General features: G+C 49.8%; 58 protein-coding genes and 2 pseudogenes (1 of these 60 only partly in view). 37 read left to right on the top strand and 23 right to left on the bottom strand.

Annotated features, from left to right (window positions below):
- From CAG64_RS19815 to CAG64_RS19765, 12 genes and pseudogenes are all read left to right on the top strand, one after another.
- On the top strand, window positions 1-114 hold the final stretch of the coding sequence (locus tag CAG64_RS19815; RefSeq protein WP_161457199.1) for a GNAT family N-acetyltransferase. Its footprint begins 294 nt before the window's first position; the window shows 114 of its 408 coding nt (coding positions 295-408); its start codon lies beyond the left edge, outside the window; the stop codon is at window positions 112-114.
- 180 nt (window positions 115-294) lie between these two features.
- Window positions 295-585 (top strand): annotated as a pseudogene (locus tag CAG64_RS23930) (YkgJ family cysteine cluster protein).
- Between the two features lie 181 nt (window positions 586-766).
- Window positions 767-1,393, top strand: a complete 627-nt coding sequence (locus CAG64_RS19805) for a LysE family translocator (protein ID WP_161457200.1) — start codon at window positions 767-769, stop codon at window positions 1,391-1,393.
- A 41-nt stretch (window positions 1,394-1,434) separates the two neighbouring features.
- Window positions 1,435-1,596 (top strand): hypothetical protein, encoded by a 162-nt coding sequence (locus CAG64_RS23715; protein WP_202600976.1) that lies wholly within the window; start codon window positions 1,435-1,437, stop codon window positions 1,594-1,596.
- Window positions 1,597-1,674: 78 nt separating this feature from the next.
- Window positions 1,675-1,941, top strand: a complete 267-nt coding sequence (locus CAG64_RS19800) for a hypothetical protein (protein ID WP_161457201.1) — start codon at window positions 1,675-1,677, stop codon at window positions 1,939-1,941.
- Between the two features lie 110 nt (window positions 1,942-2,051).
- Window positions 2,052-2,300 carry a DUF3297 family protein gene (locus tag CAG64_RS19795; RefSeq protein WP_021704923.1) on the top strand — a complete coding sequence of 83 codons (249 nt, stop codon included), beginning with the start codon at window positions 2,052-2,054 and terminating at the stop codon, window positions 2,298-2,300.
- Between the two features lie 227 nt (window positions 2,301-2,527).
- A complete protein-coding gene (locus CAG64_RS19790; protein WP_161451579.1) occupies window positions 2,528-2,746 on the top strand; it encodes a DUF6500 family protein in 219 nt (72 codons plus the stop codon).
- A 169-nt stretch (window positions 2,747-2,915) separates the two neighbouring features.
- The gene (locus CAG64_RS19785) at window positions 2,916-3,332 is read left to right on the top strand and encodes a hypothetical protein (RefSeq protein ID WP_161457202.1); all 417 of its coding nucleotides are present in this window, start codon (window positions 2,916-2,918) and stop codon (window positions 3,330-3,332) included.
- Between the two features lie 27 nt (window positions 3,333-3,359).
- The gene (locus CAG64_RS19780; protein ID WP_161457203.1) at window positions 3,360-4,151 is read left to right on the top strand and encodes a nucleotidyltransferase domain-containing protein; all 792 of its coding nucleotides are present in this window, start codon (window positions 3,360-3,362) and stop codon (window positions 4,149-4,151) included.
- 76 nt (window positions 4,152-4,227) lie between these two features.
- Window positions 4,228-4,842, top strand: coding sequence for an FMN-binding negative transcriptional regulator (locus CAG64_RS19775; RefSeq protein ID WP_161457204.1), 615 nt, complete (start codon window positions 4,228-4,230; stop codon window positions 4,840-4,842).
- Window positions 4,843-4,886: 44 nt separating this feature from the next.
- Complete coding sequence (locus CAG64_RS19770; RefSeq protein ID WP_161457205.1) at window positions 4,887-5,648, top strand: carbon-nitrogen hydrolase family protein; 762 nt, start codon at window positions 4,887-4,889, stop codon at window positions 5,646-5,648.
- The gene (locus CAG64_RS19765) at window positions 5,629-6,444 is read left to right on the top strand and encodes an alpha/beta fold hydrolase (protein ID WP_337247470.1); all 816 of its coding nucleotides are present in this window, start codon (window positions 5,629-5,631) and stop codon (window positions 6,442-6,444) included. The genes CAG64_RS19770 and CAG64_RS19765 overlap by 20 nt, the downstream gene beginning before the upstream one ends.
- 148 nt (window positions 6,445-6,592) lie before the next feature.
- Here CAG64_RS19765 and CAG64_RS19760 read toward each other — a convergent pair whose 3' ends face one another.
- On the bottom strand, window positions 6,593-7,066 hold the full coding sequence (locus CAG64_RS19760; RefSeq protein WP_021704916.1) for a peroxiredoxin: 474 nt from the start codon (window positions 7,064-7,066) through the stop codon (window positions 6,593-6,595).
- Window positions 7,067-7,284: 218 nt separating this feature from the next.
- Between CAG64_RS19760 and CAG64_RS19755 the strand changes: the two genes are divergently transcribed.
- From CAG64_RS19755 to CAG64_RS19735, 5 genes are all read left to right on the top strand, one after another.
- A complete protein-coding gene (locus tag CAG64_RS19755) occupies window positions 7,285-7,698 on the top strand; it encodes a GFA family protein (protein ID WP_161457206.1) in 414 nt (137 codons plus the stop codon).
- A 42-nt stretch (window positions 7,699-7,740) separates the two neighbouring features.
- A complete protein-coding gene (locus CAG64_RS19750) occupies window positions 7,741-8,235 on the top strand; it encodes a DUF2938 family protein (RefSeq protein ID WP_161457207.1) in 495 nt (164 codons plus the stop codon).
- 217 nt (window positions 8,236-8,452) lie between these two features.
- Entirely contained in the window at window positions 8,453-8,776 is a 324-nt protein-coding gene (gene yqfB / locus CAG64_RS19745) for a N(4)-acetylcytidine aminohydrolase (RefSeq protein WP_202599224.1), read from the top strand.
- Between the two features lie 35 nt (window positions 8,777-8,811).
- A complete protein-coding gene (locus CAG64_RS19740) occupies window positions 8,812-9,279 on the top strand; it encodes an OsmC family protein (RefSeq protein WP_161451569.1) in 468 nt (155 codons plus the stop codon).
- Between the two features lie 11 nt (window positions 9,280-9,290).
- Window positions 9,291-10,079 carry a phosphotransferase gene (locus tag CAG64_RS19735; RefSeq protein ID WP_161457208.1) on the top strand — a complete coding sequence of 263 codons (789 nt, stop codon included), beginning with the start codon at window positions 9,291-9,293 and terminating at the stop codon, window positions 10,077-10,079.
- Window positions 10,080-10,112: 33 nt separating this feature from the next.
- On the opposite strand, the gene CAG64_RS19730 is transcribed toward CAG64_RS19735, so the two are convergent.
- Window positions 10,113-10,622, bottom strand: a complete 510-nt coding sequence (locus CAG64_RS19730; RefSeq protein WP_161457209.1) for a copper resistance protein NlpE — start codon at window positions 10,620-10,622, stop codon at window positions 10,113-10,115.
- 233 nt (window positions 10,623-10,855) lie between these two features.
- On the opposite strand from CAG64_RS19730, the gene CAG64_RS19725 reads away from it, so the two are divergent.
- A complete protein-coding gene (locus CAG64_RS19725) occupies window positions 10,856-11,251 on the top strand; it encodes a DUF2391 family protein (protein WP_040902433.1) in 396 nt (131 codons plus the stop codon).
- Window positions 11,252-11,291: 40 nt separating this feature from the next.
- On the opposite strand, the gene malK is transcribed toward CAG64_RS19725, so the two are convergent.
- A complete protein-coding gene (gene malK, locus CAG64_RS19720) occupies window positions 11,292-12,431 on the bottom strand; it encodes a maltose/maltodextrin ABC transporter ATP-binding protein MalK (RefSeq protein WP_021704908.1) in 1,140 nt (379 codons plus the stop codon).
- Between the two features lie 672 nt (window positions 12,432-13,103).
- Here malK and malE point away from each other — a divergent pair.
- The 3 genes from malE (at window position 13,104) to malG (ending at window position 16,837) form a co-directional block, all read left to right on the top strand.
- The gene (gene malE / locus CAG64_RS19715) at window positions 13,104-14,285 is read left to right on the top strand and encodes a maltose/maltodextrin ABC transporter substrate-binding protein MalE (RefSeq protein ID WP_021704907.1); all 1,182 of its coding nucleotides are present in this window, start codon (window positions 13,104-13,106) and stop codon (window positions 14,283-14,285) included.
- A 74-nt stretch (window positions 14,286-14,359) separates the two neighbouring features.
- On the top strand, window positions 14,360-15,934 hold the full coding sequence (gene malF / locus CAG64_RS19710; protein ID WP_161454096.1) for a maltose ABC transporter permease MalF: 1,575 nt from the start codon (window positions 14,360-14,362) through the stop codon (window positions 15,932-15,934).
- 12 nt (window positions 15,935-15,946) lie between these two features.
- Window positions 15,947-16,837 (top strand): maltose ABC transporter permease MalG, encoded by an 891-nt coding sequence (malG, locus tag CAG64_RS19705; protein WP_021704905.1) that lies wholly within the window; start codon window positions 15,947-15,949, stop codon window positions 16,835-16,837.
- Window positions 16,838-17,088: 251 nt separating this feature from the next.
- On the opposite strand, the gene CAG64_RS19700 is transcribed toward malG, so the two are convergent.
- From CAG64_RS19700 to CAG64_RS19680, 5 genes are all read right to left on the bottom strand, one after another.
- Window positions 17,089-17,646, bottom strand: a complete 558-nt coding sequence (locus tag CAG64_RS19700) for a PqiC family protein (RefSeq protein WP_161454095.1) — start codon at window positions 17,644-17,646, stop codon at window positions 17,089-17,091.
- Window positions 17,646-19,292, bottom strand: coding sequence for an intermembrane transport protein PqiB (pqiB, locus tag CAG64_RS19695; RefSeq protein ID WP_021704903.1), 1,647 nt, complete (start codon window positions 19,290-19,292; stop codon window positions 17,646-17,648). Before pqiB ends, CAG64_RS19700 begins: the two co-directional genes overlap by 1 nt.
- Window positions 19,285-20,649, bottom strand: coding sequence for a paraquat-inducible protein A (locus CAG64_RS19690; RefSeq protein WP_161454097.1), 1,365 nt, complete (start codon window positions 20,647-20,649; stop codon window positions 19,285-19,287). Before CAG64_RS19690 ends, pqiB begins: the two co-directional genes overlap by 8 nt.
- Window positions 20,650-20,833: 184 nt before the next feature.
- Window positions 20,834-21,076 (bottom strand): hypothetical protein, encoded by a 243-nt coding sequence (locus CAG64_RS19685; protein ID WP_161457458.1) that lies wholly within the window; start codon window positions 21,074-21,076, stop codon window positions 20,834-20,836.
- 120 nt (window positions 21,077-21,196) lie between these two features.
- On the bottom strand, window positions 21,197-21,682 hold the full coding sequence (locus tag CAG64_RS19680; protein ID WP_021704900.1) for an acyl-CoA thioesterase: 486 nt from the start codon (window positions 21,680-21,682) through the stop codon (window positions 21,197-21,199).
- 192 nt (window positions 21,683-21,874) lie between these two features.
- On the opposite strand from CAG64_RS19680, the gene CAG64_RS19675 reads away from it, so the two are divergent.
- The 3 genes from CAG64_RS19675 to CAG64_RS19665 are packed head-to-tail and all read left to right on the top strand — an operon-like array spanning window position 21,875 to window position 24,151.
- Entirely contained in the window at window positions 21,875-22,642 is a 768-nt protein-coding gene (locus CAG64_RS19675) for a DeoR/GlpR family DNA-binding transcription regulator (protein WP_161457459.1), read from the top strand.
- 1 nt (window position 22,643) lies between these two features.
- Complete coding sequence (locus tag CAG64_RS19670; protein ID WP_161457460.1) at window positions 22,644-23,684, top strand: oxidoreductase; 1,041 nt, start codon at window positions 22,644-22,646, stop codon at window positions 23,682-23,684.
- Window positions 23,681-24,151 carry a heme-degrading domain-containing protein gene (locus CAG64_RS19665; protein ID WP_161457461.1) on the top strand — a complete coding sequence of 157 codons (471 nt, stop codon included), beginning with the start codon at window positions 23,681-23,683 and terminating at the stop codon, window positions 24,149-24,151. Before CAG64_RS19670 ends, CAG64_RS19665 begins: the two co-directional genes overlap by 4 nt.
- Before the next feature lie 22 nt (window positions 24,152-24,173).
- On the opposite strand, the gene CAG64_RS19660 is transcribed toward CAG64_RS19665, so the two are convergent.
- From CAG64_RS19660 to CAG64_RS19645, 4 genes are all read right to left on the bottom strand, one after another.
- A complete protein-coding gene (locus CAG64_RS19660; protein WP_161457462.1) occupies window positions 24,174-25,430 on the bottom strand; it encodes an alpha/beta hydrolase in 1,257 nt (418 codons plus the stop codon).
- Window positions 25,408-25,608, bottom strand: a complete 201-nt coding sequence (locus CAG64_RS19655) for a hypothetical protein (RefSeq protein WP_161454090.1) — start codon at window positions 25,606-25,608, stop codon at window positions 25,408-25,410. The genes CAG64_RS19660 and CAG64_RS19655 overlap by 23 nt, the downstream gene beginning before the upstream one ends.
- Window positions 25,609-25,765: 157 nt before the next feature.
- The gene (locus CAG64_RS19650; protein ID WP_161454089.1) at window positions 25,766-27,202 is read right to left on the bottom strand and encodes a glyceraldehyde-3-phosphate dehydrogenase; all 1,437 of its coding nucleotides are present in this window, start codon (window positions 27,200-27,202) and stop codon (window positions 25,766-25,768) included.
- A 519-nt stretch (window positions 27,203-27,721) separates the two neighbouring features.
- Window positions 27,722-28,177 (bottom strand): dCMP deaminase family protein, encoded by a 456-nt coding sequence (locus tag CAG64_RS19645; protein WP_021704893.1) that lies wholly within the window; start codon window positions 28,175-28,177, stop codon window positions 27,722-27,724.
- 875 nt (window positions 28,178-29,052) lie between these two features.
- Between CAG64_RS19645 and CAG64_RS19640 the strand changes: the two genes are divergently transcribed.
- The 12 genes and pseudogenes from CAG64_RS19640 (at window position 29,053) to CAG64_RS19585 (ending at window position 42,486) form a co-directional block, all read left to right on the top strand.
- The gene (locus tag CAG64_RS19640; protein ID WP_161448475.1) at window positions 29,053-29,823 is read left to right on the top strand and encodes a TerC family protein; all 771 of its coding nucleotides are present in this window, start codon (window positions 29,053-29,055) and stop codon (window positions 29,821-29,823) included.
- Between the two features lie 182 nt (window positions 29,824-30,005).
- The gene (locus tag CAG64_RS19635; RefSeq protein WP_161448473.1) at window positions 30,006-31,136 is read left to right on the top strand and encodes an efflux RND transporter periplasmic adaptor subunit; all 1,131 of its coding nucleotides are present in this window, start codon (window positions 30,006-30,008) and stop codon (window positions 31,134-31,136) included.
- Window positions 31,129-32,406 (top strand): TolC family protein, encoded by a 1,278-nt coding sequence (locus CAG64_RS19630; protein ID WP_237668146.1) that lies wholly within the window; start codon window positions 31,129-31,131, stop codon window positions 32,404-32,406. The genes CAG64_RS19635 and CAG64_RS19630 overlap by 8 nt, the downstream gene beginning before the upstream one ends.
- Entirely contained in the window at window positions 32,403-33,617 is a 1,215-nt protein-coding gene (locus tag CAG64_RS19625; protein WP_161448471.1) for an ABC transporter permease, read from the top strand. Before CAG64_RS19630 ends, CAG64_RS19625 begins: the two co-directional genes overlap by 4 nt.
- 2 nt (window positions 33,618-33,619) lie before the next feature.
- The gene (locus CAG64_RS19620) at window positions 33,620-34,903 is read left to right on the top strand and encodes an ABC transporter permease (protein WP_161448469.1); all 1,284 of its coding nucleotides are present in this window, start codon (window positions 33,620-33,622) and stop codon (window positions 34,901-34,903) included.
- Between the two features lie 18 nt (window positions 34,904-34,921).
- Window positions 34,922-35,629, top strand: coding sequence for an ABC transporter ATP-binding protein (locus CAG64_RS19615; RefSeq protein ID WP_272924824.1), 708 nt, complete (start codon window positions 34,922-34,924; stop codon window positions 35,627-35,629).
- Between the two features lie 198 nt (window positions 35,630-35,827).
- A pseudogene (locus CAG64_RS19610) lies at window positions 35,828-36,058 on the top strand (hypothetical protein); the annotation flags it as partial.
- Between the two features lie 20 nt (window positions 36,059-36,078).
- Window positions 36,079-36,309, top strand: a complete 231-nt coding sequence (locus CAG64_RS19605; protein ID WP_161448467.1) for a hypothetical protein — start codon at window positions 36,079-36,081, stop codon at window positions 36,307-36,309.
- Window positions 36,310-36,549: 240 nt separating this feature from the next.
- The gene (locus CAG64_RS19600) at window positions 36,550-37,068 is read left to right on the top strand and encodes an Hcp family type VI secretion system effector (protein WP_161448465.1); all 519 of its coding nucleotides are present in this window, start codon (window positions 36,550-36,552) and stop codon (window positions 37,066-37,068) included.
- A gap of 74 nt (window positions 37,069-37,142) precedes the next feature.
- Window positions 37,143-39,398, top strand: coding sequence for a type VI secretion system Vgr family protein (locus tag CAG64_RS19595; protein ID WP_161448463.1), 2,256 nt, complete (start codon window positions 37,143-37,145; stop codon window positions 39,396-39,398).
- Entirely contained in the window at window positions 39,380-39,976 is a 597-nt protein-coding gene (locus CAG64_RS19590; RefSeq protein ID WP_161448461.1) for a DUF4123 domain-containing protein, read from the top strand. The genes CAG64_RS19595 and CAG64_RS19590 overlap by 19 nt, the downstream gene beginning before the upstream one ends.
- Before the next feature lie 5 nt (window positions 39,977-39,981).
- Window positions 39,982-42,486 carry a LysM peptidoglycan-binding domain-containing protein gene (locus CAG64_RS19585; RefSeq protein WP_161448459.1) on the top strand — a complete coding sequence of 835 codons (2,505 nt, stop codon included), beginning with the start codon at window positions 39,982-39,984 and terminating at the stop codon, window positions 42,484-42,486.
- A 40-nt stretch (window positions 42,487-42,526) separates the two neighbouring features.
- On the opposite strand, the gene CAG64_RS19580 is transcribed toward CAG64_RS19585, so the two are convergent.
- The 11 genes from CAG64_RS19580 to CAG64_RS19530 all read right to left on the bottom strand — a co-directional run bounded on the left by CAG64_RS19580 (window position 42,527) and on the right by CAG64_RS19530 (window position 55,219).
- Window positions 42,527-43,588 carry a formylglycine-generating enzyme family protein gene (locus tag CAG64_RS19580; RefSeq protein ID WP_161448457.1) on the bottom strand — a complete coding sequence of 354 codons (1,062 nt, stop codon included), beginning with the start codon at window positions 43,586-43,588 and terminating at the stop codon, window positions 42,527-42,529.
- A 119-nt stretch (window positions 43,589-43,707) separates the two neighbouring features.
- Entirely contained in the window at window positions 43,708-44,985 is a 1,278-nt protein-coding gene (locus tag CAG64_RS19575; RefSeq protein ID WP_021704886.1) for a cytosine deaminase, read from the bottom strand.
- Window positions 44,986-44,994: 9 nt separating this feature from the next.
- A complete protein-coding gene (gene codB, locus CAG64_RS19570; RefSeq protein WP_161448455.1) occupies window positions 44,995-46,233 on the bottom strand; it encodes a cytosine permease in 1,239 nt (412 codons plus the stop codon).
- Window positions 46,234-46,726: 493 nt separating this feature from the next.
- Complete coding sequence (locus CAG64_RS19565; RefSeq protein ID WP_021704884.1) at window positions 46,727-47,629, bottom strand: AraC family transcriptional regulator; 903 nt, start codon at window positions 47,627-47,629, stop codon at window positions 46,727-46,729.
- A gap of 420 nt (window positions 47,630-48,049) precedes the next feature.
- Complete coding sequence (locus tag CAG64_RS19560; protein ID WP_161488789.1) at window positions 48,050-49,396, bottom strand: magnesium transporter; 1,347 nt, start codon at window positions 49,394-49,396, stop codon at window positions 48,050-48,052.
- 173 nt (window positions 49,397-49,569) lie between these two features.
- Entirely contained in the window at window positions 49,570-50,043 is a 474-nt protein-coding gene (locus CAG64_RS19555; protein ID WP_021704882.1) for a MarR family winged helix-turn-helix transcriptional regulator, read from the bottom strand.
- Window positions 50,044-50,132: 89 nt separating this feature from the next.
- A complete protein-coding gene (proX, locus tag CAG64_RS19550) occupies window positions 50,133-51,140 on the bottom strand; it encodes a glycine betaine/L-proline ABC transporter substrate-binding protein ProX (protein WP_161488790.1) in 1,008 nt (335 codons plus the stop codon).
- Window positions 51,140-52,216 carry a glycine betaine/L-proline ABC transporter permease ProW gene (proW, locus tag CAG64_RS19545; RefSeq protein ID WP_021704880.1) on the bottom strand — a complete coding sequence of 359 codons (1,077 nt, stop codon included), beginning with the start codon at window positions 52,214-52,216 and terminating at the stop codon, window positions 51,140-51,142. Before proW ends, proX begins: the two co-directional genes overlap by 1 nt.
- 3 nt (window positions 52,217-52,219) lie before the next feature.
- Window positions 52,220-53,407 (bottom strand): glycine betaine/L-proline ABC transporter ATP-binding protein ProV, encoded by a 1,188-nt coding sequence (gene proV, locus CAG64_RS19540; protein WP_021704879.1) that lies wholly within the window; start codon window positions 53,405-53,407, stop codon window positions 52,220-52,222.
- 271 nt (window positions 53,408-53,678) lie between these two features.
- Window positions 53,679-54,902: an HlyD family secretion protein gene (locus CAG64_RS19535; protein WP_161488791.1), complete on the bottom strand. Its 1,224-nt coding sequence runs from the start codon at window positions 54,900-54,902 to the stop codon at window positions 53,679-53,681.
- Window positions 54,902-55,219, bottom strand: a complete 318-nt coding sequence (locus tag CAG64_RS19530) for a hypothetical protein (protein ID WP_021704877.1) — start codon at window positions 55,217-55,219, stop codon at window positions 54,902-54,904. The genes CAG64_RS19535 and CAG64_RS19530 overlap by 1 nt, the downstream gene beginning before the upstream one ends.
- Window positions 55,220-55,328: 109 nt before the next feature.
- On the opposite strand from CAG64_RS19530, the gene CAG64_RS19525 reads away from it, so the two are divergent.
- The gene (locus tag CAG64_RS19525) at window positions 55,329-56,336 is read left to right on the top strand and encodes an AraC family transcriptional regulator (protein ID WP_161488792.1); all 1,008 of its coding nucleotides are present in this window, start codon (window positions 55,329-55,331) and stop codon (window positions 56,334-56,336) included.
- The last annotated feature ends 394 nt before the right edge of the window (window positions 56,337-56,730 follow it).

Raw genomic sequence — 56,730 nt, 5'->3', positions numbered from 1 at the left:
CAAGTTCAGCATTTTGAGTTGTACTGTCTCCCAGAAATGAGAGCGTACTATGAAAAGTTTGGTTTCAGTACCGAGGTTGGTGGGGTTCATCTCATGCGTCAGGCCAATGCCTAACAAACGCTTTAAGACGGATTCGCAACGCGTGGCATTTAGTGAGTTTTGTGATTACGAAGTAGTGCAGAGGCTTTTGTATAGAGTGCCTCACACCTTAACAGGGCGTTATGGCTCACAGGATAAGCAAGCTCAAAAATGAAGAAATGTACTGTATCATACACAATTGACCTGTAGTTACTTATGCTTACACCAACGAGTACACCTTCTTCCTCAAATGTATCTCGCTCAAACTGCAGAGCTTGCTGTTGTCGTCCCGAAGTTAAGATTATCCCGGATACTGGTGTACCAGAAGAATTCATTGCACATGACCAGTATGGAGTTGAAACAATGATGAGATTAAATGATGGTTGATGCGCGGCTTTAGATAGAGACACTCTAATGTACACAATTTATGAAAACCGGCTTTGGATATGCCGCGAATTTGAAACGGGCTCTAATGAGTGCTCAGATGAACGTATTAAATTAATATAAAACAGTGGGTTACGGGTTGTTCGTGAGTTGTTATCCATTACAAAGTGTTTAAGCGTGATTTACAACACTTGGTATTTTCGGACGACATTGGCTTTAATTTAATCGGTTCAATGGTTTCAGTTGGGGCGTTCTGTTCCTTTCTGAACGTGGTGGAAGTGCTAATAAAAATGGAGTGGGGGAAATGGAACATATAAATTATTTTCTGATCGTATTTTCAGCGATAGCCGCGATTGCAAGTCCGGGGCCTGCAACATTAGCAATCGCTGGGGCATCGATGGAGAAAGGCAGATTGTTTGGTCTCCACCTTGCTTTGGGAGTATTGACCGGCTCTTTAATTTGGTCAATGTTGGCAGCGTTTGGGTTGGCTGCAGTATTGAAGTCAAATGTTTGGCTGTTTGAAATCCTTAGGTATTGCGGCGCTTGCTATCTCCTCTACCTTGCTTACAAGTCACTAAAATCCGCGCTAAATTCAGAGTCACCTAACCTTCCAACAATGCAATTCAACTCAAGAAAAAGTCACTACCTCAAAGGGTTATTGATTCATTTGACAAACCCTAAGGCAATCCTCTTTTTTGGTGCTTTGTATTCGATGGGCGTACCGAAAACGGCAACACCCCAAGATCTTCTTACTGTTGTCGTTGTAGTTGGCGTAGTGAGTGCATCGATCTTCCTTAGTTATGCGTTAAGCTTTTCTCATGCTGGGGTAAGACGCCTGTATATAAAATCCAAAGCGATATTTGAGGGAATCTTTGCTGTGTTTTTTGGCACGGCTAGTTTTAAACTCCTTCTCAGTGACGTCGACGGCTAGCTTCAATAGCAATCCGTTCTGCGGTTAGCAAGGAAAAACTAATGTCAAAGGAAGCTGCTTGTGTGGTGAAGTCTCATGCAGACTGGGATGTCAGCTTCATAGGCGGTGGTATTGCGAAATTTGAAACCGTGCTGAGTGAGAGTGACTGGTTATTGCTCAACCAGCAACGCACCTGTAGCAAGCTGGTTAAGAAAGATTCGTAATGTCTGGCAGAGTTCGTATTGATCGCGCTGTGTTTTGGGTATCGTGTACTTGTTGATTTAACGAGAGTTTTTAGAGTTATGTTTGTCGTGTATTTGTCTTTGATTTCATTAATCGCCTTTCCGGTCTTTTTTGTCACCATCATTGTTGGCTTGGTAAAAAAGAATAAAAGAACGAAAATATTGGGCGGTATTGGGTGCGTAGCATCATTGTTATTCTTTGTGGCAAGCATTTCATTGCAAGTTGTATATTCTGAATCAATCAAAGAAGCAGTGATAGAGACTCAACAGCAAGATCTACAAAGATTTGTTGATAGCTATCGCCAGTCTAAGCAATCAGCAGACTAAAGTAACACATCTTGCTTTGCCAGCGGATCGTTTCTCGTGGTGATGTTTGTTGAGCCTGAGGATGGGTTTGTCTAAAATAGCAGGTTCTTTATCTATTTCAGGTCATCAATATGAGCGAAAATAACGCAAAACCAGCTTTGCCAGATCGTCTGGCGGGTAACCCTCGTAGCCCACACTTTGTTGCTGAGTGTTTTGAACACCAGATCGGTATTCGTCTGAATGGCAAAGAGCGTACGGATGTTGAAGAATATTGTGTCAGCGAAGGCTGGGTAAAAATCGCATCTCCTAAATCTCGTGATCGTTACGGTAATCCAATGCTGATCACCCTAAAAGGTGAAGTGGAAGCATTTTACAAATAAAGCCCTGCTTCCACTCTTGTCGTTTCACACATAGAGCGGCCCCCGTTCTATGTTTTGTTCTTGCCGCCTTTATTGCACCTCCCCCAAGATTTTGCGCTCAATCCCTGTATCAATACGGCTTTGTAAATCGACTCAATCGCTTTCTGGTATCGCTAATATCATTGTGGCGGTTGTGTGTATATGCAATTGTATGTATCTTTGCGTTTTTTATCTGTCTGGATTATGAAATGCGACAAATACTTAGGGAAAAGATCATCGCTGTATGCAATAAGAAAATCAGTCAAAAAGGCGAGCAGGTCGGTGTGTCGTTCTATGCTTTCTTTGCAAATAGAAACGATGACCCAGAGCTGTTGATGGAAGTGGCTACCTGGTGGATACAAACTCATCAACTGGATCATTTTGAAAAAGCGCGCAAAGTGATTGAGCTGGTTACATCCGGACGTTAGGTTATGGATACCCAGTTGTGGCTGGTTGACTACCCAGAATGTTGCTGTAGATGCTCATCGGCCACAAGCCAGTGTTGGGTAACGCAACTGGTCCAGATGTCGTGATCTTATATCGTCAGTACGGTGACGTCGTGCCGAACGCCGACGCTTAGTTGAGGTGATTGTGCGGATGAATTCGAAAGCGCTGTTTGGTGTGGTGTTAATTGTAGTGGCAGCTCTGAAATGTGCTCAGGCGGTGTACCGTCAGGCTCAAAATACAGACATGTTGCAACAGGTGAAAGCAGATGTCCGTGGTATTGTCACTGAGGTTGACGAGAGGGTGAGCGTGGATCATGTGTCTGGTGGTTACCACCTGATTACCGTGGTGTTTTATGCCGGTGAGCCTGGCTTGAGTCCGCTCAATTTTGAGCCTCAGCGTTTACTTCGGCGCGCTCAGTTGGCACTTTGTGAGCGTCACAACTTTTCTCAGTTTAGCTCTCTCGATTACCGCATATCATTAGCATCAGGCTCAAAGGACCGCTCCGAACCTGTCGTAATGACCCAAACGGATTGTGAGAATAGACATCAGATTGCCGGCGGAGTCTAGCAGGGTATTCAAATCAAGGGTGGGTTGATGGATAACATGAAAAAACGGGGTGTGGATGAGCAGGGCTTTGTGCTCAATGTCTGCCATCCGGAACGAATACAAACCGAGTTTCGTGTTGTGGTGGACCAAGCCGTAGCGCAATTGCTGAGCACCTTTCGCACCGCAATACACAGTATTTACTTGTACGGCAGTGTTGCCCGCGGGGAAGCAAAGCGGTGTCACTCTGATCTTGATATGTCGGTGGTTTTTTGCGCGCCTCTAACGGAGCAAGATCACAAGCGTCTAAAACAATTGTCTTTGGCTTTGACGGAAGGATTTCCCCTCATCACGAAGGTCGACTTTGACCCAGGTCATTTGGCAGAAGTTCTGCATCCGCAAGAAAAGTTTCGCTGGCAGTTCTGGCTCAAACACTGTTGTTGCTGCCTATGGGGAAAAGATCTCACACTCGGTTTTGAGGCTTGTAGGCCAAATTTAGCCATTGCTAGTGCGCTGAATGAAGATTTACCAGAAATGGTGGTGATGCTGAATTCTGGATTAAATGAAGATAACGCAAGCACCAGAGGAAGAGTTTTAGCGAAGAAGTTGCTTCGTAGTGCCTGTGGGTTACTGGTGGAGCAACATCGCAGCTGGCTGGTGGATCCGGAAGAGTGCGCGGGAGTGATCCGTCGTTATCAACCTCACTATGAACCGGGAGTTGAGATGGCGCTCATGATTTTGAGAAAAGAAACCGCCACGGTCAACGAGGTAGTACAATTGAGCGCCAGTTTTGCGCAGCCACTGATTGAAGAATATCGGCGAATTACGCACAATCATTTGTGATAACGCGACAGTGTGAGACCCGCGACATCAGCGCGGTGCAATGGAACGCCAAGGTCAATCAAAGACAAGGAAGAGTATGTTCATACCAAAGAACATGGTGATGTCGGGTGACAACGCCATCATTGATTTTATCGCCCACCATGGTTTTGCTCTGATGGTTTCGCCCACTCAGGAAGCGACACATTTACCGCTGATACTTGAACCTTCAGAGGGGCCAAAAGGGGTCTTGTATGGGCATCTGGCGAAAGCCAATCCACATTGGAAACAGTTGTCAGATCAGCGGGTATTGATCGTCTTTCAAGGGCCGCATGCCTATATCTCTCCGACCTGGTACCGGCGAAAACCGGCAGTACCAACCTGGAATTATGCCGCCGTGCATTGTTACGGTACCGTTGAGTTTCTCGATGCGTCGGAAACTCTGGCATCACTCGAACAATTGACCGCCAAGTACGAGCCTGAGTTATTACACGCCAACGATACGATGCCTGATGAGTTTGTTGATAAGCTCTCCCACGCTATTGTCGGAATTCGCATCGTGCTGGACGACATTTTGGCTAAAGAGAAGCTGGGTCAGCATCGAAGTCAGGACGATCAGCAAGGTGTTGTTGCTGGCTTGTGCAGCCAAGACTCTCTGGAAGCTGAAATGCTGGTGCAATACATGAGACAGCGTCATCTGGGCACCGGCGAGTAAGTCCCCTTGTTACAACAGCCTCCAGTTAGGAAGAAGTAGAGTTGATGGATACAAACACGATTGATATAGCATTGACACAGATTCCGGTCAAAAAGGGCCAGATAGCGACGAATTTGACCGAGCATTTGGCCGCAATCGCTGCGGCGGCTCAGCAGCAGGTTGATTTAGTGGTCTTCCCGGAATTGTCACTGACAGGCTATGAGCTTGAATTGTTAGCGACATTAGCCATGACCGAAGAGAGCGATGCGATCCAAGCGTTGAAGACGGCGGCACAAAAATACGCTATTTGGGTGATTGCAGGTTGTCCGTTGGCTTGTCCTAATGACAAGCCTGCGATTGCTGCGGTGGTTTGTTCACCCCAGGGGGATGTGCACTTTTGTACTAAACAATATCTTCACCCTGGCGAGGACGTGTTTTGCTCCGCGGGCTCACAAAACCATACATTGAACATCCAGGGTTTTACGTTGGCTTTGGCGATTTGTGCTGATTTTAGTGAGCCGCAACATGCCCGTGATGCCAATCAGCAAAAGGCGGATGTCTATGTCGTCAGCGCGTTGATTTCACCTGCGGGGTACGAGACCGATGCGTCGATACTGGCCGATATTGCCAGCAGTTACAACATGCCAGTGTTATTAGCCAATCACATCTCCGTGACCGGAGGATGGCAGACCTGTGGTAAGAGCACCATGTGGCTGCCATCTGGCGAACCGGTAGCCGCTCTGATGAATGAACCGGGGTTAATTGTATGTCGTATTGCCTCTGACGGCTCGCATGGTGTGGTGACGTGTGACGCCGATAGCGAATGAACATACAGCGGTTGCGGCGCCTGCCAGGCAGGTGGTCTTGTTACGCGGACTGTTCAGGGGGCAGTTCCATTGGGGTGAGTTTCCCTCGCAGTTGCAGCAAGTGATGCCGGAGTGTCATGTGCGTTGCGTAGACATACCGGGTACAGGTTCCCTGGCTCATCTGACGTCGCCTGACTGCATGGAAGACATGGTAGACAGCATTCGACAGCAACTGGACGGACAGGCGCCGATTGATGTGGTGGCAATTTCAATGGGCGGTATGATCGCTCTGAAGTGGTTGGAAAGGTATCCGCATGAAGTGCGCCGTGCCGTTTGTATTAATACCAGTGCAGCGGGGTTCAGCCCGTGTTATCAACGTCTCAAACCCGCTGCGCTTGTCCGAATTATTGGGGCACTGATGTTGCCAGTAACAGTGAGAGAGCGATGCGTGTATCGCCTGGTGTCTAACCAACCCAACCGACCAGAAGTTGTCCGCCATTGGGCGCAGCTGCAGCGTCGCTACCCGACGCGCATATCTAATTTTATCCGCCAGCTTCGCGCAGCGGCATCTTTTCGTATTAAAAGAATTACAGCGCCCGTGTTGTTTATTTCTTCACAGCATGATCGCCTGGTGAGCCCGCTTGCCACTCAGGCGATAGCGAAAAAATGGAAAGCGACACTGCGGATCAATTCATGTGATGGCCATGATATTGCTCTGGATAATCCGGACTGGTTGTGCCGCGAAATCAGAGCGTGGTTGTTGCATTCGTCAGGGCTGCTTAAAACTCCGTCAATTCAAAACAAAGAAGAACCGTGAATTTGACTTGGATTCATATTTGGTGCGAAGGATTTGAGAAAGCGTATTCGCTCTAGCAGCTATGCATTAGACATCAGCGCTATGCTGATTGGATTGGCGGTTAGTGGAGACGAAAAAGCCCCGGGTAACTATATCCGGGGCTTTGTGATTACAGCAGATCCAGAATAGCCTCGGCCTTACTGACTTCAAATGATTGAGGCTCTTCCACATTCAGAGTCGTGACTTTGCCGTCTTCGACGATCATTGCGTAGCGCTGTGAACGGATACCACCAAAGCCGGCTGTATCCATTTCCAGTCCTAATGCTTTGGTAAAACTCGCATCGCCGTCTGCCAGCATGCGAATTTCGCTGGCGTTCTGGGCTTCGCCCCAGGCTTGCATCACAAACGCATCGTTGACGGCCACACAGGCAATCATGTCAACGCCTTTGGCTTTCAACTGATCGGCCAGGACCACGTAGCCTGGAAGGTGCGCTTCAGAGCAGGTTGGCGTAAAAGCACCAGGTACTGCAAACAGCACGACTTTTTTGCCGGCGAACAGTTCGTGGGTCGGATGGGTGACCATACCGTCTGCCGTCAGTTCGTTGAGAGAAGATTGAGGGAGAGATTGACCTTGTTGAATCATGACCTTATTCCTTAACGGTTGTGCGAATGTTCAGTTTAGTACGTTCTGCCCGACAGGAACACGGAGATTCTCTGAGGTTAATCGGATAATGCCGTACAGCTGTCAATCTGAGCAGGATTTATTCGGGGAACACGCCCTAGCATGTTATGGTTGCTATTTCATATCTCTCGCCCGAGCCGTGCGAGAGATGACGACTCAGTTAAGGAGCTACATTACCTATGCCATTCCCCGTAAAAGCGTCCTGCCAGTGTGGTCAGGTGAGTTATCAACTGCACGCCAAACCGTTGAAAGTTCTCGCTTGTCATTGCCGAGAATGTCAGAAACTGGCCACCGCGCCGTTCAGCGTGACCGCCGTTGTTGATGCCCAAGATATCGAGTTCTCCGGAGAAATGGGCAGTTGGAGCCGGCTGGCGGATAGTGGCAACCACAATGGTGCTAAGTTTTGCACCGGTTGTGGTAACCGGATTTATCACATCAATCCGGAGCAACCGCACTTGATCAAACTGAAATTAAAACCAGTAGCGCGCGAAAGTGAGATGCTGTTTGCACCTACAGCGCACGTCTGGGTTAGCGAAAAGGTGAGTTGGTTCGAGTTGCCGGCCGGTGTTCCTACCTTTGAGAAGCAGGTTTAAGCAAAGATTCTGCCACCGTCGAGCTGCGACAAGGAGAAAGAAATGAATGAGTGGGTGTTGGTCAGTCATTGGTTAGTTGTAGGGATATTGGCGACTATTTTTATGGATTTGTTCGCCCTGGGACAGAAAAAGCTGCTGGGCATAGCGTCACTGAATTACTGTCTGGTTGGCCGTTGGTTGTTGTATATGTCTGGCGGGCAATTTCGGCATCATACCATCTTGCAAACCCAACCCAGAAGCGGTGAATGCGCGCTGGGTTGGGTCAGTCACTATGTGATTGGTGTGCTGTTTGCCGCGCTGTTTTATCTGTTAGCTGGCATGCAACCCGGGCAGGCGAGCTTTGCTGCGGTAGTCTTGTTTGGTGTAGCGACGGTAGTCGTGCCATTTTTTGTGATGCAACCAGGGCTAGGGTTTGGGGTGATGGCAGCAAAAACGCCTGCGCCAGCAACGGCACGCATGCGCAGTGTTGTCGCACATGCGTCTTATGGTCTGGGGCTCTTTCTGGCCTTGCGTTTAGTGAATCTTGTGACGCTGTAACTTGTTGTGTAATGTAGAGGCTAAATAAGGAGTGATGCATGAAGTTTTTGTGGCTGAAGATCTTGACAACGGTGTTGGTGTTTGCGGGCTTGTTTGCGCTGGTCTTTTACAAAGTTCAAAGCGGTGTGGTGTAAGCAATCCGGTGAAATCAGAAAATGGCGATTGCGGCTGACGATGGCTTTATAGATACTAGGGCGACGAAAAGCTGCGGGAGCCGATGAACGTGCAGAAAATACCAACAAAAATTACCTTTTTTGAATGGCTTGAGCCATCGATCGTATCCGGAAATAAAACCATCACCATCCGTGATAAGAGCGAGATGGGGTATGTCCCGGGTACGGAAGTCGATGTGCACACATTAGAAACTGACCGCAAGTTTGCCAGGATTAAAATCGTGTCTGTTGAGCCCCTTTGGTTCGACGACATCAATGAGTTTCATGCGCAGCAGGAATACATGGAACTGGATAAGCTAAAAGCCTTGATCAAAGAGATCTACCCAGATGAAATGCAGTTCTACGTGATTACATATCGTCTGGTGTAGAGAGCGTCATTATCATAATACAGTGAGGAACACGGATGTCCGAATACACAGCCAACATCAGTTGGCGCAGAGGTGAGCACGAGCTCTTTACCGACAATCAGTACAGCCGCGGTCATATCTGGTCGTTTGATGGTGGGGTAAGTGTACCTGCCTCGTCGTCTCCACACGTGGTGCCGTTGCCTTATTCGGTGGCAGCCAATGTTGATCCGGAAGAGGCTTTCATCGCGGCTCTGTCGAGTTGCCATATGTTAGTTTTTCTCTCGATTGCAGCGAAGCGTAAATATCTGATTGATCATTACAGCGATGATGCCGTTGGTGTACTTGAAGAAGACGAAAGTGGCAGAACCTCAGTCACTCGGGTGACGTTGAGACCTAAAGTGGTGTTCTCTGGTGAGCGGCAACCAACGCGGTTACAGCTGGAAAAAATGCACCATACTGCCCACGAAAATTGCTTTATCGCGAATTCGGTTAAGACCCAGATTACCACTGAAATTGTCACCTGAACGAGCGGACAGTGAGTGATAACTTGCGCCGTCTTGGGCGCGCGGAGGTCACCCTGATGCACTCTCCTGAAAGCGATCGCATCATTTGCAAACGTGGGGCATCGCCCGTTGAGGTGGCGTTTTATCGGGATTATTCAACGGTGCTGAACGACGCTGGGATCTATGTGCCGCGCTGCCTGAACTTGGACGAAGCTGCCGGGCGACTGGAACTTGAGTACATACCGGGTGCTCTGCCGGAGCTTGGGGTGTATCGTGATGAAAAGGTCATTCGTCAGTTAGCGCGATTGCATGAGTTTCCCCCTTTGCCAAATACGCCGACTCATCTTCATACCTGGAGTTTAAACGATACGGAGTCTGCCCTTCGTGCATTAGCGATGGACGCTGAAACGGAGCGTTATTTTTACCGGGCCCAGGCGCATAGTGCTGTTTTGTTCGAACACCATCATTTGATTTCCGGAGATACCAACCCGGGTAACTGGGGCGTGCGGCGCAATGGCCAGCGGGTGCTGTTTGATTGGGAGCGTTTTAGTTTGGGTTGTGCTGCCATTGATTTGGCTCCGATGATCCCGGGAATGGGGAACGCTGACACAATTGGAGCGACGTGCCGTCACTACCGGCGTTATCGAGCTACGGTGGCGCAGGGGGAGCTTGAGCTGCGTGTGGTGCTGGCCAAAAGCTGGATCGTGGTTGAAGTGGTCAATATTCTACAGCGCAGCGCGCATCCTGACACTGAGCGCTATTTGACTTGGTATCGGCAAACGTTGCCCGGCTGGGCGAAAGAAATGTGGCACCTGATGTAACAACGCCAGCATCATGCTGGCGTTGTGGGCGGGTTATTTTTTGGTCAGGTTGTACTGATCTGCCAGTTCACCGGTGATGTGCTGACCATTGCTGTCGAGTTTCATTAGCTCATTTTCTGCGACAAAATACTGATTTGGCTCCGCTTCATCACTCAGCGTGATCACACTGCCTGAGTTGTCCCATCTGAAGCTGCCTTCTGAGTGATATTTCTCTTCACCTTTGCCCAAATACGTTTGATCCAGTGAGTAGCTGCCATCAGTGTTAAGAGTCAGGTTGGTTTCCAAACCTTCACAATCGGCACAAGGCAGGATGCCACTGTAAGTACCGTTCCAGTCTAGGGAGTTTTGTGCGTTATGGGCGCTGTCTACCATGACTTCGGCCTGCTGTTGAGGCTGAGCTTCGATTTCAAGCGTTGGCTCAGGAACGACCGTTTCGGCTTGAGCGGCCGGCTTTTGTTCTGGTTGCGGTGTTTCCGCAGGCTCGTCTTGACAACCAGCCAGAACGATAGCGGTAACAGACAGGGCTAACAGACGTTTTTTCATAATAATTCCTCGTTAATTAAGCGTATTTCCTGTAGGACAAATAGTAACGTTTCTCACTTGTTCGTTTCGTCAGTCTGAAGTAATACAATGATCTGGGGATGTCAGAGTTTCGTCATTTGCGTAACCTATTAAAAACAGTGTCTAAATAGAGTGATGGCGTTATGATGAACCAGAGTGAGGCGAACTTGCCAGAAGTATGGGATACAACCGGGCTACAGGCGAATGAGAGTGTTATGAAAATCAGCTTTAATATGGAAGATGCGGGGCAGGTGTTTGTCGGAGCGTTTGCGCTGGCGGTGCCAATATCGTTTTCAGAAGAAGCATGGCAACTGGGTGAAACGCTACCTTTTGCCAATTTGCTGATGCTGATGTCACTGTCGACCGTATTTCTCGGCATCTTTGCCTACCAGAGCGTATTTCAGCAAAACGTCCATAAACGGGTGTTGGCGTTTGCGTTACGAATCATACTGGCGTATTTGATTACGGCGTTTGTGGTGGCGCTGGTGTTGATGTGCCTCGATAAACTGCCACTGATGGTGGATCCCATCACGTCACTCAAACGAATTGTGGTGATAACCATGCCAGCCTCGATGGGGGCCATTGTCGTCGACAGTTTTGATAAAGAATAAAAAAATCCCCGCCAGGGCGGGGATTTTTCTTGTATCCGGATTACGCCAGCACGGCTTCTTCCTCGGCAAACTCAACACCGGCTTCGCGGTAGAGACGACGACACGCTTTGCCGTCGCTATGGAACAGGTGGCAGCGGTGAGCGGGAATACCAATAGATAGCTTATCACCCACATCGACGTCCAGTGTGTCCGGCTGACGATAGATCACGTCTGTATCGGCACCTTCCAGGTTGAGATAGACCTGAGTCTCGTTGCCAAGTTTCTCGACGATCATCACTTCGCCCTCGATCACGCCGTCGCCTTCCGACTTGGTCACCAGATGTTCAGGACGAATACCCAGTGACATGCGTTCGCCACGAGTGACTGATGAGCCATCGACGGGAATCCAGAACGACATGCCGTTGGACAGCTGGACTTTTACTTGATCCGGTTGAACCTCATCAATGAATACGCTGGTAAAGTTCATCTTTGGTGAGCCGATAAAGCCCGCTACGAATCGGTTCTGAGGGTAGTGATACAGCTCTAGCGGTTTACCTACCTGAGAGACGAACCCCGTGTCCAACACGACAATTTTGTCAGCCATGGTCATGGCTTCCACCTGGTCGTGGGTTACGTAGATCATGGTGCAACCCAGCTTACGTTGCAATTTGGTGATTTCAGAGCGCATCTGCACACGCAAAGCCGCATCCAGGTTCGAGAGAGGTTCATCCAAAAGGAAAACATCGGGCTGTGACACCAGAGTCCGGCCGATCGCAACGCGTTGACGTTGGCCACCCGACAGGGCCTTAGGTTGACGTTCTAATAAATGGCTGAGCTGAAGAATTTCGGCCGCATGCTCAACACGCTGGCTGATTTCTTTCTTATCGGCTTTTGCCAGTTTGAGGCCAAATGACATGTTGTCGTAGAGGTTCAGGTGAGGGTAGAGCGCGTAAGACTGGAATACCATACCAACGCCCCGTTTCGACGGCTCAACCTCATTCATGCGTTCGTTTCCGATGTACAGGTCACCTGAAGTAATGTCTTCAAGACCAGCGATACAACGCAGCAGGGTGGATTTACCACAGCCTGACGGGCCAACGAAAACGACAAATTCGCCCTCTTTGATTTCCAGATCGACATTCTTGGAAATCAACACATCGCCATAAGCTTTACATACATTTTTTAACGTGACACTCGCCATCTAGCTCGTCCTCGATCAAGATTTTTGTAACTTACTGCCCATCATTATATGAATAGTCGCGGGCAGTAATAGTAGGAATTCGGTAAGTTGTGTTTTGTTTTGTCTCAAAAGGGTAAGAAAAACGGGGTGATGGACGCGAAAAGGTAGCGTCAACATCACCCGTCAGTGCCAATTGTTGGTTTGCCTCCCCCGTACAAGCTGATGCCTCCCCCGTACTAAATAATTACCACGAACATCAAATCTTGTAACAGCAAACCAGTCCGGCATGAAAAACCAGTGTCTTCTTAACGATGAACGACTGGAAAGGGTTCTTACCATCCACTCTTGGATGTGCTTAGTTTCCGTATTTGGTGCCGTAGTGACATCCTCCCAGACTATTTTTTTGTAGGGGTAGTAGGAGGGGAGGAGGAAAAAGGGGGAGGACACGACGTCGCGAGATCCAGTTCAAATAAATTAATTACTCAATATTGAATCTGATCACATTAAGGTATGGTTTTGTGATTTTGGTCGCCAACCTGAAACGATGACGATCACGAAAATAGTCCATAATACCAAGGGCGTAGGGATTAGGAGGATGAGCCGTATTGATTTTTCTCTGAAGATAGATGGCGAAATACGGTGAAACCTTTTTTGGGGTTAACCCTACATCACAAATATAAAAAGGATATGAACATGAAAAACGCCCTAAGCACAGTAGCACTCGGTACTCTTGTTGCTCTTGGCTCTTTCGGTGCAAACGCTGCCATCGAAGAAGGTCAACTAACCATCTGGATCAATGGTGATAAAGGCTACAATGGACTTGCTGAAGTCGGTAAAAAGTTCGAAGAAGAGACAGGGATTAAAGTCACAGTGGCACACCCGGATGGTCTTCAGGACAAGTTCCCGCAAACTGCAGCAACGGGTGACGGTCCGGATATCGTGTTCTGGGCGCACGACCGTTTTGGTGGCTACGCTGAAGCGGGTCTGCTGGCTGAGATCAAACCTTCGCAAAAAATCAAAGACGGCATCGTCGATTTTGCATGGGATGCGGTGAAATACGATGGCAAATACATCGGCTATCCAATCGCCGTTGAGTCTTTGTCTCTCATCTACAACAAAGATTTAGTGCCAAACCCACCGAAAACCTGGGAAGAAGTGGCAGCGCTGAACGCGAAGCTGAAAAAAGACGGCAAGTCCGCGATCATGTGGAACCTGAAAGAACCGTATTTCACCTGGCCACTGATGGCTGCTGATGGCGGCTACGCATTCAAATACACCGCCAGCGGTTACGACGTGAAAGATGCCGGTATTAACAACCAGGGCGTGAAAGACGCAATGAACTTTGTCAAAGGTCTGGTGGATAAAGGCGTCATTTCTCCTGATATGGATTACTCAGTTTCCGAGTCTGCGTTCAACCAGGGCAACACCGCAATGACCATCAATGGTCCTTGGTCATGGGGCAATATTGAGAAGTCGGGCATCAACTATGGTGTGACGACGCTGCCTAAATTCAATGGCCAGTCTTCGAAACCATTTGTGGGCGTACTGACTGCAGGTATCAGCACTGCGTCACCAAACAAAGATCTGGCGGTTGAGTTCATCGAAAACTATCTGCTGACTAACGATGGTTTGCGTAAAGTTAATGACGACAAACCATTGGGCGCGGTTGCACTGAATTCGTTCCAGAAAGAGCTGGACAAAGACGCGCGTATCGCAGCGACAATGGATAACGCGATGAACGGTGAAATCATGCCGAACATTCCTCAGATGAATGCATTCTGGGGCGCGGCGAAAAATGCCATCATCAACATTGTGGACGGTCGTCAGACTGTAGACGCAGCGTTGGCTGATGCTGAAAAACAAATGACTAAATAACTCAGTAATACCTTTTAAGGAGGGGGTAACCCCTCCTTCATTTCTCCTTTTTTATATCGCTAGCAGGTTCCTTTATGCAGTCAGTTCAAGGTACAGATGCTATGACATCATCATCGACGAACTTACCGACAAGCAAAAGTACATTGATCAAATGGTCGCTTTTAGCCACCGTCGGTATTGTAAATGGCTACGCCACCATTCTCATGTATTCACGTGGTGAGATTGCTTTCGCGCTTCTTACGTTAATCATCACCGCACTGGCTCTGTTTATCTTCGGCAGCAAGAAAACGTACGCGCACCGCTATATCTATCCAGGCATCGCGGGCATGATTTTGTTCATCCTTTTTCCGTTGGCGTATACCGTCGGTCTTGCGTTTACTAATTACAGTGCCAAAAACCAGTTGTCGTTCGAGCGTGCGCAGTCAGTGTTGCTCGACAGAACCTATCAGAGTGGGGAAAGTTATCCGTTCACACTGTACAAAACAGAGCAGGGCCATCGTATCGTCATTAATGATGGTGAGCAATTGCTGGCGACGCCAACGTTCCAATTGGACGGTTTGAATGTATCGGATTTGGATCTGACGCCTGTAACGTCAGTTGATGGTGACAAAGAGCAAATTAAAACCATCGTCAAAAACCGCAGTGCTCTGGGGCAAGTGGATCTGCACATGCCTGATGGCGACGATATTCGCATGAGTGGCCTGCGTAAGTTCGCCGCGGTGGTGCCTTTGTACACGTTGCAGGGCGACGGAGAAACCCTGCTGAACAATCGCACCGGTGAAACGCTCAAGCCGAACAGGGATGAAGGCTATTACCAGCCAGTGAATGAACAGGGTGAGTTTGTCGGTTCAACCGTTTCGCCTGGCTTCATTGTGGGGGTGGGCACCCACAACTTTGAACGTGTATGGAAAGACGACGGTATCAAAGAGCCGTTCATCAGCATCTTTATCTGGACCATCGTATTTTCTGTTTTGACAGTGATTTTTACCGGTGTGATCGGTCTGGTTCTGGCCAGTGTCGTCCAGTGGGAGGAGCTGAAAGGCCGCTCGGTCTACCGTGTGCTGTTAATTCTGCCCTACGCAGTGCCAGCGTTTATCTCGATTCTGATCTTTAAAGGTTTATTTAACCAAAGCTTTGGTGAGATCAACATGGTTCTGGAGTCCATTTTTGGCCTGAGCCCGGCATGGTTTTCCGATCCGTTCCTGGCAAAAACCATGGTGCTCATTGTGAATACCTGGCTGGGTTTTCCGTACATGATGATCTTGTGTATGGGACTGCTGAAAGCGATTCCTGAAGACTTATATGAAGCGTCGGCGATCGACGGGTCGAACTTCATCTCTAACTTCACTCGCATTACGCTGCCGCTGATGATCAAACCGCTGACGCCACTGTTGATTGCCAGCTTTGCGTTCAACTTTAACAACTTTGTTCTTATTCAGTTGTTGACGGCGGGTGGCCCGAACATGATTGGGACGTCTGAGCCCGCTGGCTATACCGATCTGTTAGTGAACTACACCTATCGGATTGCGTTTGAAGGTGCTGGTGGTCAGGACTTTGGTCTGGCAAGTGCTATCGCCACGCTGATCTTCCTGCTGGTGGGGGCGCTGGCGCTACTCAACCTGCGTGTGACCAAAGTAGCTCAGGATTAAGGAGATTCCGAAATGGCAATGGTACAAGGTAAATCATTAAAATACCGTGTCTGGGCGACTCACATCGCGATGTGGACGTTCCTGTCACTGATCATATTTCCGCTGCTGATGGTAATTGCGATCTCCTTCCGTGAGGGTAACTTCGCCACTGGCAGCCTGATCCCGGATAATCCGTCGCTTGAGCACTGGAAACTGGCGTTAGGTATGGCTGTCGAAAATGCGGATGGCACCGTGACGCCGCCGCCGTTCCCGGTACTGACCTGGCTGTGGAACTCAATTAAAGTTGCAGGCATTACATCGGTTCTGATTGTGACCTTGTCGACGACTTCAGCGTATGCGTTTGCACGGATGAAGTTCAAAGGCAAAAACACTATCCTGAAAGCGATGATGATCTTTCAGATGTTTCCGGCAGTGTTGGCGCTGGTAGCGATTTATGCCTTGTTTGATAAGCTCGGTCAGTACATTCCTTTCCTTGGTTTGAACACGCATGGCGGCCTGATCTTCTCGTATTTAGGTGGGATCGCACTGCACGTCTGGACGATTAAGGGTTACTTCGAGACCATTGATGGTTCGTTGGAAGAAGCGGCCGCTCTGGATGGCGCAACACCATGGCAAGCCTTCAGACTGGTGCTGTTACCGCTGTCTGTACCGATTCTGGCGGTGGTATTCATCTTGTCATTTATCATGGTTGTGGGTGAGGTTCCGGTAGCATCTTTGCTTCTTTCTGATGTAAACTCATACACCTTAGCGGTTGGTATGCAGCAGTATTTATACCCTCAGAACTATCTGTGGGGGGATTTTGCAGCCGCAGCAGTATTGTCTGCATTGCCAATAACCGTCGTATTCTTACTTGCGCAGCGCTGGTTAGTCGGAGGACTTACCGCCGGCGGTGTGAAAGGATAATAAGAATAAGGGCGACCGTAAGGTCGCCCATTTTGTTTCTTCATCCAGCACTTTTGGTTTGGCCGCCGATCAGCTGGTTTGTAAGAGCAGTTCTGGCGTTACGCATAGCTGGCTGTTAGCTCTGATTCCTTACTATCCAACGACTAACAGTTTTTTGTAACCAAAACCCGGGCTTCCGCTTGGGTTTTTTTATGTCGGTAGGAAAGCAAAAGAGGGCGCCAGGCCCTCTTTGTATAGCTTGACGTGAGTAGTTATAGGGTTTGCGCAATCTGGCTGGTGACTTGCTGAAAGCCTTGCGCCAATGCTTCCACCAATGCCGGATAGCCTTCTGAGTCGAGGGGGACGCTGTGACGAAAAGCCTGGGTCTGCTGAATCTGTCCTTCAGCGTCAACCAGTGTCCACTCCCCGCTGATATCAGCGTTGCCTGTATACGAACCATTGAACTGTTCGACGCGCACTAGCAGCATAGGTTGACCACGGCTTGTCATCACCGGGTTCAGTTGCACTGGCCAGTACTGACTTTGTTTGCTGCGTAAGTCCGCCACCAGGCGTTGCGTTAACTGGGCTGACAGGTTTTGTGCCCACAAGTTCTGCTTAGTTTGGATCACCTGAGTGTCAGAGGTGCGGTAAACCAACCCGGCGCTGTCCAGATAAGGCGCCAGTTCGACTGGCCGAACAACTAGGATCGGAGCGGTTTGTGGAGCCCTGACCGTGGCTTCAGGGGCGGGCAACACATACAACTGACTGGCGGGTGGTGTTGCGCTGCAGCCTGCCAGTGCAACTAAGCTGAAAACTAACCATTTTTTCATTATTTCTGTCCTTTCGCCGGCACAGGGTCCTGTGCTTTTTCATCACCAAACACCAGAGAGTTCGGCTTTTCATTTAACTGACGCAATACAGGCTTAAACTCTGTCATGACTTGTTCAAACTGACCCAGCGCAGACTGCAGCTCGGAATACATTGGCGAGTTTGGTCCAAAGCCATTGAGGGTATCCTGGATCTGTTTAAGACTGTCGCGAATGTCTTTTGGCAGCGCCTGAGTGTCTTTCTGCTTGAGCAAAGTATCCAGGCTGGCGGCGACGCGTTCGGCTGATGCCAGGGTTTTCTCTGAGGTTTCCAACGTGGCGTTCAGAGAGTTGAGCGTATCGTCCAACGGCAGATCGTTCAGTTTTTGCAGCAAGTCGGTGACTTGTTTTTGCACTTCGGCAAAGCCGCCTTGCCTGGTCGGAAACACATCGTAGCCTTCAAATGACTCTGGTTGATTTGCCTGATCCTTCGGATAGAAATCCGCATCAATATACAGAGCCCCCGTCAACAAGCTGCCCGTTTTGAGGGTGGCGCGCAGGCCCCGTTTGAACTCTTCACGTAACTTGGTTTTGAGGATCTCGACTGGCACTTGTTCAAACGAGTCGTAGACACGCCCCAGTTCAATGCGCACCAGAACAGGAATTTGGGTGGCAGAGAAGTCCTCATCCGGAGTCGGCATGCGCATTGGAACGCGCATCACGGTACCGATGCGGATCCCACGGTATTCCACGGGAGCACGGGCTCTGAGGCCGCGCACCGATTCATCAAACAACATCACGAATTCCAAGTATTCGTCGTAAAGGCCTTCTCGGACCTGTTTGTGATCGTCAAACAGGCGGTAGCGACGCATCTGCTTTGTGACGGGCTGGCCCGAGTCCATACCTCGCGGTACATCGAAGGTCACGCCGCCAGTCAACAAACTTTCCAGTGAACCGAATCTCAGGTTGAAACCTTCGGCATTGAGCTGCAAGTCTACCCCCGATGACAACCAGAAATGGGATCGGGTGCGGACCAGGCTGTCGTAGGGCTCAAAAATGAACAGTTGATAGAGGGCTTTTTGCGTGTTGACGTCAAAGCTGGTGCTCTCAACACGCCCGACAGTGAAGCCTTTGTAGATCACCGGGTCACCCACGGACAGCTTGCCCGCTTCCTGATTGCTCAGAACGACCCTTAATCCTTTGGCGTCCGGCGGTGCCACTGGCGGGACGTCAAGTACGGTAAATTCTTCGCGTTTTTCTTTCTCGTGGCCGGGCTGAAGTTGGATATAGGCTCCGGAGAGCAGGGTCTCCAGGCCAGACACGCCATCCCGGCCAATACGCGGTTTAACGACCCAGAACAGGGTGTCTTTTTTCAGCATCCGTTCTGCGTCTTTGTTCATGCGAGCGGTGACTAGGATGTAATCGTAGTTGTGGCTTAACGTGACCTCAGTGACGGTACCAACTTTCACGTTCAGAGAGCGAATCTCTGTTTTGCCCACTTCAATACCTTCGGCCGTCTTCATTTTTAACGTGATTTCCGGGCCAGTGCTGGTGATGTGTTGGTACAACATCCAGGCACCCATTGCCAAAGCCAGGATCGGAATGATCCAGATAGTGGAAATGTGCCGTTGCGGTTGAACGTTAGCCGAGGTTTTTTTCTCTTCACTCATCGTTGGTTTTCTCGTTCACAAGATCAATAGGCTGCTGAACGTGCGTTGGCGTACGTTGCCAGAGCATGCGCGGGTCAAATACCATCGCGGAGAGCATGGTGCATATCACGACAGCAGCGAAAGAAAGGGCGGCCGGACCCGGATAAATGGCCATCAGGTTGTGGAGCTGAACCAGTGCGACCAGAATGGCTACCACGAAAATATCAATCATCGACCAACGGCCGATAAACTCAGTAATACGATACGCTTTTAAGCGGGTGATGCTTTCCTGCCGCGGGTGCTTGTGCATGTTTTTTGCGGTGACAAACAGCCAGGCTAAGGTGAGCATTTTGGCTAATGGAATAAAAATACTGGCTAAGAAAATCACCATCGCAATGGGATAGGAGCCTAGTTGCCATAGCAGAATCACCCCCCCGAGGATGGTGGAACCTTCACTGTGGCCCAAGCTTACGGTATACATCATCGGATACAGGTTGGCCGGCACATAAAAAATCGCAGAGGCGATCAGCAGTGCCCAGGCTTTCTGCAGATTTCCGGATGGGTCATATTTGTGTGTGCGGCTGCCACAGCGGACGCAACGACTGTGACGTTGTTCGTCGAGCGGATTGATCTGATGACAAACATGACAACTGACATGATTGGCCGAGAGGTGGCTGTCACCATCGCAGACGTGGTCAACCGGGATGCTTGGAATGAACTGATCCCACAACCAACTTTTGTCAACCATGGAGATGCATTTCACGACCAAGACGGTATAGACACAAAACGCCCAGAAGGAGGTGCCCATGCCAATGTCTGCCAGAGACGCGATTTTGATCAGGCTGACCAGTACACCGATCAGAAACACATCCACCATCAACCAGGGTTCAACCTGAAACAGAACCCGGCAGATGAGTTTAGTGGTGTGCCTCTGCTTTGGGTTTGGTGGATGACGACGAAAATGCAGGGCTTTTAGGTGTAAATAAAGCAGGCAACAGATGTAAATCGCCGGCAGTACGATAACCGTTGCCAGTAGCAGCGAGGCGAGTAGCGAGTTTTGAAACTGCTCCAGCATCTTGACCGAATGCAGCAACGTGATCTCTTGTGTGAGGCCCTTGACACTGAACGACATAAAAGGAAACGAGACGCTGAGAATCAACGTAATAAGGCACGTGATTGCATAAGCAATCGGGCGTTGATACGGGTTGGTCGGTTGTTTCAGTAACGTATGATGACAACGCGGGCATTGAGCTTTTTGTCCTGCTGCGACGGCGGGAATATCGACAACCAGACCACATTCTTCGCAAGCAATCAGGTGCTGAGAGGTCGTGCTCTCAATCTTTTTATGAGGTGATTCAATAGGTTGAGCACCTTCCATCATCGCTTCCATTTGGTTAGGTTGATTATATCAGGCGTCAATATAGTGTAGTTGTCCACCTGGATAGTTAAATCCAAGTGAAAATTTGCAGATAACTTGCTCATATTCATAGGATTAACGCAGTGTATATTGAGAATAGTTGCGTTTGTGAGAAAGGAGCAACTGTAGCAGAAAACGAGGGCGATCAGAACTCGCGGCTGGAAGGAGCACACCCGACGTATTGAAGCAGCACGTAGATACTCTCTTGTTGTAACGCCACTTTGCGAAACAGATCGGCGAAAATGTCATCGCCGCCGAAGCAGGTGCGGATGTAATGATTGATTGCCTGTGCGTCGTAGCCTTCGACGTACATCGTCCGTACCCATTGATACTCCACCGATTTGGGGTTGGCCAGCGTATCGGCGCTCAGTGTGGTGTTCAGGCTCAATCAGGATTCCTCTGTCTTTTCCTGCCTTTGCGCAGTAATGAACCGCGGATTAAATCAAACAAAGATGAAAGAAAAATGACAGAGGTAAACGATTACAAATAAAACGCGTTAAACATGACTTTACTTCAGGTATTTGACGTGCGCTTCCATCTCTTCGCCAATCTTTTTGCGCATGTTCATCAGGCGAATGGCAGACTGCTGCAGGGCGATGTCTTCCTCACTTTGTGGCACCCACTCCGGAATACGCGTTGGCTTACCAGCCTCATCAACCGCCACCATGATCACGATACAATGCGTGGTAAGACGATTTTTCATCTCTTTGGGATCGCTGGCCTGAACATCGATAGCGATGTGCATAGAGGTAGTTCCGGTGTAAATGACTTTTGCACTGACTTCAACCAGGTTGCCGACATGGATCGGAGCCACAAACCGGATTCCGCCGGCGTAGGCGGTAATGCAGTACTTGCCACTCCAGGCGGCTGAACAGGCATACGCGGCCAGGTCAATCCACTTCATGACAGCGCCGCCGTGGACCTTGCCGCCAAAGTTTACATCACCGGGTTCTGCCAGAAACCGTAATGTGATGTTGCGTTGTCCGCTGCTCATAGGTTTGTCCTCATTATTTTGATGTGATTCATCATACATTGGAAATGTAAAAAAAGTGTAATTGATTTTTTACTTGTTAGTGATTTTGGCTTTATGGCGGTGAATGGGGTGGTCTGCATGAGGAAGATTTCCCGTGACATTTAGAACAATAAGTTTAGAATAACTTAAAATGACTTACGTGATTTTAAGTTTATGACCCAGGAAGAGCGCCTGATTCACTTACAAACCCTGATGAAGCAGCAGGGGAAAATTACCGCGACCGATATCTGCGATCAGTTTGGCGTTTCGCGTGATTCCGCGCGGCGCGATCTGGTGAAACTCACCCAGCTGCCGGGCATTCAGCGCATTCGTGGTGGTGCGATGTTGGCTCCGGTGTCGCCGAAAAGCGAGCCGTTCTCGGCCAAAACGGTTAGCAGGGCCAAGCACGCGTTGGCACAGTGCGCGGCATCGCTGGTGGATGCACAGGACTACATTGTGCTTGATACCAGCACTACGTTGGCCCTCGTCCCCGGTTATCTGGCGGCGCCCGCGACCATCGTGACCAACTCGGTTAACACGCTGGCTCAGGTTGAAGAGGGCTCTTCGCATGTGGTGCATCTGTTGGGCGGTCATTTTGACCCGTACAGCCGCGCTATTTTAGGCGCGCAGGCTGAACAGCAAATGGCTGGCTATCACGTCAACAAGGCGTTTATTGGCGTGTGCGCGCTGTCTGAGCGTGGCCTGACCACCAATGATGAACAAGAAGCGTCGATGAAACGCGCGATGATGGCGCAAGCGCAGCAGATCATTTTGGTGTGCGAACAACACAAAATGGGCACCGAGAATTTCCATCACGTGTGTGATGTGGCGGCGATTGACATGGTGATCACCGACGCGCCCCCCGCGCAAGCACTGCAAGAATTATTTGACCGTCACGACATTCAGTGTGTTGTGGCGACCGCACCAGAAGGACAGTTTTGATATGACTTACGCTCCGGTAAAAACCGCCGTGATTGGCTACGGCTATTCGGCGAAAACCTTTCACTTGCCTTTCATCAACGCGCTGCCTGAGCTAACGCTGAGTGCGATCAGTTCCAGCCAACAAGCCGCAGTCGCGGCCGATTGGCCGAGCGCGCAATGGTTTGGCGATGCCAATGATCTGCTGGACAACAGCGATGCGGAGCTGGTGATCATCACCGCGCCGAACGATGTGCATTACCCGCTGGCCAAACGCGCGCTGCAAAATGGCAAGCATGTGATCGTTGAAAAGCCGTTCGTGACCCGCATTGAAGATGGTGAAGAGCTGATTGCGTTGGCGGCGGGAAAAGGCTTAACGCTGAGCGTGTTCCATAACCGTCGTTGGGATGGCGATTTCCTCACCCTGCAAAAGCTGATGGCGGAAGGTCGTTTGGGTGACATCAAACTGTTTGAATCTCACTTCGACCGCTACCGTCCACAAATTCGTCAGCGCTGGCGTGAACTGGCGCAAGATGGCGGTGGTATTTTGTTTGATTTGGCGCCGCACCTGCTCGACCAGGCGCTGGCTTTGTTTGGTTTGCCACAGGCGATCAATGCGCAGTGCCGCATGATGCGCCCGGGCGCCACCACCATCGATTACTACAACCTGATCTTGCACTATCCAAATCATTTGGTGCACCTGCATTCAAACCTCTACAGCCCAGAGCCGAACCTGCGCTACAAAGTGCTGGGCAGCCTGGCGAAGTATGAGAAATACGGCCTCGATCCACAGGAAACCTACCTCAAAGAAGGCAAGCAACCGGACAGTCCGCAATGGTCGCAGGAAGAGGCGTCACTGTATGGTCAGCTGCACAGCGAAACGGGATCACAAACCATTCCGACGGAACTGGGCGGCTATCAGCTCTATTTCAAAGGTGTGGCGGATGCGATTCGTCTCGGCACGGCCAACCCGGTGCCGCCAGAGCAGGCGTTGCAAAACATCGCGCTGATTGAAATGGCGCTGGAGAGCAGCAAAACGGGTCAAACGTTGCAGGTGAAGTTATGAGCCTGACACTGGCCGAGATTGCGCAGCAAGAAGAGGTGCTGCAACTGAGTCATTTTAACCACGATGTGGCGTGGCAATTGGGCTGTGCGCTCAAGCAGATGGCGGAAAGCCAGCAAGTCGCGGTGGCGATCGAAGTGTATGGTTTTGGTCAAACACTATTTCAATACGCCATGCCGGGCACGTGTGCGGATCATCTCGATTGGATGCGCCGCAAACGCAATTCGGTGCTGCGCTATGGCCGCAGTTCCTACTACCTGTCGCTGTACAACGCGCAAAAGCAGCGCGAGTTTGAAACGCAGCCGCATATCGATGCCGCGCAATATTGTGCTCATGGTGGCTCGTTTCCGATTCGAATTGCGGGATCTGGGTTGGTTGGGGTGGTGACGGTTTCTGGCCTCGCTCAACTCGACGATCACCAAATGGTAAGCGATGCGCTACAAAGTGTTTTTCAAGAACAAACGCAATGAACAAATAAGCCCCGCGAGGGGCTTATTGCACGTGAAGCGAGCGTCCGACGTATCGAGCTGGTGTTGGCGTACTCATGACTTTATCCAGCAGCGTCATGCTTTGCTCAAAGTAGGGGTTATAGGTTAAGCGGGCATGTATCTTCCCTGGCTCACGATAACCCCATGCTGAGTACCAGACTTCTTTGTCTTGCGCACACAGCCGTTGCAACTCTTCATCCTGACCATTGCTGCAGATCATATTGTGGCCGTTCATACCATATTCGGGATTTTCCGGTGAAAACAGTAGCCCCATATGGGAGCCATTAGAAATCCGCAGATGTGGAATCCTCATGCTAAAACGTACGGCCCGCTGATCGGCCAAGGGCGTTTCCCCTTGCCAAACCAGTACATTGCCGGGATTGGGCATTTTGTTGGTAAAGGTGTTCATCGCATAGTCGGTGCTGATCACGCTGTCACTTTCACTCATGATCATAAATACTGGCCGCTCAAAGCGTGTTTGTGCCAGTTGGTTGCGCACGGTTTCTGAAGTCTGATAGTAGACAACGGCACCGTTCATTGGCAGTGAATTGTAACGCAGGTAATTGTCTTCTGGATCCTGATCCGCCCATGTCATAAACCAACTGGCGATTTCGGCCCAGGAGACAATGTCATTGCCGGGCTTAAACGCCGGAGAAAATAACAGCAAACCCTGGATACTTGCATCTTGTAAGGCTTCAGTGGTCACCAAATTGGCACCAGTGGAATAGCCGCCCAGCCAGATTTTATCGGACTCTTGCTTGAGCAACTGGGTGTGGTGATGCACTACGCCCTGCCAATCCTGTTCGGATGGAAGCATCAGATCGCCGACTTTCGAACCGTGACCTGGCAATAGAATCGTGCGCACCAAATAGCCTTTGGTGGCCAGGTGTCGGGCAATATCATCAAAGGAGTAAGGTGAATCTCCCAGTCCATGCACCAACAGCACCGCTTCACCATTGGGTGTGTCTGGACGATATTCATGAGGCAGGTTCAATGCGATTTCGCGTGCATGATCATCGCTGATAAAAAAGCGATGTTGTTCGAGCCACTGACGCGTTTCGTCGACGTACTCGTTGAATGTGGCCTGATTATAAGGGGGCAGCGATGGTGCACTGGAATAACTCGGGTGTTCCGGACTGCTGCTACATCCGCTTATTGCGGATGTCACTAAGCCGGCAGCGCCAAGTAGGAACGCTGCCGGTAAAATATGTCGTTTGATGCGGGAGAGTATCGCTGGTCTATTTTTTCGGAACTTCTTCATATTCGCCTTCAATAACGGCGTTCTGCTCTGTGGCGAATTGATAGTTTTGCATCTCTTTCCGGATACGTCGTCCGGTGATCAGCGCGGCGATCGTCAGCGGGATAATCATAATCAGGCTGGCAACCAGAGCAAAAAAGCCGGTGATAATTGTCAGAAACGTGACGATAAGTCTACTCATAATACGTACCTCTCTATCTACAGGTTCAGATTATCAGGGTCAAGATGAACCAAAGATGAACGCTGTTCAGAAAAACAAAAAAGCCGCCCTTCAATGAAGTAGGGCGGCAAGTATGGGGAAAGTAGGTTTATAGTTTTAGTGTTGTGGAGTCTTAAATTTATGCCGATGGATACGTTTTGTAGCGCACACCCATCATCTGTTCCATACAATGCACTACCTGGCAGCTGTAACCGAACTCGTTGTCGTACCAGATGTACAGTACGCAGCGGTTGTCCTGAGCGATCGTGGCCGCACCGTCAACCACACCGGCATGGCGAGAGCCCACCAGGTCACTGGATACGATTTCGGTTGAGTCGGTGTAGTCAATCTGAGCGGACAACGAAGAGTTTAACGCCATACCACGCAGGAATTCGTTCAGCTCGTCTTTGTCTGTCCCTTTTTCCAGGTTCAGGTTCGCAACGGCCATAGACACATTAGGCGTTGGTACCCGGATTGCGTTGCCCGTAAGTTTGCCCGCGAGTTCGGGTAGTGCTTTTGCAACCGCTTTGGCGGCGCCAGTCGAGGTCAGAACCATGTTCAGTGATGCACTGCGGCCACGGCGTTCACCAGAGTGGAAGTTATCGATCAGATTCTGATCGTTGGTGAACGAGTGCACCGTTTCAATGTGACCTGAAAGCACGCCGTATTTGTCGTTCATCGCTTTCAGAACAGGAGTGATGGCGTTGGTAGTACAGCTAGCGGCTGAAATGATGGTGTCATCTTCACCAATCACGTTGTCGTTCACACCAAAGACCACATTCTTGATATCGCCCTTGCCTGGCGCCGTCAGCAGTACTTTCGCCGCGCCTTTACTTTGCAGATGCTGGCTCAAACCTTCTGAATCGCGCCAAACACCTGTGTTATCAACGATCAGTGCATTGTTGATGCCGTAAGCGGTGTAGTCGACGTCTTCTGGCTTGTTGGCATAAATAATCTGGATGTAGTTGCCATTTGCGATGATGGCTTTACGTTCTTCATCGACAATGATGCTGCCGTTGAACTGACCGTGAACTGAGTCACGACGCAGCAGGCTGGCACGTTTCTCCAGATCCCCTTTCTTGCCACCGCGAACCACAATGGCGCGTAAGCGAAGCGGGTAACCAGGGCCACTTTTTTCAATCAGCAGACGGCTGAGCAGACGGCCGATGCGGCCGAAACCGTACAGCACAACGTCACGAGGCTCAGACACGGTTTGGCCATTCATGGCACCGACCAGTGCAGTGTGAATAAAGTCTTTAATACCGTGTGCATCGTCGCGTCCATTCCAGTATTGGTGAGCAAGCTGACCAATATCGATTCGACAAGGAGACAGTTCCATTTCGCTCAGACATTGGATAATTGGTTGAGTTTGCTCAGCAGAAAGAGGAGTACCGGTGTAACGGCGGGCGACGCGGTGTGCTTTGATGATATCGATGGTGGTAGCGTTAATCAGCGTTTTTCCAAACAGGATAACTTCTACGCCTTTTTGTCGATAAAGCTGGCCAATCAGGGGACAAATGGATTCAGCAATCGTTTGGCTGGTTTGCCAGTCAAGAAGGTGTTTCTCTGGACTCATCGTATGTATAGGACCTTTCACATTATGGGCTGACTCTGCTGACCTGGTAGTTGTAGGGGGAGGTGAGCAGAGGGTTATTAGAATCTGTAATTCTGTTGTAATTTTTATGTGGCAGGATTGTAATGGCTAACATCTTATTCTGCTAGAAAAATTAATTCTGGTGGTTTTTGCTGGATAAGCGCGGAAAGACAACCTATTTACCGTGTTTTTCAATGACTGGCGGCTATTGACAATTTCAGAACTGCAAACTTATTTTTTGTTAAAAAATACTCATTTCTCAGTATCTTTTGTAATTGGTGTAAGTGTGTGGAATTGAGGTTTGGCTTGTGTCACAAATTACGCTTTTTTAGTGAACATGAATGAGCGCAATTAGCCTCGTTTTACTGGAAGTGGTTATGGCGAGCAAAAAAGAGTGTTTTGGCGCTTTGAGAGGCGAGGTTTTCAGCTGTGCAAATCTAATTTCTACTCGTTGAGATGAAAAAGGCTCCGTTAAGGAGCCTTTTCGACACAGTGAATTGATCAGACGTCAATGTGTTCAAGATCGCTTAAGGGAAGCCAATTGACTTTCACGCCAGCCTGAAGAAACATTTCCTGACTCACCATAATCTTATCTCCCCAGCGAGAGAGAAAATCTTCCGTTTGCTCGGGGCAGTGTACGGCCGAAATGCCGGTTTGGATGATTTTGGCGGCACAGTTCGGACATGGAAAATGTGTAACCCAGATTTCACAGCCATCCAAATCTCGTTTGGCGAACAGAATCGCATTTTCCTCAGCGTGCAAAGTTTTCAGATATTTCATATCCCGATCGTCGGTATTGGCGCTGTCTGAGATACCGTGCGGGTAGCCGTTAAAGCCAACGGATACAATTCGGTTTTGTTTAGTAATGACGGCACCCACTTGTGTGGAAGGGTCTTTACTCCAGGAGCCAACAAGTTTTGCCATTTGGTAAAAGCGTTGTGCCCATTTCGAAATCATTCGTCGTTCCTCTGAATTAGCGGCGTTGTGATTGCTGTGATTGAATTCAGCAATAATATCCTAATTTATTTGGCTTGAGTCCAGAAAAATAGACACTCAGGTCATGAGTACAAGGCGGCAGCAGATAAAAGACTGTGAAGTGCGTCACTGCGTTTTTGGTTGAGGGCAGCATCCTGATGGGTGAATTTGCTCAAGTTCTTGTGCGAGATCTCTTACAAAGGCGTGAGACTACATCGTTATTTTTACCAGACATAGGCGTTGTAATTTATTAAGTTGTTGTATTTTAAAGCTTATTTGTTGGTGGTGGTTTTTTGTTCGACTGAGTTTGTGAGAAGTCTGAGTTGTCGAAAAATCTCCAGCGCCTAATCTTGAAGGTGTCAGCAGGATGCCGACACGGAACAGGAAAGACCCATGGATTGGTCATCTTCAGGAAGAAGATTCGATTATTCAGGATGAATGATTGGCAAGGAAAGCGAAGGACATTGGCTGGAAGCTCAGTAACTAGGATGGTTACACTACGGAAGGTTAATGGACAACTTCAAGGACTGAGGCACGTCTGTCAGGAAGACAGATAAAGGACACCGCTAGGAAGGCGATGATACGGAAAGTGCTGAAGGATGCAGCTTACTATCAGGGAATAGATGCAGGGAGCACCTAAAGTAGCCGGATTGCTGCGAGTAAGAACCGACCCCACCAGGCGAGAGCTTGGTGGGGTTTTCTTTTGTCATAAATTGTTACACTTGCCACTATTGCCTTAGTTTCACTAGGGTGATTTACTACGGATCCCTAAGTAACAGAGGTATAAAAAACTCAATGGACGACCCCTTCAGGCGACTTCACTTCTTCTCGGCTTCCTTATATGCGGAGGCTGAATCATGTTAGAACTCTTCTTACAACCCGAAATTCTGGCCGTATTTGCTACTTTGTTTGTCCTTGAAATTGTCTTGGGCGTCGACAACGTAGTGTTTATCTCGGTGCTGTGTGAACGACTTCCCGCTTATCAACGTCGAACTGCACGTAATCTGGGTATTGCTTTAGCTGTCATGGCGCGTATCGTGTTGGTCTTTTCGATATCCTGGGTGATGTCTTTAACTCAACCATTATGGTCTGTCGCCAGTATGACCTTTACCGGACGCGACACGATTATGATCCTGGGTGGTGCCTTCCTATTGGCCAAAAGTGCTAAGGAACTTTGGTCGTGGTTGATGCATGTCGAGTCTGCGCACTCCACTCGAGTTCGTACCGGACTGGCGGTCGTGTTGCTACAGATTGTTGCTGTTGACGCGGTGTTTTCGATGGACTCGGTGATCACTGCTGTCGGCCTGACTTCAGATGTTCCCGTGATGGTCGCGGCGATTCTGGCGTCGGCAGTGGTAATGGCGATGACCGCAGAAAAGATCAATAACCTGGTGACTCGTTACCCGGGCTTCAAAACACTGGCGTTGCTGTTTCTGGTGCTGCTCGGTGGCTTGTTGATGGCGGAAGGCTTTGGCATCCATGTCAACAAAGGTTACGTGTATTTTGCGATGGCGTTTGGTTTGATTCTGGAGCTGTGTCATATCCAGATTAAAAAGAAACAGCATCGTGCAGTGGCGATTCGACGTATTCGTCCGATGAGTAAAAATCGTCAAGCCATGCTCGGTTAAATGTGGCTTGAGTAGAGAAGGGAAGCGTAACGCTTCCCTTTTTGTTTTACGCGTATTGTAAATACAAATCCATACATTAAATCTATGGCTGGGGTGGATTTGTACACTGTATTATTGGACGGAACTTAACAATCCTGACGTAGTCAGATGGCTACAGCCTTAATCGTAGATGGAAGTCATTCATGTCCAAACCCTGGATCCTCTCGCTGATAGCGGCCAGCATTGTCGGCGGTGGTGTGTCTCTTTATGTTAACTCCGGCTCTACACCTCAACCCTTTCCGACCATTGGTGTAGAAAAAGGCAGTGTTGAAAAACAAGCCATTGCGGTGGGTAAAATCGTGCCCGCGCACTCGGTATCAATCAAATCACAAATTGATGGCATTGTGGGTGAAATATACGTCCAAGTTGGGCAGAAAGTGACACAAGGTCAGGCTCTGATAAAAGTGCGTCCAAATCCGACGCCCCAAGCTTTGACAGAAGCCTCTACTGCGCTGATGCGCAGTGACGCGGATTTAGAATCGGCACGTCAGAAATTGGCCAATCTGGAGAGCCTGATCAAACAGAATATCATTCCGCGTAATTATGACGAGTATGTCACCGCCCGATCAGAGGTGAAATCCGCAAGAGCTGACGTGTTACAAAAACGCCAGAATCTGGAACTGATTCAAAGTGGGGAAGCCTCGGTGGGCAACTCCAAACTGACGTCGACCATTTATGCGCCGATTGACGGTACGGTACTGAATCGTAAAGTCGAAGTGGGTGAACCGATTATTTCGACTGAATCCAGTCAGGCGGCGACAGAAATGATGTCGCTGGCGGACATGAACAGCATGGTTTTTAAAGGCAGTGTCAGCGAACATGATGCTGCGCAGTTAACTCCGGGTATGCCGGTCGTGTTGACGGTAGCGCCGTTTCCGGATTTCGAAATACACGGCACACTGACCAAGGTCGCGATTCAGTCGGAAAACCTCAATGCTCCGGCAGACACCTCAGCCAAGAGCTTTGATAACGGCTTTGAGGTGGAAGTGGCCAACCTGCAAATACCGGATACCGTCACGCTACGTTCCGGTTTTTCCTCTACCGCGAAAATCACCCTCAAACAGGCACAGAATGTTCTGACGTTGCCAGAGCGTGCATTGAAGTTTGAAGGGGACACGCCCACCGTCCTGATCCCGGATAACTCTGAACAGGGCTTTCACTCCCAGCCGGTAAAACTCGGTTTGTCGGACGGTATTCAGGTGGAAGTCATTGAAGGCGTCAGTCTGGATGAGCAGATCATTGACAACAGCATGATGGACGCAGTGCATGGGTAACAAAATTTGGCGCCCGGTGCGAGGCATGCTGGTAATGTCAGTGGGGTTGTTGGCCATGCCAAGTTATGCCCTGTCGATTGAAGAGGCCTGGCAGGCGGCGAAACAGTACGATCCATCGTATGAGCAGGCAAAGATCGGAGTTCGTGCCGGTGAAGTGCAAGTTTCCGAGAGTCGCAGTGCGTTATTGCCTTCGATGAATGCTACGGCGTCCACAAGCTGGAATGACAATCACCGAAACGCAACCAGTTATGGGGCGGACATTACTCAGACTATCTGGGACAGCACGCTATGGTCCGGTTTGGATCAGGCACAGGCCAGCTACGTCGCCTCCGAGCTGGAATTGTCAAAAGAACACAATGCGCTGGCTCAACAGCTCATCAGTGCATACCTGGATGTGGCCAGCGCTCAAGGTGACCTACAACTGGCACAGAACAAACTGGCGGAAGGCGATAAGCTGCTGCGGATCTCTGAGAAGCGCTACCGGGCGGGTAAGACGAAGTCGATTGACATCGAAGATATGCGTGCCAACCAGATCTCGGAAAAAGCGGCGATTCTCAGTGCCCAGTCGAGACTGGAAGAAAAGCGCGCTGAATTGGCGGCGCTGATAGACCGTCTGCCCGAACACGTGGATGAGATTCAGACCGATACGCTGGTGGAACCTGCCATGCTGGTCAGCACCAAAACCGAGTGGTTGAAACTGGCCAAAGATAACAGCCCCGAATTGCTGGTGGCGATGCAGAAACTCAAGGTTAGCGAAGTCGCGAGAAAGGTCGCACAAGGCGGTTATTACCCGAAATTGACGGGGAACCTTGGTTATCAGGACGGCGATCGACGTTCAGAGGGCGAGTTCAGTGCCGGTCTATCATTGACTGTGCCGATTGATTTAAACGGTGCGACTCGGGCTAAAGTGGATCAGGCATCATTGACGGTTCTCAGTGCTAAGCAAGATGTTCGCAAAGTGGAGATCGACATTCAAAAACGCATTCAACAACAATTCGAGCAAGTCAGGCTCAACTGGCAACAAGTGCTGATGGCCAAAGAGTTGGTTGATTACCGTGCTCGAGTGCTGAGTAGTAAAGAAACACTGTATGACGCGGGGATGGCGCAAGCCTCGGACGTTATTGATGCACACAACGATTTGTTTACGGCCAGAAACAGTCTGCAGCAGAACTTGTATGGCTACTGGCGTCAGCGTATTGGCCTGTTACAAGCCGCCGGTAAACTAGACGATAACACCATCAGCATGATTTCCGGAGCATTGCGTTCATGATCAACGTGCTGCAACAAACCGGACAGACATTAACGGCACACCGAATGAAAAGTGCGCTGGCCGTGATTGCCATATCCTGGGGTGTGATTTCTGTGGTGGTTCTGATGGCGTTGGGAGAAGGTTTTTATCGCCAACAGAGTGCGGCTTTTGCTCTACTGACCAACAGCACTCAGATTGTGGCACCTTCTCAAACCGGTAAACCATGGCAGGGATTCGCGGCACGGCGGACGATTCAAATCTCCGCGGAGCAGGCTAACCGTCTGATGCAAACTGGGTACGTTTCTAAACTGGCGCTGATGTACGAACAGTGGGATGCGGCCGTCACTAACGGCAAAGGTCAGACCCTCACGTCTAATGTTGGCGGTACCGATGACGCATATTTGTCGTTAGCGCAGCTAACTCTGAAGCCGGGAGGCAGGAGATTTACCCCCTCGGATCTCAATAACCACACCCGTGTTGCGATAGTCGGTAACCAGATTGCTCAGATGGGCAAACTGACGGTTGGGGACAGGATTAAGGTCAAGGGTATCCCGTTTTACATCATTGGTGTACTCAGTGATGAAAATTCGGGGATCTCCTTTGGCGATCAGCGTCGTGTGTTGATCCCAATAACCACCTATCTGGATATCTGGAATGACAAACCAGGGTTGCTGCTGGTTAAGCCCGCACAGGAGATCAATGGCCCTCTGTTGCGCCAGAACCTGTTGCGTTATTTCGCGGGTCAGCTGCATTTCGACCCTAGTGATACGGACGCTATTCATCTGCCCGATCTTAGTGATGGCGCGGATGTGATCAACGGGATATTACGCGGGATCCAGTTATTTCTCGCCGCCAGCGGGGCGATGACCATGGCTGTCGGCGCGTTAGGGGTCGCTAATATTATGTTCCTTTCGGTGACGGAGCGAACCCGTGAAATTGGGGTTCGGTTGGCCATCGGCGCAACGCAAAACTCAGTCATGATTCAGTTCCTTGCCGAAGGGCTCACTCTCGTCGTTGTCGGTACTTTGACAGGCTTGCTAGTCGCCGCAGGGACGGTTCATTTACTGGTTCAACTATCACTACCGGACTGGATGGGAACCCCGGTGATCACGCTAGGTTCGATTGGTGTTTCCATGCTCGTCACTGTCGCACTGGCTTTGATGGCGTCGTATTTTCCGGCCCGCCGTGCGTCGAGACTGACGCCGGTCGTGGCTTTGAGTGCGAGGGTGTGACGATGTTGTTACCGATGCGACAAATTATTCAGGAAATGGCCGCTGAGAAACTGCGCCTGACGCTGACGGTTCTCGCTGTCACCTGGGCGACGTTGTGCATTGCGTCTATGCTCGCGGTTGGAGAGGGGATCCGCCTGAGTGTTATCCGCACGATCCAAAATGGCAATGGCAATCTCTTGTATGTAACGGGTGGGATGGCGAGTATCGACAACGGCGTGTTTCATGAGGGACAACCGCTCAAACTCAAGGTTGATGATAGCGCCGCGTTGCAGGCGTTACCAGCGGTACTCACTGCGCTGCCGAGCGCAGAATGGGATGAGCGACTTTCCGTTGGTGACCGGGGAACGTGGCGCAACCCGATCGCGGTTCCGACGGAATATGCGACCATGACCAGACTGAAGATGATGCCCGGCAGCCGCTGGTTTAATCCGCTCGATCAAAAAGAGCAACGTAAGGTGATCGTGTTGGGTTATGCCAGCGCGGCGGATCTGTTTAACCCAAATGAAGCGTTTAATTGGTTTGATGCGGTGAAGTTAAAAGTGAACCCGGTGGGTCAAAAAGTCAAACTCGGATCGGAAGAGTTTACCGTGATTGGGGTACTGGCCAAAAACAGTGCGGATATCGAATGGGGCGATCCGGTGAACTACTCTAGTTTTGTGCCTTTGTCGACCTGGCAACGTTTTCATACAAATGGTGATATCGGCGCGATCAATGTCCAGCCAAGTCAGCATGCCGATCGGTTGGTTTTGGCTGCGACCTTACGTCAGAGCCTGGCGCGTAAACATGGAGCCAGTGTGGCCGACGAACAGGCTGTGCAAATCGACGATATGTTTTTAAAACAAAAAAGCATGCAGCAGTTTCTGGTTGGTTTACAAAGCTTTCTTGGCATCATCGGTTTCGTTACGCTGGCTGTAGCAGGCGTGGGTATTGCCAACGTGATGTATGCCACCGTGAAGCGCTCTACCCGCGACATCGGTGTGCGTATGGCGGTTGGGGCGACCCCAACAGCTATCCGGCTGCACTATCTGATTCAGTCCATGCTGACCATGATGTTGGGTGGGGTGATGGGACTTGGAGTGACTTACGCCATGGTATCGGCAATCGGAGCGGTGAATCTGGACGGAAACGTGTTTTACGAGCAACTGGGTAAACCTATTCCCGAGTTGTCCTGGCTGGTGGTGGCGATTGTGATCGCGACACTACTGGTGATTGGTGTTGCTGCAGCCTGGCTACCGGCAAATCGTGCCGCCAGTATTACGCCGTTGCAGGCACTGCAAAGTGAATAAAAAGTTGAACGAAAAATCATGATGTTATCCGACAAACCTTTGGTCAGGCTCAACAATATCTGTAAGTACTACGCTAGCGGTGAAACCGAAGTCCGCGCACTGGATGGGGTTGATCTGACGATAGCGCCGGGCGAATTTCTGGCGATCCTTGGCCCGTCAGGATCGGGAAAGTCCACGCTGATGAATGTGCTGGGATGTCTGGATCAGCCGACGAACGGTGAATATTATCTGGATGGACAGGATGTTTCGGCGCTGAGTGCTAATGCGCTGGCATCGATTCGCAATCAGAAAATTGGCTTTGTATTCCAGAGTTTCAATTTGCTGGAATACGCGAGCGCGCTGGACAACGTGGCCTTGCCGCTGGTGTACTCCGGAGTTAAAGCGAAAGAACGACGTGCTCGTGCTGCCCGCTTACTTGAGCTGGTCGGGCTGGGTGACAGGCTGGATCACAAACCGAATCAGCTGTCAGGCGGACAAAAGCAACGTGTGGCGATCGCGAGGGCACTGGTGAACGATCCACACATTATTCTGGCTGATGAACCTACCGGAGCTTTGGATTCAAAATCGGGAGCGGAGATCGAGGCGTTGTTCAATCAACTTCACCAGCAAGGCAGGACATTGATCATCGTGACCCACGACAACGCTTTGGCAGAGCGGACCCGGCGCGTGATCACCATTAAAGATGGCGCGGTGATTTCCGATCGGGCACCTGTGGTGCCAGCTTGAAAATAACAAAAAGGCGAATTTTTCAGAGCATACAGTAAACAAAGTATTCATTCGTGTTTCACTGAGTAAAATCCCTTAACTAACAATACTTAATTGTGTCATAACAAACGTATACACTATGTCTAATTGTATGTCTTTTTTCTCGTTCAGCAATAATTCTTTTCACGGTTTTCGAGCCAATGTTTCTTGTTTTCATGACTTTACATGCTTGAGGAGCAAATCGAACACAATTTTGCTCAGAAGCATAAACAAGTCGCGCTTTCGATGTTGATTCAGTCAAACCAAGCCTCCGAGCTTATCAACTCAGTGAACGCTCATGGTCGATTCATAGCTGAGATGAAAGAGTGGAATGCTGAAACGCATCAAGCGCATATCTTAGTCCATCCTGCCGAGATGGAGAGCGTGATAAAGAATCCGCTCATGACATGAGGCATAGAGGAACAACCACAATGTCGCATGAGAAAGTTTGGTCCCCATCTTCACATTATGTGGATTTCAATGAAAGCAAAGAGCTCGATTGGCATCTGATCCAGTTGGGCAAGGAAACCCAGCAACATAACCGAGCGACTCTCCGGCGAATACGTAAGACCTTGTTTGTCCTCCTATGCAGCAACCTGATCACACATAAGCAGTTACATGAGCACCTGACGCTGCATCACACACGTATTGGTGGATGCTAAACCCGTTAAGCCTGTGGCCAGAGACCCATCAGGGCAATTCTTCCATGAATTGAAACAAGAAATAGTTTGTCTGAACCACTTTTTGGCAAATTGGCTAAGAAATTGTTCACTCTGTTATCCAACAAAACCCTACTGGTGCTAAGTTATTGATTTAGAATCGGTACACAACACTGGCATAAACCTTGTAAGTCACTGATATAAAAGAATCATTCATTTTTGGTATCAATCAAAGGTAAACTAATGCCAACTCCTGCTTATATGTCCATCCAGGGTGAAACCCAAGGTCACATCACTAAAGAGGCATTCTCCGCCGACTCTGTCGGCAACACCTGGCAAGAAGCTCACGTCGATGAGTTCTTGATTCAGGAGCTGGAGCACGTCCTCACCATTCCACGCGATCCACAAAGTGGACAGCCTACTGGTCAACGGGTCCATAAACCCGTCGTCGTGACTAAAGTACAAGACCGCACCTCACCGCTGCTGTTCAACGCGCTGGTCTCTGGCGAGAAGCTGCCAGAGTGTCAAATCCGTTTCTACCGCACGTCCGTGCAGGGCAAGCAAGAGCACTACTACACCATCAAGCTGATTGACGCGTTGCTGGTTGATATGAACACCCGCATGGCGCATTGTCAGGATGCGGCGACGGCCGACCGCGTGACGGAAGAAGTGCTGCGCTTTACGTACCGTGCCATTGAAGTCACGCATGAGAACTGCGGTACATCAGGTCACGATGATTGGCGCGCCCCGCGCGAGGCATAACGCCACCCTCTTTGAAATAAGCAGGCCAACGTCCGCTTGGCCTTTTGTTGTTTGTTGTTATCAAGGTCGTTGCCATGTCTCGTGATGTTGAATTTCAATTTGTTGTCTCTGGCCAAGGGCTGGATTTTAAGGTCGAAAGTTTCCAGGTTACCGAAGCCTTGTCCTGCCCATTTCAAGTCAGCCTGACCGTGCTCTCGCCCCAGTCCGGGTTGACGATGACGCAACTCAGCCGTCAGGCCGGTGTGCTGACCCTTTATGGCCAGGGCATGGGCGTCGCCCGTGTTTTTCATGGCCTGATTAATGACGTCAGCTATCTGGGCGAAGGTCGCCGTTTTTCCCGCTATCGTCTGACCCTGGTCCCACAGCTGTGGTTCTTAACCCAGCGTCAGGACTGTCGTATCTTCCAGGCACAAAGCGCACCGGACATCATTAAAGCCGTCCTTGATGATGCCGGCGCCGAGGACTATCGTTTTGAGCTCAGCCGGGACTATCCTGTCAACGAGTACGTCCTTCAGTACCGGGAGACGGACAGCCATTTTATCCAGCGCCTGCTGGCCGAGCATGGCCTGTGGTACTACTTTGAGCACTCGGAGGCCACCCACACACTGGTGATCGCTGACAGCAACGATGCCATCCCTGAGCTGCCCAGCACGCCTTTGAATGCGTCTTACCTGGGACCGTTGGTGTATCACAGTGACGCCGGTGGTGTGGCTGACCGGGAGCACCTGTTTGACCTTGAGCAAATCAATACCGTGCGTACCGGACAAGTCACCTATAACGACTACCATTACCTGACGCCCAAAACGCCGCAGTCGGTCAACGCGGTTGGCCCATCCCCCGATACTGATTTAGCCCTGTACGATTATCCGGGCCGTTATGTCGCGCCGGCCATCGGTCAACATCGCGCCCACGAATGGCAATCCGGGTTTCATGTCGACCAGGAGCAGATACAAGCGTCCAGCAACATCATGCGCCTCACGGCGGGTTACAGTATGGTACTCAGTCAACATCCAAGACGCGCGATTAACCGGGACTATACCCTGATGGCCGTCACGCATCATGGTCATAACCCACGCGTGCATGAAGAAGAGGCCGGTGAAGCCCCAACGTCTTACCACAACCAGTTGGTGTGCATGCCCAGAGACGTCACCTTCCGCGCTCCGAAAATGCGTGCTCCCATCGTCGATGGCCCGCAAACCGCCGTGGTGGTCGGCCCGGCCGGGGAAGAGATTTACACCGATGAACTGGGCCGGATTAAAGTTCAGTTCCATTGGGACCGATACGCTCAGCACGATGAGCACGCCAGTTGCTGGCTGCGGGTCAGCCAATCGATGGCCGCCCCCAACTGGGGCGCTGTTTATCTACCACGAATTGGCCACGAGGTCGTGGTCACTTTCCTTGAAGGGGATCCGGACCGCCCGTTGGTCACCGGGGCTGTGTATAACGGGTTGCATCATCCCCCTTACGCCTTACCGGAAAACAAAACCCGCACCGTCTTTCGTACCCAAAGCCACAAAGCTGAGGGCTACAACGAACTCTCGTTTGAAGATGAAGCCAATCAGGAAGAAATCTACTTTCGGGCACAAAAAGACATGAGCCACAAAGTGCTTCATAACCGCTACCGGGACATTGGTCAAGACGAAGTGTTGCAAGTGGGGCGCCATCAGAGCAATGAGATACACGCAGACCGCAAAGAAGAGATAGACGGCCACAAAACCTCTCTAACGAAACAGACTTTCAGAGAGCATGTTGAGCAAGACGTCACGGTGACCTACAACGCCAATGAGTCCGAAAAAATAACCAACAACCGAGAGCTGATGATCGATGATCATCGCACCACGCAAATTGGCAAAAACGACACCACGGATATCGGAGACAATCTCTCCCAGGTTATGGTGGCCTCACGTTCAGTGGATATTGGCAGCGACGACACACTTTCGGTAGGTAACCATCTCGGTGTTGAAGTCAATGGAAACACCTCTGTGCGCTCTGACGGCCAGACGGCTGTCATCGCCGCCGATGAAATTAAAGTGCAGGTCGGAGCCGCCGGGTTGGTGTTAAGCAGCGGGACCATTTCGTTTTATGGCGCTTCCATTTTAATTGATGGTGCTGATGTGGCGTTCAAAGGCGGTAAAGTCAACATTAACCCGGGGCCAGGTTCGGTAAAAAATGTGGCCGTCAATACTCGTCGCCCTAGAGGACCATCCTTATTAACGAAGCCTATCCCTGAAATCACCTCGGCAACCTATCGAAGCCTGGTTGAGGAAGGGGGCGTGTTACAAGAATTATGTCAATGTGGGAAAGGGAAAACATGCCAACTGCACAGTTAAATCCGAATTGGAGGGTCGAGCATCGATTCACCTCCGCCATCGCTCACAACCAAAAAGCCTACGCATTACTAGAGCCTATTCTCTGGCCTGACTGGCAACACCAATTGGAGCAAGTTCAACCTACATTGATGGTACATCGTTTATTCGAGCAGACTCGATTTACCCACGTCACACCCGGACCGGTGCTGATTTGTCTGGAGCAGGAAGCTTTGCATAAATGCCAACAGCAAATGGCGCAATGTCCTTGTGGGTGCGTATTGTTTACTGAGCAAGACCTGTCAGATCAAGTGCTTCTGACCTCTCTTCGTCAGAGGCTCATCGTGGATCGTGACGGGGCAGAAACGCTCTTTCGCTTCTATGACCCTCGATCTTTACTCCCTATTCTTGGGGCAATGAACAACAAAGAGCGAAGAGCGTTTTTTCCAGCCGTCTCCGCCATTCAATGGTACGACCAAGACTGGCTTCTCGTTCAAATCACTGAACCGACACAAAGCGCCGACAAGCTTGGTGCCTGGTCGTTATCTGATGATCAGGTGATGAATATGCAAAGCATTATGAACCAGTGGGCAACGGAGTAAAAAGCATGACCACCCCTTACATCGTTAAACCCGGTGATACCCTATTAAGAATTGCTGTCGAGCAACAAGTGGATTTTAATACGCTGTTGCAACTTAACCCTCAGTATCAACCGGATCCCGATCTCATTCAAATTGGCGCTTCCCTTCTGCTTCCCCAAAAAAGTACGGATGAACCCATTGAGCCTGAGTATTCCGTTGAACCGGTTACAGACACACGACCGTTGGCCACTCAGCCGACACTAATCGCACCGCCACTGTGTACACCGATAGACGTTCATGATGTGCTGTTTTTCACCGGAGAAGGCCCATTGGAATACTGGTCTCTGGATGAAAAATCGACCCAATTGTTAGAAGAAGAGGCCCGACAAACGGATCGACTGATTGATAGCTACAGAGCGCTTCTTGAGAGTGCGCCGGATCAAAATACGGCCACCCGAGAGAGTTTAGAGCGATATGCGCTCAAGAGAGCGGCATGGCTGGAAGATGCCAAGCATGCCGGCGTGTTTGCTCTTGAAACGCAAACGCCTAGCCGAGCCAGCGCCCGAGCATCTGACGTCAGAGCTCGAAAACCTCAAACGCCGCCCAACCAAGAGCGCATTAAAGCGGAGCTCAAATCCTTGCGAGATCGCCATCGATTTGTCGAACACTACCGTGATGACTGGTTTGGGGACAGCTCTGTCGACACCTTACGAAAAGAAATACTCACCCGAATTCAGTTACAAATTGATTTTTACAGTGCACTAGAAACAAAAACCGTGCAAAAAGAAAGTGTGGTGAAGATGGGCGTTGACCTTAACCGCTTCAACAAAACAGGAAGGGAAGCAGCAACGCAAAGGGTGCGTCATCATGTCAGAGAAGTCTACTCTGTGCGGCAAGAGCGAGCGCTTTACGTTCGTGATCGTTTTTATGAACGGGAAGTGCGGCGCTGGCGACGGTCGTATCAAAACACTCGAGCCATGAACGCGCTAGAACAGAGGGATTTCAAACGCTTCGGTAAGGCCATTGCTCAAGATATCAAAGAAGACTTTAAAGATAGAACGCTATCACCTAAGTTTGAAGCAAAGCTGAACTCATGGCAACTTGAAGGCTGGAAATATAAAGAGTGGACATCCACACAACCCTTTCTGAATGAAGACGGCGAAACGCAGTTTGCCATCAGTGCGGAAGCGCAATTACTGCGCTGGGGAGCTCAGGCAAGCGTCGCCGCCTCCTTTGAACCATCCAAAGGGAAAGTGGGCATTGCATTAGGTGCTGAAGGCAGTATTTCATTGGCCGAAGCTAAAATTTCTGCTGACCTGTTCTTGCCTTATGAGAATGGTCTGCCGGTCATGCTGAGCTATACCGATGCCAATAAACAACCGGCGACCTATTCATTTGGGTGTTTTCGTTTAAAAGGAACGGCAACGATTGGTTGCTTTGTTGGGGGCATGGCAGAAGCCAGCCTCCAGGCCGGTAACCAACCCGAAGAGAATGGTGGCAGTACTGGCGTGATGTTTACGCCGAGTGTCAACCTGAGTCGTGCGCCTAAAGGGGATGTCGGTTTTAAAGCTCAAGGCTTTGCCGGAGTTCAAGCCAGTGGCCAATTAACCGGGGCCATGGAATGGCAGCCACCGAAAGACATCAATACCACCAAGTTTAAAACACTGGCTGAAATCAAAACGGAAGGCAATATCGCAGCCGGGGCTGGATTGAGCGCTGATTTCCAATTGTCTTTACTCAATGGCAACTTTTACGTCAAATGTTCAGGAAAGCTCGTGTGGGGTGTCGGTGGCGGTGGCGGCTTTGGCGCTGTTATCAATATGGATGAGCTTTGGGAGCTGGCAAAAGTCATTTGGCAAGGCTTGCAATACGTGGATTACCGAGCACTCAAAAACATTGACCAACAAGCCTACAAATATCTAGTGGATTCAACAATTGTGGCCTTTGCATCTGATGTTATCCAAGATCCAGAACAAGCTCTACTCAAAGCAGTGCAAGCAGGCGAAGCTCAGATTGCTGAGTGGAAAAGTATCTATGAAGAAATGCAAAATAGAGAGAAGAAAGCAGCAGAGCTTTCTCGTAGAATCATGAACGATGCGACCCGAAGTAGCGTCCCTCTTCATCGTCTGCCGCCCGAAGCCATTGGGGCCATGCTCGATCTACTTGTCGAAAGCTTTTACTTTAATTGGGAAGAAGAGCAGGAAACCGCCATCTGTAAATTGCTCAAAGAGAGCACTTACAGTTGGCATAAATTTGAAGAAATTCTAGAAAATATGGCGTCTGAAGGACGACCAAACAAAGCTGAGCGCGTGTTATTTGATAATCTGGTTCGTATCAATGCTATTTTAGATGGGGAGCAGCAAGAGGAGTTTAATCTTTGGGTGGCCAAGCTCGCCGAAACCAATAAAGTGGCCGATATCGCCCAAGCGCCCTATTCACCGCGAAGTGGTGCCATGCTCGCCATGAAACGTGATTTGGTCAAGCAGCAAATCGCCATGCTGGATAGGGATGCTGGCACTCGATACGTTTAACATTGTGGCCCTTTTTCGGGCCACAATTGTTTAAAAGCCATCATTGTTGCAGCGCACAACGAAAACTCACGCCAGGAGAGTACCCTTCTTTTTCGGGAGTGGAATGAATGCGTGCAAACGTCATTGTGGTACCGGAGGCATCCCGCAATACTTTTTCAGTCCCGGATGATGGGCCTTGGGGGTTGAGCTTGGGTGAGTTTTTATAATAATCAGGGGAATACCAGTCATTCACCCATTCACTCACCTGGTTCGTCATACCATAAACCCCCAAAGGGTTTGGGGGGTAGGCATCTACTTGGTATGTTTCCCCATAACCGGGAGTATTAGCGTCACTCTGTTGATATTCAACATATATACCGTTCTCAGGATCAAAATACTGATCTCCACTCGTTTGTCGGTATCCATTGTTAGTTGCAAAATAGTAATTCAGCCCTCGGCTTCTTGCCGCATACTCCCACTGTGCCTCTGTGGGCAAATCAAATGGCAGTAAACTGACTTCCCCTAACCATTGACAGTAATCTTTCGCCTCTTGCCAACTTTTAGCTTTAGCTGCTTGCTTTGGCCTGTTACTGAGCAAACGAGAATATTCGTCCGAATCCCTATCAATTGTTTGATTTTTTATGAGCTTAAAACCCTCATATTTATTATCTGCCACTGGTAAATCAGAGATCCACCTCATTGCTTCCATTTCAATAAAGCGCGTTTCATATTTCGAGATGGAATAGTCACTCAAAGTAACGGTATGAAGGTCAGCCGCGCCTGTCTCTTCACTAAAAGGATCACTTAAGCACTGCACATCGGGTGACCAATCCATACGACCGACTGTTCTGCTTGGGATCTCACACGGTGCACCAAAATCGCCCATCTCAAAACGGCCGCCTTCCACAAACACCAGATTTTCGATGGCGCGCACCACCACCTCTGCTGCGTTCTGTTTCTGCTCCTGAGTCGCCTCAGGATAACGTGTGTTGATATTGTTCACAATCGTGTCAATTTGCTCTGATGATACCGTTTCGCTTGTCACCTGAACCGTTGAATTGGCGTCACTGCATGCTGACAGCAATGGCAATGTACACGCCACACCTAACCATCTGTTTTTCATTATTATCACCCTATGTCTTGGTGTGCATATTTTACGCAAAAAAAAAGGGTGATAACAGAAGAAAAGGCGGAATTTCTACACTGTACCGTCCTAAATAAGGTTGACACTCGCCTTTATTCTCAACGCCGGAAATCGACCGGTTCTGAATTTTTAAGGTGAATCTGCGTGACGGTCGGGGCCGTCTCAGCAATCACTTTGCCATGACGTATCGAGTAGCGCACCGGGACCTGACGGCGCAGTGCATCAAAACCACTTTCTGCTGGTAGGATCAACAGACTGCCTGGTTTGCCGACTTCAATGCCGTAGTGATCCTGAATGTTTAACGTGCGGGCGGAGTGGCTGCTGATGAGTTTGAGCGACTCATTGATCTGGTCATAGCCCATCACCTGACACACATGTAGGCCCATATGCAGCACCTGGAGCATGTTGGCGGTTCCGAGAGGATACCAGGGATCGAATACATCATCGTGACCAAAGCAGACATTAATGCCTGCGTTGAGCATCTCTTTCACCCGGGTGACGCCACGGCGTTTAGGGTAATCGTCAAAACGGCCCTGAAGGTGGATATTCACCAGTGGGTTCGCGACAAAATTAATGCCGGACATCCGCAACAATCGGAATAGCCGTGACGCGTAGGCGCCATTATAAGAACCCATAGCGGTTGTATGACTGGCTGTGACCTTATTACCCATGGCGTATTTGTGCGCCAATGCCGCCAGCGTTTCAACGAAGCGGGACTGTTCGTCGTCGATTTCATCGCAGTGTACGTCGATCAGTCGATCGTATTTTTTCGCCAGTTCAAACACATAGTGCAGTGATTCAACACCGTATTCACGAGTGAACTCAAAATGGGGGATTGCGCCGATCACGTCTGCCCCTAGTTTGAGCGCTTCTTCGAGTAACGCTTTGCCATTGGGATAAGAGAGGATACCTTCTTGAGGAAAGGCCACGATCTGTATGTCGACCCAGGGCTTCATCTCTTCCCGTACCTCAAGCATTGCTTTGAGAGCGATCAGAGTGGGATCAGATACATCGACATGCGTCCTGACGTGCTGCACGCCGTTGGCAATTTGCCATTTGAGGGTTTGGGTTGCACGTGTTTTCACATCCTCGATAGAGAGCTGTTCTTTGCGCTCCGCCCAGCGCTCTATGCCTTCAAACAGCGTTCCGGAAATGTTCCAGGCCGGCTCACCGGCCGTTTGCGTGGTATCTAAATGAATGTGTGGTTCACAAAAAGGAGCGACAGCCAGGCCGCCTTTCGCATCAAGGATTTGGCCTGCAAATTCATCACTGTCCGTCGCAGGGTCGATCCGGCTGAAGCAGCCGTTTTCAATCAAGATGTTTTTGAGCGGTTCTTCGCCTTCAAGTCTGGCGTTTTTTATCAGTAATGTTGTCATGACGTGTCCTTATGCCGTCTGCGTTGCGAGTGTTTTTTTGTTGATAATAGGATTGAGTATCAGGTAACTCAATGCCCCGCCCAGTACCGCGTTGACCGGCACCACGCCAGGCAGGAAATGACCTGCAACCACACCGATGACGACAGCGGAGATTGCGGCCCAGTTGATGGTCTGAAACTCTGCGGTCGAGAAATCACGGTAACGCTTACGATTTATCATGAAATCCGCAATGATCACACCACCGATAGGCGGAATAGCCAACGAAAGGAAGGTTAACCAGCCCACAAAGTTGTTGTACAGCCAAAGCGCACACAGGGTGCCAATCAGGCCATTGAATATAGAAATGAATTTGCTCGGCAGACCGGTAATGTTGGAGAAACCCAGACCGGAGGCGTAGAGCGCGTTGTCATTGGTGGTCCAGATGTTAAGACCGAGGACGATAATGGCAGGCAACAACAACCCCTGTGCCATCATGACTTCAGAAATATCCGACTGACCAGTCACTGAGGCGCCGGCTGCACCGAAAACAAACATCAGTGAGTTACCGATAAAGAACGCGATCATGGTCACCAGGACCGCGCCTGCTGGCTTTTTACCGAAACGAACAAAGTCGGCAGTGAGTGTACCTGCGCTGACAAAGGAGCCGACAACCATGGCCAGAGCAACTGAAAAGTCAATAGGTTGCGTTGGTTGTGTGGTCTGTAGCTCGCTCAAACCGCCCACACTGTTTATGGCTTCAGAAACGGACCAACTCCCCAGAATTGCAATGGCCGGTACCGCTATGGCAGACAGAATCATCAAAGCTGAAATGCCAAAATAGACCGTCGCGGTCATCATTAAACCAGACACGATAATCAGAATATTTGTATCAATACCGGTGGCTTTTTGCACCGGAATCGCAAACATCGCAACTCCGACGCCAAACCAGCCCACTTGCGTTCCACCCAACAAGGCTGAGGGCAGCCATGAGCCTTTAGAGCCGAAAGAAAAACGCGCAAGGAGATGGGTGGAGAGGCCGGTTGAAGCGCCGATGTAGCCAAGACAAGACGTGTAAATACCGAGGATGAGATTGCCGATGAGTACAGCAAGGAAGAAGTCGTTGAAACTCAGGCCGGTACCGAGTGAACCGCCGGTCCACATACTTGCAGAGAAAAATGTCAGCCCCAGCATCACCATGGTCAGTGATGCGACTCCTTTTCTGGCCGATGTTGGCACCGGACCAAGACTGTAGTTGTTGTCTGCAGCCATTTTTAACCTCCGCTATCTGATTGTCGAAAACTTACGTTACCAAAATCCAGGCAAACGGCGCGTATTATGGTGGTGTAAAATTGAGAGTCAATGAGTTTATTGCTATTAAAACGTTTGCTTTTATGTTTTATGATTTTATTTTCTTTTAAAACAAAGATTTGAATTTTTTAATTTTTTGGTTTTTTTAAGGGTGTTGTTGGTGTGTTTGTTCTGTTGAATGCAAATGATGGCGTGTATTTGGTGATTTTTTTATGTTTTACTTATTCATCGGGTTTATGGTGAAGTTTGGCAAGGATTTTGAACCACTTATGAGTGATATGGCCTGAGGGAATGCGGGTTGTATGAAATGTGAGCGTGATTTGTTTTGTAAATACGGGGTATGATTTGATTTTTGATTTTTTCGCTCGTTTTTCTATGATTTTGAGCGGCTTTTTCCGAATTGTAACGTGGTTGTTTGTTTTGGGCGGTGATAAACCAACCGCCCAGATGGTACTCAGGCTTTAATCGCGGTGCAGAAGCTGACATCACAAACGTTTGTGTTGTCGTCGCACGAGTGATATAGCTCGAAGCAGGGTCTGTCGTCGGAATCGAGCCCACTTTTAACCAACTGCCCCATTAACTCGTCCCAGGCCGGGGCGTATTGACTGTGGTCTGTAATGGTTTTGCGAATAAAAGCGTACTCTCCTCCGTCAAACGATTTGAGCTCGATACCCTGAGCGGTTTCAACCGGCTCGTCCAGGACCAGGCAGATGTCCGTACGACATTTTTCGGCCGCGGTGATTTCTGGGTTGTCGTGATAAACGAAAATACAGGTATTACCAGCCAATCCTCTCGGACCTGCCCAACCAAATAACTTCTCACAGGCAGGTTGATAGTTTTCCCCATACGGGCCAGTAACGCGAATGTAAGCCAGATGGCCGGGGGCGAGTGACATAGTGTCCATAATGATGCTCCTTGTTAGCGGTTCATCTGTAGTGTAGGGAGCCTCGATGTCACCGGCGTGTCCATTCTTGCGCAACGTGTGTCCGATCTTGCTGTGTTGCAATAACTGGGCAAACGAGGCTAAGTCGACACAGTCTCGCACCTGGCTGGGTGTCAACCCAAAGTGCTGCCGGAATGCTTTGGCCAGACTCTGAGAACTGGAAAAACCGTACTCCAGGGCGATGGCTGTCACACTGGGCTTTTGATAGAAGAGCGTACTCGCGATGGCTTCCAGCCTCAGGCGTCGTAAATACTCATTGAGTGTTTCGCCCATGACCGCTTTAAAGATGCGATGGAAGTGATAGGGTGAGAGACACGCCAAAGCGGCCACCTTATCGAGATTAAGAGGTTCATTGAAATGCGTTTCTAAATGGCGTACCACTGGAAGTAAACGAGTATGATAATTGACAGACATAATGGCAGCTGGCCGAGAGGTTATATAGGGTGATGAACGTTGAGTTAAGCTTACTCAAACATCTTTGCGAGAGCGAAATGGAATTGGGTAGAAACCTGAGTTTTCTCACAGATAAAAAAAGAGCCAATTGCAAGAAGGGCAATTGGCTTATGTATGATGCGAACAATCGGAGTTCACTAACAACGTCAGTTGGCTAGATGACCCTCGGCTTACAAGGGTCAGATTTATTAATGCAGTATATGTGCCAAGTTTTATAGCAACCAAAATTAGGGCTTTGTCAGGGATTTTGGGGCTAAATAAGTGTTTGAAATTGCAAATTGAAAATGCAATGTGCAAATGTTTACATATTTGCTAATGACAGTTGTCATTTTATTCGCGTTCAGCTTAAACAAAGCGGCCTCCAGACCGCTTGATTACTGACTATAGCATCACCAGGCTGGCCGTACCGAGGAAAGCAAAAAAGCCAACCACATCCGTGACGGTCGTCAGGATGACCGAACCGGCGAGGGCCGGGTCGAGTTTTAACTTATCGAGTGCGATCGGGATCAAGACACCAAACAGTGCTGCGGTGATGATATTCACCACGATAGCCAGCGCAATCGTGGCTCCGATAATTGGCGCCTGAAACCACAGCGCAGCGAGAATGCCGATGATCGCCGCCCAGGCCAAACCGTTGAGAGAACCAATACCTAATTCGTTTTTCAGTAGAGCCATCCGGTTACCAGGGGTGATCTGATTTAACGCCATTGCCCGCACCATCAAAGTAAGAGTCTGGCTGCCTGCGATGCCGCCCATTGATGCCACGATGGGCATCAACACCGCCAGCGCCACAACTTGAGCAATCACATCTTCAAATAAGCCGATGGTGATGGACGCCAGGATGGCCGTCAGTAGATTGATACCGAGCCAGACACCGCGCTTTTGCGAACTTTTCAACACGGGAGCGAACAAATCGTCGCCTTCATCCATACCGGTACCTGCCATCAAACGGGTCTCGTAAATTTCACGCTGCGTGCTCAGCGCAAACTGCCAGTTCACTTCACCGATCAGAATTTGTTCGTCGTCTACGACGGGCAGAGCGGGCAAAGAGCTGTGTTCCAGGGCTTCTATGGACTCGGGCAGCTGCGTTCTGGCATTTAAGGTCGTCATGGGTTCTATTGCCAGATTTTTCAGACGCTCCGTTGATTCACTGCGCAGTAAATCCAAATAGCGCACCATGCCGCGCATCTGTTTCTTCTTGTTGATCAGGTAAAGGTGATCCGGCGATTCGTAACTGTAGCGCTCCATCAGTTCACGCGCTTTGGCGACTGAAATATTAAACGGGAGCGCAATTACTTTTCGTTCAGCCCAGCGGCCCAATTGGTCATCTTCGTATTCATTGGCCTGATCGAACAGTTCAAGCTCATCTTTTTCCATCAGTTCGATGGCGTCATTAATGATGGCTTCAGGCAGAGAGTCGGCCCATTCAATCAGCGATAGGTTATCCAGTTTGGCCAGGGTAATTTTCAGTTCAACTTCAGAGAGCGACTGGATGATCGAAAGGCGTACGTCGGCACGCATCTCGGTCAAGACATCAATGTGCATCTCGAGGGGGAGCCCACGCCACAGACGTACACGATCATCAATGGGAAACGCTTCGAGGATAAGAGCGACGGAGCCGGCTTCGAGGCCTTCTTCTATCTGCTCATTCAGTACCTGAGGTTGTTGCTCCTGCTCGGTTTTGGACAGTTGTTCTATTTGAAAGGATAAATCTTGAAATTCGCTCACTCTGGAGGCCCTTGTTTTTGGTATTCATCTGGGATCAGGTATACGCAGCACGGCAGACAACCTGATACTAAGGTGCTCATCATGGCGGTGATGCTTCGTTAAATAAGGTATACGAACTGGTAGGAAAAACAATAGGCTGGAGCTGGTAGTACGCATGATTACTGCACTACCGGCTAGTCGTGTTTGGACTCCTCCACACTCAGTAATGGCGCGACGTCGATGTCTTTGGCATTCATCATGCAAGAGATGCGTTGCACGGCAGACAGCAGCAGCGATTGCTCCCAAATATCCAGCTTCTGGTAACGCTCGATAAAATTATCTTGAATCGGAAGAGGTGCGGTTTCCAACACATGGTCGCCTTTTTCGGTCAGAATGGTGTGCACAATGCGGCGGTCTTTCTCACTGCGTTGACGTCTGACCAGACCTCGCTTTTCCAGGCGATCGATGATGCTGGTGGCCGTTGCCTGACTCATGTTGGTCGAGATCGATAACTGTTTGATAGTGACATTCCCGGAGTCGCGTATAGAGCGCATCAGAATCAACTGTGGGCTGGTCAGGCCAAGATCCTTATTCAGTTGTCTGGAATGCAAGTCGACAGCGCGGATGATCTGCCGGATTGCCACTAAAACTTCTTCGTGCTTATCCAAGATGGACTCCCTGTCAGGTTGAATGGAAACAGCAGGCTCGCTGGCGAGCCTGCATAAGATACACGCTGGTGCGTATACGTTAGTCGCGGTTACATTGCGGCTTTTTTCGCTTCATCAATCCAGGCGTTGAACTGCTGTTGATGGGCTTTGATCCAGTTGTCCGCGTGAGCTTCAATGTCTTTTTGCGAGTTCTGACCTTTACTCATCATCATGTTTTCGGCACTCACATCGTTGATGTTGACCTTGATGATTTCAAACAGCTTGGCTGCCGCCGGGTTTTTTTCCGCAAAAGCTTTGTTGGCAACGATACGCATCGAGTTCATCTCAAAACCGTAGTTTTTGCCGTTTGATAAGGTGGTATCAACGTCTTTACGTTCACCCGGCAGAGAGGAAAACGGTACTTCCAGCCAAACTACGTCTTTCCCTGGTACCAGCACACCACTCACCCAGTACGGTGTCCAAGTGTAATACAGAATAGGGTCCCCTTTTTTATAACGGGAAATGGTATCGGCGATGATCGCTGCGTAGTTGCCTTGGTTGTGACTGACTGTGTCACGCAGTTTAAACGCATCCAGTTGGTGCTCAATGACCCCCTCACAACCCCAGCCTGGGTTACAACCGGTGAGATCGGCTTTGCCGTCGTCATTGGCATCAAACAGTTTGGCTACTTTCGGATCTTTCAGCTGTCCGATGTTCGTAATGCCGTACTTTTCGGCGGTTTTTTTGTCGATCAGGTAGCCCTGTGCTGCGCCAGAGACATACTGGCCTTTGCGGTAAAACTTCGCGTCACCGCCCGCCATTTCATATTTGTCTGCGTGTAGCGGGAACCAGCCAACGGTCAGGTAGGTGGCATCGCCTTCTGCGATCGAGGTATAGCCGACGTTGTAATCTACTTCTTTGGTCGGCTGAACATCATAACCGAGCGCTTCCATCGCCTTGTTGACGATCAGAGTCTGGAATGTTTCTTCTGCCACCGTAGACTGGACAGGTTGTACGGTAATGCCTTCTCCCGGTAGTTGTTCTGCCCATGCCTGAGTTGACAGAGCACCACTGACGAGCAGGGCACCAAGAGCAGGTTTCATCCATGACAGGTTCATTACTTTTCTCCTATGTGATTAAGTTTCGACGTAGAATCAGGTTTCAGTCGTAGAATCAGTGCGACGGGTCCTGAGTGGAACCAACGCACTTTACTGTCGCGGGACTTCTGTCCCAGCGACTGAGTAATTCGGTCAAGCAAGATGGCAAGAATCACGATGCCAAGACCACCGACCGCGGCCATGCCCATGTCCAGACGGCCGATACCGCGCAGTACCATCTGACCCAGACCACCCACGGCAATCATTGAGGCGATCACCACCATCGACAGTGACAACATCAGAGTCTGGTTGACCCCCGCCATGATGGTCGGCATGGCCAGCGGCAGCTGAATCCGGTACAGCATCTGTTTCGGGCTCGCCCCAAACGAATGGCCTGCCTCAATAAGCTCATCAGGCACTTGTTGGATGCCCAGAATGGTCAGTCGCACAATTGGTGGCAGGGCGAAAATGATGGTAACCACCACGCCGGGCACATTACCAATACCAAACAGCATGACGATGGGAACCAGATAAACGAATGCGGGGGTGGTTTGCATCGCATCGAGAATGGGTCGTACGATTTTGGCCGCGGTTTGGCTTCGGGCCAGCCATATCCCCATCGGCAGCCCGATCAGAAGACAGAAAAATACAGACGTCAGAACCAGCGCGAGCGTTGTCATGGCTTCGCTCCAAGCACCAATTAAACCGATGATGATCAGTGAAAACAGTGTTGAGATGCCCATGCGGATACCAGAAAACTGCCAGGCCAATAAGAACAGGATGACCAGCATTACGGGCGCAGGTGTTGAGGTCAGAACGGTTTCGAATGAACTCAAAATGACGTCAACAGGGGCGCGGATAGCCTGGAACACTGGGCGTCCATGGGTGACCAGCCAGTTAAGTCCGGTTTCGACCCAGTTATCGAAAGGGATCACTGAGTGGTCGAAGGGGTGCATCCAGTCAAAGTCCGGCTGATCTGCCGGTGCGGCATTAAGCCAGTCACTGTTGGTTGCCTGACTGCTGTCGCTGGACCAGGGATCGCTCGCAGGCTCAGTCGTCTGGCTCCAAGGATCTGAAGGTGTGGTTTCCGTGGTCATGATTTACTCCCTGTCCAACGTTTGTAGAAGGCGTGATTTGCTGATAACGCCGTAATAGTTTGCTTCTGCATCGACCACCGGCACGGCGTAAGGAAGGTCGGCCACCTGGCTGATCAACTCGCTGACGCTGGCGTCTGGCAATAAAGAAGTGGTATCTCCCAGCACCGCAGACGTCAGGGACGCGCGTGCGTCGGCGGCGGATTTCAGCGATTCCAGCGACACCAGACCAACGTATTTATTAGAGCGGTCGACAACAACGCCGTATTCACGGTCGTGATCCATCAGCAGTTGCATGGCAGACGCCGGGCCGTCCATCTCCGATTTCTTGATCACGGCAGCCGGATTTTTGCGCGCAATGTCCCGGGCGCTGAGCACGCTGGCAACGTTGACGCCACGGAAAAATGAGCGAACATAGTCGTTGGCCGGATGGTGCAGGATTTCATCCGGGGTACCGATCTGAACCACGACGCCGTCTTGCATGATGGCGATGCGATCGCCAATACGCATGGCTTCATCCAGATCGTGCGAAATAAACACAACGGTGCGCTGGTCTTCATTCTGCAATCTCAACAACTCGTCCTGCATCTCTGTACGAATCAGTGGGTCTAGTGCCGAAAAAGCCTCGTCCATTAACAGGATATCCGGGTCACAGGCGAGGGCTCGTGCCAGGCCGACACGTTGTTTCATCCCTCCGGACAGCTCATCCGGATAGGACTCACAGTAAGGTTCCAGCCCAACCGCGGCTAACGCTTCGCGAGCGGCTTTATGGCGCTGCTCTGGGCTTATCCCCGCAAGCTCTAGGCCAAAGGCCGCATTTTCTATTACGGTCATATGCGGCATCAGAGCGAAGTTCTGAAAAACCATCGAGATCTGTTTGCGTCGCACTTCACGCAATTCTTCTGGTGAGATGTGCGCTATGTCTTTGTCTTTGAGGATCACGTCGCCACGGGTTGGTTCGATCAGTCGATTGAGCAGACGGACTAATGTGGACTTCCCCGAACCGGACAAACCCATGATGACGAAGATTTCTCCCTGATTGATAGAGAGCGAAACATCTTTCACGCCGACGGTCAGTCCGGTGGCGTCAAAGATCTGATCTTTGTCTAAGCCTTTTTCCAGCAAAGGGAAGGCCTTGTCCGGCTCTTCACCGAACACTTTAAAAAGGTTACGGACTTCAAGAATGGTTGACATTCAACACTTCCTTGTAGTGGTTAATATTTACAGTTCGAATATATAGTACACTAAACAATATTATAGCTATTTTCAAATGTGAAAGTGATTATTCATGATTTTGTAACGTTTTTACTGGGGTTTAATAGGTTTTAAAGGTTAGATATCAAATTAAATGTGCGTGTTGTTCGACCAATTTGAACTGTTTTTATAAATGTTGATGAACGGTGTCGCGCGGGGAAGGAAAGGCAAAAGCGCCGGCCAAGCCGACGCGTTTTGCTGAGGGATGTGCTCAGATTGAATAGAAAAAGTACAGCTGGGATTTCATTCTCAGAATGATGCCGCGGATCACGTCGAGGAACGCCATGAATGAAATGGGTTTTTCTGCGCTGATCCAGGCCAGCCCGACAGAGCCGACAGGGATGTCATACCCATCAGGCTCTTCGATTTTAAGCCGGACAAAGTGATGTTTATTCTGCAGGTTTTTTCCTGTTGTGGCACGCACGTTTTGATCAAAACCCAGCAGGTTGCCTTGTGATTCTCCGGTGGCTTCGACAATGCCTTCGACCCTGGCGGAGAAAATTTTGCCGGGATACACAGAGGTGGCGAATTCGGCCGCCTGACCTGCTTTGACATTTCGTATCGCCTGATGATTGACACGCATTAGCACGTACTTTTCGTTGGTGTACATCTGCAAGCGTGGCAACCGCGAGATGAGCTGGCCCTCGCGTAAAATAAAGTTAGTGACAAAGCCATCGGCTGGAGCGTGTACTTTTGTGCTGTCCAGATCCCATTTAGCTTTAGCGATTTGCTGTTGCGCGCTGCGCCGGTCAGCATCTCGCGACCGCACAGTCAGTTGTGATTTACGGATATCCAACCTGGCTTTCTCTGCATCGGCTCTCTTTTTAGCCAGCTGGGCGCTCAACGTAGAAATCTTTTGTCTGGTCAGCGCCACGGTTGTGGTTTGTTGGTCGATATCGCTTTCTGTAATGGTGTTGTGCACCGCGCGATTTTGCGCTTGATAACGTGCCAGCATCTTTTTTTGCAAGTCATAATCCACTTTAGCCGCGGCCAGTTCACTTTCGGAGGTCGTGACATCATGCTCTGCTGCCTGAGCATTGGCTGTGGCGACCGTGATGTCTTCTCGGGCGTTATCGAGTGCGATTTGTGCGGCTTGCGCACTGACTTGTGCCTGCTTCAGTGCAATTTGATAGGGTGCATCTTCCAAATCGTAAATAGGCTGCCCTTTTTTGACGACCTGATTGGGTTGGATATAAATGGTTTTGACTTTGCCGTTGATGTTGATCGAGTCCGGGCGCAACTGAATATGTGGGGATTGCACGACAGAGCCGCCGGATAAATCCATCGGCGCGAAATTGATTAAGCCGACCCAGACAAACATCAGCCAGCTAAACCCACCGAGATAAGCGAACGTTTTGGTGAGCTTGTTCCATGGCATGCCGACCAGACGCAGCAGGTAAATGAACAAGGACCAGACGGCCAATCCTTCCAGCATCAGTGCTCCTCCTTACTTTGACTTGGCGCATGTCGCCAGGTGTCGCGCAGATAGACGATGCCCTTATCCAGATCAACGAACGCCAGAATGACGGCGAGCACCCAGACCCAATGCCAGATAAAACCGATCCACGTTAAGGCCGTGATCAGACCAAGTTGATGATGTTCTTTACTGTGCGCTTTGTTGATCGGCAATTCATGTATCTTCCAGAAGCCATACAACGCCGCACCGATAGAGCCAACCAAAACCACGGTAGCCATGACGTGCAGTACTGTATCTGCTGTGGTTTCCACAAACGGAACACTGAACAGACTCATTGATTTCTCCTTTAAATAAAATCGAGCTCATTGTGCGAAGTCGTTGAAGAAATCCATTGTCTGTGACAAATTAAATCAAAATTTAACTTATTTTGATTTAATTGATGCCATGAAAAGTGTCCGCTTTATTCGCGCGTTAGGGATTAAAAACATCCATGACACGGCCATGATCCGATATGGGCTAGACGAGCAGGCGCTTGGGATCCCGGATAGCGTTTTTCATAACCCGATGAACTTGATCCCGGTGTCGGAAATGAGCCGTTGGTTGTTGAAGCTGGAATCCAAGACTGGGGATCCGGACATCGTACTCAATGTTACCCAGAACATTGAACTTGGCCGTCTGGGGGCGGCCGGACGTTGGATGTTTTCCGGTCACGACTTGTCGTCCACGATCCGCCGTATCAATTACGGTATACGCAGTTTACAGTCGGGGGCGTTTATGGCGGGTGAACAGAAGGGGTCGCTGATTAAGTGGTACTACGACAACACGTATGTCTCATCTGACGTCAAGGTTCATGATAGTGTGCGTGTGGCCGTTTTCATGATGAAAGTCCTGTGTGAGTATCTGGGAAAAGAGTTTGTGCCAAAGCGAGTGATGCTCTCCGGAAGCCGCGTGAATAAAGCGGCGTATCAGGCCTACTTTGGCTGCGAAGTCGGGTGGAATCATTATCGGACCGAAATTTGGTTGCATTCGGATCAACGCCTGGCCACTCAGTTGCATCGCACCGTCACGAAAAATCGACTGGCGATGAGTTTTTCGGATTTAGATGAATTTATTAACATGCCGGATCCAGAAGATGAGCTCAAAGTGATTTACGAAGTGGTGAAATACAGCTGTCATTTTGGTTTGCCGAACTTAACGCAGGTTTCGGGCATTTTAGGCGTTTCTCAGCAACATTTTCAGCGCCTGCTGCATGCTCGCGGGCTGAATTTCTCTACTGTCTGTGGCTATGTATTGAGCAATGTCGCGGTAGAGTTAATCAGCCGCCATGTGCCGTTAGATCAAGTGGCGGCTCGATTAGGGTACACCAACATCACAAGTTTCAACCGTATGTTTAAACGTCATCGAGGTCTGACGCCGTTGCAATACATTCAGCGTTTTCAGGACGCATTCTGAATTTGGTTTAAGGTTTAAGCTACTGATATTAATTATGTATTGAACATATTCTTACGTTGTGCTGACCTGATGCTTACACTTCTGCGTCTCATGCCCCCTACACTGAGCAAACCGACAAAGCTTAATCCTGCTTTGTAATTGGAAACTCTCTATATCTTACTGATATGTTGGCTCTGCACTTGCAGAGCCATTTTTTGTTGTATGGAGAAAACCCCCAGCTAGGCTGGGGGTTCCGTAAAGCTTACAGCTATAAGTTAGTTATATAACCCCTTTCAATTTGATAAAAACGTCTTGTGGTCTGGCAACTGCAAGAGTTAATTAAGAATTGAAAGGGGGTCCCAATGGGGGACGAAAAGAGCTTAGCGCACACGCGATGGAATTGTAAATATCATGT

It is taken from the genome of Vibrio sp. V38_P2S17PM301, assembly GCF_009904845.1.
Classification (GTDB): domain Bacteria; phylum Pseudomonadota; class Gammaproteobacteria; order Enterobacterales; family Vibrionaceae; genus Vibrio; species Vibrio proteolyticus.
Note: the sequence above shows the minus strand (reverse complement) of the source record. Positions and strands in the feature narration are given on the sequence as shown.

Excerpts from the sequence above, each read along its gene's own strand:
- CAG64_RS19805 (WP_161457200.1), top strand. The coding sequence starts at position 767 with ATGGAACATATAAATTATTTTCTGATCGTATTTTCAGCGATAGCCGCG.
- CAG64_RS23715 (WP_202600976.1), top strand. The coding sequence starts at position 1,435 with ATGTCAAAGGAAGCTGCTTGTGTGGTGAAGTCTCATGCAGACTGGGAT.
- CAG64_RS19800 (WP_161457201.1), top strand. The coding sequence starts at position 1,675 with ATGTTTGTCGTGTATTTGTCTTTGATTTCATTAATCGCCTTTCCGGTC.
- CAG64_RS19795 (WP_021704923.1), top strand. The coding sequence starts at position 2,052 with ATGAGCGAAAATAACGCAAAACCAGCTTTGCCAGATCGTCTGGCGGGT.
- CAG64_RS19790 (WP_161451579.1), top strand. The coding sequence starts at position 2,528 with ATGCGACAAATACTTAGGGAAAAGATCATCGCTGTATGCAATAAGAAA.
- CAG64_RS19785 (WP_161457202.1), top strand. The coding sequence starts at position 2,916 with ATGAATTCGAAAGCGCTGTTTGGTGTGGTGTTAATTGTAGTGGCAGCT.
- CAG64_RS19780 (WP_161457203.1), top strand. The coding sequence starts at position 3,360 with ATGGATAACATGAAAAAACGGGGTGTGGATGAGCAGGGCTTTGTGCTC.
- CAG64_RS19775 (WP_161457204.1), top strand. The coding sequence starts at position 4,228 with ATGTTCATACCAAAGAACATGGTGATGTCGGGTGACAACGCCATCATT.
- CAG64_RS19770 (WP_161457205.1), top strand. The coding sequence starts at position 4,887 with ATGGATACAAACACGATTGATATAGCATTGACACAGATTCCGGTCAAA.
- CAG64_RS19760 (WP_021704916.1), bottom strand. The coding sequence starts at position 7,066 with ATGATTCAACAAGGTCAATCTCTCCCTCAATCTTCTCTCAACGAACTG.
- CAG64_RS19755 (WP_161457206.1), top strand. The coding sequence starts at position 7,285 with ATGCCATTCCCCGTAAAAGCGTCCTGCCAGTGTGGTCAGGTGAGTTAT.
- CAG64_RS19750 (WP_161457207.1), top strand. The coding sequence starts at position 7,741 with ATGAATGAGTGGGTGTTGGTCAGTCATTGGTTAGTTGTAGGGATATTG.
- yqfB (WP_202599224.1), top strand. The coding sequence starts at position 8,453 with ATGAACGTGCAGAAAATACCAACAAAAATTACCTTTTTTGAATGGCTT.
- CAG64_RS19740 (WP_161451569.1), top strand. The coding sequence starts at position 8,812 with ATGTCCGAATACACAGCCAACATCAGTTGGCGCAGAGGTGAGCACGAG.
- CAG64_RS19730 (WP_161457209.1), bottom strand. The coding sequence starts at position 10,622 with ATGAAAAAACGTCTGTTAGCCCTGTCTGTTACCGCTATCGTTCTGGCT.
- CAG64_RS19725 (WP_040902433.1), top strand. The coding sequence starts at position 10,856 with ATGAAAATCAGCTTTAATATGGAAGATGCGGGGCAGGTGTTTGTCGGA.
- malK (WP_021704908.1), bottom strand. The coding sequence starts at position 12,431 with ATGGCGAGTGTCACGTTAAAAAATGTATGTAAAGCTTATGGCGATGTG.
- malE (WP_021704907.1), top strand. The coding sequence starts at position 13,104 with ATGAAAAACGCCCTAAGCACAGTAGCACTCGGTACTCTTGTTGCTCTT.
- malF (WP_161454096.1), top strand. The coding sequence starts at position 14,360 with ATGCAGTCAGTTCAAGGTACAGATGCTATGACATCATCATCGACGAAC.
- malG (WP_021704905.1), top strand. The coding sequence starts at position 15,947 with ATGGCAATGGTACAAGGTAAATCATTAAAATACCGTGTCTGGGCGACT.
- CAG64_RS19700 (WP_161454095.1), bottom strand. The coding sequence starts at position 17,646 with ATGAAAAAATGGTTAGTTTTCAGCTTAGTTGCACTGGCAGGCTGCAGC.
- pqiB (WP_021704903.1), bottom strand. The coding sequence starts at position 19,292 with ATGAGTGAAGAGAAAAAAACCTCGGCTAACGTTCAACCGCAACGGCAC.
- CAG64_RS19690 (WP_161454097.1), bottom strand. The coding sequence starts at position 20,649 with ATGGAAGGTGCTCAACCTATTGAATCACCTCATAAAAAGATTGAGAGC.
- CAG64_RS19680 (WP_021704900.1), bottom strand. The coding sequence starts at position 21,682 with ATGAGCAGCGGACAACGCAACATCACATTACGGTTTCTGGCAGAACCC.
- CAG64_RS19675 (WP_161457459.1), top strand. The coding sequence starts at position 21,875 with ATGACCCAGGAAGAGCGCCTGATTCACTTACAAACCCTGATGAAGCAG.
- CAG64_RS19670 (WP_161457460.1), top strand. The coding sequence starts at position 22,644 with ATGACTTACGCTCCGGTAAAAACCGCCGTGATTGGCTACGGCTATTCG.
- CAG64_RS19665 (WP_161457461.1), top strand. The coding sequence starts at position 23,681 with ATGAGCCTGACACTGGCCGAGATTGCGCAGCAAGAAGAGGTGCTGCAA.
- CAG64_RS19660 (WP_161457462.1), bottom strand. The coding sequence starts at position 25,430 with ATGAAGAAGTTCCGAAAAAATAGACCAGCGATACTCTCCCGCATCAAA.
- CAG64_RS19655 (WP_161454090.1), bottom strand. The coding sequence starts at position 25,608 with ATGAGTAGACTTATCGTCACGTTTCTGACAATTATCACCGGCTTTTTT.
- CAG64_RS19650 (WP_161454089.1), bottom strand. The coding sequence starts at position 27,202 with ATGAGTCCAGAGAAACACCTTCTTGACTGGCAAACCAGCCAAACGATT.
- CAG64_RS19645 (WP_021704893.1), bottom strand. The coding sequence starts at position 28,177 with ATGATTTCGAAATGGGCACAACGCTTTTACCAAATGGCAAAACTTGTT.
- CAG64_RS19640 (WP_161448475.1), top strand. The coding sequence starts at position 29,053 with ATGTTAGAACTCTTCTTACAACCCGAAATTCTGGCCGTATTTGCTACT.
- CAG64_RS19635 (WP_161448473.1), top strand. The coding sequence starts at position 30,006 with ATGTCCAAACCCTGGATCCTCTCGCTGATAGCGGCCAGCATTGTCGGC.
- CAG64_RS19630 (WP_237668146.1), top strand. The coding sequence starts at position 31,129 with ATGGGTAACAAAATTTGGCGCCCGGTGCGAGGCATGCTGGTAATGTCA.
- CAG64_RS19625 (WP_161448471.1), top strand. The coding sequence starts at position 32,403 with ATGATCAACGTGCTGCAACAAACCGGACAGACATTAACGGCACACCGA.
- CAG64_RS19620 (WP_161448469.1), top strand. The coding sequence starts at position 33,620 with ATGTTGTTACCGATGCGACAAATTATTCAGGAAATGGCCGCTGAGAAA.
- CAG64_RS19615 (WP_272924824.1), top strand. The coding sequence starts at position 34,922 with ATGATGTTATCCGACAAACCTTTGGTCAGGCTCAACAATATCTGTAAG.
- CAG64_RS19605 (WP_161448467.1), top strand. The coding sequence starts at position 36,079 with ATGTCGCATGAGAAAGTTTGGTCCCCATCTTCACATTATGTGGATTTC.
- CAG64_RS19600 (WP_161448465.1), top strand. The coding sequence starts at position 36,550 with ATGCCAACTCCTGCTTATATGTCCATCCAGGGTGAAACCCAAGGTCAC.
- CAG64_RS19595 (WP_161448463.1), top strand. The coding sequence starts at position 37,143 with ATGTCTCGTGATGTTGAATTTCAATTTGTTGTCTCTGGCCAAGGGCTG.
- CAG64_RS19590 (WP_161448461.1), top strand. The coding sequence starts at position 39,380 with ATGCCAACTGCACAGTTAAATCCGAATTGGAGGGTCGAGCATCGATTC.
- CAG64_RS19585 (WP_161448459.1), top strand. The coding sequence starts at position 39,982 with ATGACCACCCCTTACATCGTTAAACCCGGTGATACCCTATTAAGAATT.
- CAG64_RS19580 (WP_161448457.1), bottom strand. The coding sequence starts at position 43,588 with ATGAAAAACAGATGGTTAGGTGTGGCGTGTACATTGCCATTGCTGTCA.
- CAG64_RS19575 (WP_021704886.1), bottom strand. The coding sequence starts at position 44,985 with ATGACAACATTACTGATAAAAAACGCCAGACTTGAAGGCGAAGAACCG.
- codB (WP_161448455.1), bottom strand. The coding sequence starts at position 46,233 with ATGGCTGCAGACAACAACTACAGTCTTGGTCCGGTGCCAACATCGGCC.
- CAG64_RS19565 (WP_021704884.1), bottom strand. The coding sequence starts at position 47,629 with ATGTCTGTCAATTATCATACTCGTTTACTTCCAGTGGTACGCCATTTA.
- proX (WP_161488790.1), bottom strand. The coding sequence starts at position 51,140 with ATGAACCTGTCATGGATGAAACCTGCTCTTGGTGCCCTGCTCGTCAGT.
- proW (WP_021704880.1), bottom strand. The coding sequence starts at position 52,216 with ATGACCACGGAAACCACACCTTCAGATCCTTGGAGCCAGACGACTGAG.
- proV (WP_021704879.1), bottom strand. The coding sequence starts at position 53,407 with ATGTCAACCATTCTTGAAGTCCGTAACCTTTTTAAAGTGTTCGGTGAA.
- CAG64_RS19535 (WP_161488791.1), bottom strand. The coding sequence starts at position 54,902 with ATGCTGGAAGGATTGGCCGTCTGGTCCTTGTTCATTTACCTGCTGCGT.
- CAG64_RS19530 (WP_021704877.1), bottom strand. The coding sequence starts at position 55,219 with ATGAGTCTGTTCAGTGTTCCGTTTGTGGAAACCACAGCAGATACAGTA.
- CAG64_RS19525 (WP_161488792.1), top strand. The coding sequence starts at position 55,329 with ATGAAAAGTGTCCGCTTTATTCGCGCGTTAGGGATTAAAAACATCCAT.